55 protein-coding genes (2 of these 55 cut by a window edge) are annotated in these 55,608 nt (G+C 69.1%); 35 read left to right on the top strand and 20 right to left on the bottom strand.

Annotated features, from left to right (window positions below; genetic code table 11):
- The 3 genes in view from A2790_RS06800 to gpmA are tightly spaced (at most 58 nt apart) and all read right to left on the bottom strand, a layout consistent with a single transcriptional unit that may run on beyond the window.
- On the bottom strand, window positions 1-165 hold the 5' end (the start) of the coding sequence (locus A2790_RS06800) for a pentapeptide repeat-containing protein (protein WP_293389138.1). Its footprint begins 1,098 nt before the window's first position; 165 of the gene's 1,263 nt are visible here — the first part of the coding sequence; its start codon is at window positions 163-165; its stop codon lies off the left edge, out of view.
- 48 nt (window positions 166-213) lie between these two features.
- Window positions 214-663: a bifunctional diaminohydroxyphosphoribosylaminopyrimidine deaminase/5-amino-6-(5-phosphoribosylamino)uracil reductase RibD gene (locus A2790_RS06795; RefSeq protein ID WP_293389136.1), complete on the bottom strand. Its 450-nt coding sequence runs from the start codon at window positions 661-663 to the stop codon at window positions 214-216.
- Window positions 664-721: 58 nt separating this feature from the next.
- A complete protein-coding gene (gpmA, locus tag A2790_RS06790; protein WP_293389135.1) occupies window positions 722-1,432 on the bottom strand; it encodes a 2,3-diphosphoglycerate-dependent phosphoglycerate mutase in 711 nt (236 codons plus the stop codon).
- Window positions 1,433-1,513: 81 nt separating this feature from the next.
- Here gpmA and A2790_RS06785 point away from each other — a divergent pair, with 81 nt between their 5' ends.
- The 5 genes from A2790_RS06785 to A2790_RS06765 all read left to right on the top strand — a co-directional run bounded on the left by A2790_RS06785 (window position 1,514) and on the right by A2790_RS06765 (window position 6,073).
- The gene (locus A2790_RS06785; RefSeq protein ID WP_293389134.1) at window positions 1,514-1,819 is read left to right on the top strand and encodes a hypothetical protein; all 306 of its coding nucleotides are present in this window, start codon (window positions 1,514-1,516) and stop codon (window positions 1,817-1,819) included.
- Entirely contained in the window at window positions 1,803-2,096 is a 294-nt protein-coding gene (locus A2790_RS06780) for a hypothetical protein (RefSeq protein ID WP_293389132.1), read from the top strand. Before A2790_RS06785 ends, A2790_RS06780 begins: the two co-directional genes overlap by 17 nt.
- Window positions 2,093-3,058 (top strand): KpsF/GutQ family sugar-phosphate isomerase, encoded by a 966-nt coding sequence (locus A2790_RS06775; RefSeq protein ID WP_293389130.1) that lies wholly within the window; start codon window positions 2,093-2,095, stop codon window positions 3,056-3,058. The genes A2790_RS06780 and A2790_RS06775 overlap by 4 nt, the downstream gene beginning before the upstream one ends.
- A gap of 104 nt (window positions 3,059-3,162) precedes the next feature.
- Entirely contained in the window at window positions 3,163-4,665 is a 1,503-nt protein-coding gene (locus tag A2790_RS06770; protein WP_293389128.1) for a phosphomannomutase/phosphoglucomutase, read from the top strand.
- Between the two features lie 106 nt (window positions 4,666-4,771).
- A complete protein-coding gene (locus A2790_RS06765) occupies window positions 4,772-6,073 on the top strand; it encodes a UDP-glucose/GDP-mannose dehydrogenase family protein (protein WP_293389126.1) in 1,302 nt (433 codons plus the stop codon).
- A 161-nt stretch (window positions 6,074-6,234) separates the two neighbouring features.
- Here A2790_RS06765 and A2790_RS06760 read toward each other — a convergent pair whose 3' ends face one another.
- From A2790_RS06760 to glmM, 3 genes are all read right to left on the bottom strand, one after another.
- A complete protein-coding gene (locus tag A2790_RS06760; protein ID WP_156467049.1) occupies window positions 6,235-6,396 on the bottom strand; it encodes a hypothetical protein in 162 nt (53 codons plus the stop codon).
- Window positions 6,397-6,483: 87 nt separating this feature from the next.
- The gene (locus A2790_RS06755) at window positions 6,484-7,374 is read right to left on the bottom strand and encodes a c-type cytochrome (protein ID WP_293389122.1); all 891 of its coding nucleotides are present in this window, start codon (window positions 7,372-7,374) and stop codon (window positions 6,484-6,486) included.
- Window positions 7,375-7,554: 180 nt separating this feature from the next.
- Entirely contained in the window at window positions 7,555-8,907 is a 1,353-nt protein-coding gene (gene glmM / locus A2790_RS06750) for a phosphoglucosamine mutase (RefSeq protein ID WP_293389120.1), read from the bottom strand.
- Between the two features lie 233 nt (window positions 8,908-9,140).
- Here glmM and glmS point away from each other — a divergent pair, with 233 nt between their 5' ends.
- Window positions 9,141-10,961: a glutamine--fructose-6-phosphate transaminase (isomerizing) gene (glmS, locus tag A2790_RS06745; protein ID WP_293389118.1), complete on the top strand. Its 1,821-nt coding sequence runs from the start codon at window positions 9,141-9,143 to the stop codon at window positions 10,959-10,961.
- Window positions 10,962-11,049: 88 nt separating this feature from the next.
- On the opposite strand, the gene A2790_RS06740 is transcribed toward glmS, so the two are convergent.
- Window positions 11,050-11,307, bottom strand: a complete 258-nt coding sequence (locus A2790_RS06740) for a hypothetical protein (protein WP_293389116.1) — start codon at window positions 11,305-11,307, stop codon at window positions 11,050-11,052.
- Between the two features lie 153 nt (window positions 11,308-11,460).
- Here A2790_RS06740 and A2790_RS06735 point away from each other — a divergent pair, with 153 nt between their 5' ends.
- Both A2790_RS06735 and A2790_RS06730 read left to right on the top strand, forming a co-directional pair.
- On the top strand, window positions 11,461-12,330 hold the full coding sequence (locus A2790_RS06735) for a UTP--glucose-1-phosphate uridylyltransferase (RefSeq protein WP_068875265.1): 870 nt from the start codon (window positions 11,461-11,463) through the stop codon (window positions 12,328-12,330).
- Window positions 12,331-12,337: 7 nt separating this feature from the next.
- Window positions 12,338-13,222 (top strand): SDR family oxidoreductase, encoded by an 885-nt coding sequence (locus tag A2790_RS06730; protein WP_293389112.1) that lies wholly within the window; start codon window positions 12,338-12,340, stop codon window positions 13,220-13,222.
- Between the two features lie 80 nt (window positions 13,223-13,302).
- On the opposite strand, the gene A2790_RS06725 is transcribed toward A2790_RS06730, so the two are convergent.
- Entirely contained in the window at window positions 13,303-14,046 is a 744-nt protein-coding gene (locus A2790_RS06725; RefSeq protein ID WP_293389110.1) for an alpha/beta hydrolase, read from the bottom strand.
- Between the two features lie 46 nt (window positions 14,047-14,092).
- Here A2790_RS06725 and A2790_RS06720 point away from each other — a divergent pair, with 46 nt between their 5' ends.
- From A2790_RS06720 to A2790_RS06690, 7 genes are all read left to right on the top strand, one after another.
- Window positions 14,093-15,256, top strand: coding sequence for a glycosyltransferase family 4 protein (locus A2790_RS06720; protein WP_293389108.1), 1,164 nt, complete (start codon window positions 14,093-14,095; stop codon window positions 15,254-15,256).
- Window positions 15,256-16,242 (top strand): glycosyltransferase family 9 protein, encoded by a 987-nt coding sequence (locus A2790_RS06715; protein ID WP_293389106.1) that lies wholly within the window; start codon window positions 15,256-15,258, stop codon window positions 16,240-16,242. The genes A2790_RS06720 and A2790_RS06715 overlap by 1 nt, the downstream gene beginning before the upstream one ends.
- Window positions 16,243-16,347: 105 nt before the next feature.
- Window positions 16,348-16,869 (top strand): translation initiation factor IF-3, encoded by a 522-nt coding sequence (gene infC / locus A2790_RS06710; RefSeq protein ID WP_293389103.1) that lies wholly within the window; start codon window positions 16,348-16,350, stop codon window positions 16,867-16,869.
- Window positions 16,870-16,880: 11 nt separating this feature from the next.
- Complete coding sequence (gene bla, locus A2790_RS06705) at window positions 16,881-17,744, top strand: subclass B3 metallo-beta-lactamase (RefSeq protein WP_293389100.1); 864 nt, start codon at window positions 16,881-16,883, stop codon at window positions 17,742-17,744.
- A 150-nt stretch (window positions 17,745-17,894) separates the two neighbouring features.
- A complete protein-coding gene (locus tag A2790_RS06700; protein WP_363080518.1) occupies window positions 17,895-18,224 on the top strand; it encodes a GIY-YIG nuclease family protein in 330 nt (109 codons plus the stop codon).
- 18 nt (window positions 18,225-18,242) lie between these two features.
- Window positions 18,243-19,556 carry an MFS transporter gene (locus A2790_RS06695; protein WP_363080516.1) on the top strand — a complete coding sequence of 438 codons (1,314 nt, stop codon included), beginning with the start codon at window positions 18,243-18,245 and terminating at the stop codon, window positions 19,554-19,556.
- Window positions 19,553-20,776: an MFS transporter gene (locus tag A2790_RS06690; RefSeq protein ID WP_293389091.1), complete on the top strand. Its 1,224-nt coding sequence runs from the start codon at window positions 19,553-19,555 to the stop codon at window positions 20,774-20,776. The genes A2790_RS06695 and A2790_RS06690 overlap by 4 nt, the downstream gene beginning before the upstream one ends.
- On the opposite strand, the gene A2790_RS06685 is transcribed toward A2790_RS06690, so the two are convergent.
- The gene (locus A2790_RS06685) at window positions 20,773-20,973 is read right to left on the bottom strand and encodes a hypothetical protein (RefSeq protein WP_293389088.1); all 201 of its coding nucleotides are present in this window, start codon (window positions 20,971-20,973) and stop codon (window positions 20,773-20,775) included. The genes A2790_RS06690 and A2790_RS06685 overlap by 4 nt on opposite strands.
- 225 nt (window positions 20,974-21,198) lie before the next feature.
- Here A2790_RS06685 and rpmI point away from each other — a divergent pair, with 225 nt between their 5' ends.
- From rpmI to pheT, 5 genes are all read left to right on the top strand, one after another.
- The gene (gene rpmI, locus A2790_RS06680; RefSeq protein WP_068875274.1) at window positions 21,199-21,399 is read left to right on the top strand and encodes a 50S ribosomal protein L35; all 201 of its coding nucleotides are present in this window, start codon (window positions 21,199-21,201) and stop codon (window positions 21,397-21,399) included.
- Between the two features lie 13 nt (window positions 21,400-21,412).
- Window positions 21,413-21,769: a 50S ribosomal protein L20 gene (rplT, locus tag A2790_RS06675; RefSeq protein WP_293389082.1), complete on the top strand. Its 357-nt coding sequence runs from the start codon at window positions 21,413-21,415 to the stop codon at window positions 21,767-21,769.
- A 264-nt stretch (window positions 21,770-22,033) separates the two neighbouring features.
- A complete protein-coding gene (gene pheS / locus A2790_RS06670; protein WP_293389079.1) occupies window positions 22,034-23,143 on the top strand; it encodes a phenylalanine--tRNA ligase subunit alpha in 1,110 nt (369 codons plus the stop codon).
- Window positions 23,143-23,565, top strand: coding sequence for an ASCH domain-containing protein (locus tag A2790_RS06665; protein ID WP_293389306.1), 423 nt, complete (start codon window positions 23,143-23,145; stop codon window positions 23,563-23,565). The genes pheS and A2790_RS06665 overlap by 1 nt, the downstream gene beginning before the upstream one ends.
- Window positions 23,562-25,982, top strand: a complete 2,421-nt coding sequence (gene pheT, locus A2790_RS06660; RefSeq protein WP_293389075.1) for a phenylalanine--tRNA ligase subunit beta — start codon at window positions 23,562-23,564, stop codon at window positions 25,980-25,982. Before A2790_RS06665 ends, pheT begins: the two co-directional genes overlap by 4 nt.
- Window positions 25,983-25,997: 15 nt before the next feature.
- Here pheT and A2790_RS06655 read toward each other — a convergent pair whose 3' ends face one another.
- From A2790_RS06655 to A2790_RS06645, 3 genes are read right to left on the bottom strand one after another with little or no spacing between them, the layout of a single operon-like run.
- Window positions 25,998-26,498, bottom strand: a complete 501-nt coding sequence (locus A2790_RS06655; protein WP_293389073.1) for a cytochrome b/b6 domain-containing protein — start codon at window positions 26,496-26,498, stop codon at window positions 25,998-26,000.
- Window positions 26,495-26,905 carry an SRPBCC domain-containing protein gene (locus tag A2790_RS06650; protein ID WP_293389070.1) on the bottom strand — a complete coding sequence of 137 codons (411 nt, stop codon included), beginning with the start codon at window positions 26,903-26,905 and terminating at the stop codon, window positions 26,495-26,497. The genes A2790_RS06655 and A2790_RS06650 overlap by 4 nt, the downstream gene beginning before the upstream one ends.
- A gap of 2 nt (window positions 26,906-26,907) precedes the next feature.
- A complete protein-coding gene (locus tag A2790_RS06645; RefSeq protein ID WP_293389067.1) occupies window positions 26,908-27,228 on the bottom strand; it encodes a metalloregulator ArsR/SmtB family transcription factor in 321 nt (106 codons plus the stop codon).
- 84 nt (window positions 27,229-27,312) lie between these two features.
- Here A2790_RS06645 and A2790_RS06640 point away from each other — a divergent pair, with 84 nt between their 5' ends.
- Complete coding sequence (locus A2790_RS06640; protein ID WP_293389064.1) at window positions 27,313-27,765, top strand: VOC family protein; 453 nt, start codon at window positions 27,313-27,315, stop codon at window positions 27,763-27,765.
- Here the strand turns inward: A2790_RS06640 and A2790_RS06635 are convergent.
- A complete protein-coding gene (locus tag A2790_RS06635; RefSeq protein ID WP_293389061.1) occupies window positions 27,762-28,412 on the bottom strand; it encodes a DUF1134 domain-containing protein in 651 nt (216 codons plus the stop codon). The genes A2790_RS06640 and A2790_RS06635 overlap by 4 nt on opposite strands.
- A 160-nt stretch (window positions 28,413-28,572) precedes the next feature.
- Between A2790_RS06635 and lepA the strand changes: the two genes are divergently transcribed.
- From lepA to A2790_RS06615, 4 genes are all read left to right on the top strand, one after another.
- Window positions 28,573-30,378, top strand: coding sequence for a translation elongation factor 4 (lepA, locus tag A2790_RS06630; RefSeq protein WP_293389058.1), 1,806 nt, complete (start codon window positions 28,573-28,575; stop codon window positions 30,376-30,378).
- A gap of 132 nt (window positions 30,379-30,510) precedes the next feature.
- On the top strand, window positions 30,511-32,160 hold the full coding sequence (locus A2790_RS06625) for a M10 family metallopeptidase (RefSeq protein ID WP_293389055.1): 1,650 nt from the start codon (window positions 30,511-30,513) through the stop codon (window positions 32,158-32,160).
- A 122-nt stretch (window positions 32,161-32,282) separates the two neighbouring features.
- Window positions 32,283-34,616: a TonB-dependent receptor gene (locus A2790_RS06620; RefSeq protein ID WP_363080511.1), complete on the top strand. Its 2,334-nt coding sequence runs from the start codon at window positions 32,283-32,285 to the stop codon at window positions 34,614-34,616.
- A 6-nt stretch (window positions 34,617-34,622) separates the two neighbouring features.
- Window positions 34,623-35,723 (top strand): alkaline phosphatase family protein, encoded by a 1,101-nt coding sequence (locus A2790_RS06615; protein WP_293389049.1) that lies wholly within the window; start codon window positions 34,623-34,625, stop codon window positions 35,721-35,723.
- Here the strand turns inward: A2790_RS06615 and A2790_RS06610 are convergent.
- Both A2790_RS06610 and A2790_RS06605 read right to left on the bottom strand, forming a co-directional pair.
- The gene (locus A2790_RS06610) at window positions 35,720-36,541 is read right to left on the bottom strand and encodes a response regulator (RefSeq protein ID WP_293389046.1); all 822 of its coding nucleotides are present in this window, start codon (window positions 36,539-36,541) and stop codon (window positions 35,720-35,722) included. The genes A2790_RS06615 and A2790_RS06610 overlap by 4 nt on opposite strands.
- Window positions 36,542-36,647: 106 nt before the next feature.
- Window positions 36,648-37,934, bottom strand: a complete 1,287-nt coding sequence (locus A2790_RS06605) for an adenylosuccinate synthase (RefSeq protein ID WP_293389043.1) — start codon at window positions 37,932-37,934, stop codon at window positions 36,648-36,650.
- A gap of 144 nt (window positions 37,935-38,078) precedes the next feature.
- On the opposite strand from A2790_RS06605, the gene A2790_RS06600 reads away from it, so the two are divergent.
- Both A2790_RS06600 and A2790_RS06595 read left to right on the top strand, forming a co-directional pair.
- On the top strand, window positions 38,079-38,498 hold the full coding sequence (locus A2790_RS06600; protein ID WP_293389040.1) for a VOC family protein: 420 nt from the start codon (window positions 38,079-38,081) through the stop codon (window positions 38,496-38,498).
- Window positions 38,495-39,481 carry a threonine/serine dehydratase gene (locus tag A2790_RS06595; protein WP_293389037.1) on the top strand — a complete coding sequence of 329 codons (987 nt, stop codon included), beginning with the start codon at window positions 38,495-38,497 and terminating at the stop codon, window positions 39,479-39,481. Before A2790_RS06600 ends, A2790_RS06595 begins: the two co-directional genes overlap by 4 nt.
- On the opposite strand, the gene A2790_RS06590 is transcribed toward A2790_RS06595, so the two are convergent.
- From A2790_RS06590 to A2790_RS06580, 3 genes are read right to left on the bottom strand one after another with little or no spacing between them, the layout of a single operon-like run.
- Complete coding sequence (locus A2790_RS06590; RefSeq protein WP_293389034.1) at window positions 39,478-42,606, bottom strand: efflux RND transporter permease subunit; 3,129 nt, start codon at window positions 42,604-42,606, stop codon at window positions 39,478-39,480. The genes A2790_RS06595 and A2790_RS06590 overlap by 4 nt on opposite strands.
- A 6-nt stretch (window positions 42,607-42,612) precedes the next feature.
- The gene (locus tag A2790_RS06585) at window positions 42,613-43,680 is read right to left on the bottom strand and encodes an efflux RND transporter periplasmic adaptor subunit (protein WP_293389032.1); all 1,068 of its coding nucleotides are present in this window, start codon (window positions 43,678-43,680) and stop codon (window positions 42,613-42,615) included.
- An 8-nt stretch (window positions 43,681-43,688) separates the two neighbouring features.
- Window positions 43,689-45,107 (bottom strand): TolC family protein, encoded by a 1,419-nt coding sequence (locus A2790_RS06580; RefSeq protein WP_293389029.1) that lies wholly within the window; start codon window positions 45,105-45,107, stop codon window positions 43,689-43,691.
- 183 nt (window positions 45,108-45,290) lie between these two features.
- Between A2790_RS06580 and A2790_RS06575 the strand changes: the two genes are divergently transcribed.
- The 3 genes from A2790_RS06575 to A2790_RS06565 all read left to right on the top strand — a co-directional run bounded on the left by A2790_RS06575 (window position 45,291) and on the right by A2790_RS06565 (window position 48,722).
- On the top strand, window positions 45,291-46,064 hold the full coding sequence (locus A2790_RS06575; protein WP_293389026.1) for a TetR/AcrR family transcriptional regulator: 774 nt from the start codon (window positions 45,291-45,293) through the stop codon (window positions 46,062-46,064).
- Window positions 46,065-46,123: 59 nt separating this feature from the next.
- Window positions 46,124-47,776, top strand: coding sequence for a M28 family metallopeptidase (locus A2790_RS06570; protein ID WP_293389023.1), 1,653 nt, complete (start codon window positions 46,124-46,126; stop codon window positions 47,774-47,776).
- A gap of 121 nt (window positions 47,777-47,897) precedes the next feature.
- The gene (locus tag A2790_RS06565) at window positions 47,898-48,722 is read left to right on the top strand and encodes a DUF72 domain-containing protein (RefSeq protein WP_293389021.1); all 825 of its coding nucleotides are present in this window, start codon (window positions 47,898-47,900) and stop codon (window positions 48,720-48,722) included.
- 4 nt (window positions 48,723-48,726) lie between these two features.
- Here the strand turns inward: A2790_RS06565 and A2790_RS06560 are convergent, their stop codons facing one another.
- Window positions 48,727-49,995, bottom strand: coding sequence for a hypothetical protein (locus tag A2790_RS06560; RefSeq protein WP_293389018.1), 1,269 nt, complete (start codon window positions 49,993-49,995; stop codon window positions 48,727-48,729).
- Between the two features lie 199 nt (window positions 49,996-50,194).
- Between A2790_RS06560 and A2790_RS06555 the strand changes: the two genes are divergently transcribed.
- Complete coding sequence (locus A2790_RS06555) at window positions 50,195-51,112, top strand: SDR family oxidoreductase (RefSeq protein WP_293389015.1); 918 nt, start codon at window positions 50,195-50,197, stop codon at window positions 51,110-51,112.
- 73 nt (window positions 51,113-51,185) lie between these two features.
- Here A2790_RS06555 and A2790_RS06550 read toward each other — a convergent pair whose 3' ends face one another.
- Entirely contained in the window at window positions 51,186-51,494 is a 309-nt protein-coding gene (locus tag A2790_RS06550; protein WP_293389012.1) for an energy transducer TonB, read from the bottom strand.
- A 170-nt stretch (window positions 51,495-51,664) separates the two neighbouring features.
- Here A2790_RS06550 and A2790_RS06545 point away from each other — a divergent pair, with 170 nt between their 5' ends.
- From A2790_RS06545 to A2790_RS06530, 4 genes are all read left to right on the top strand, one after another.
- Window positions 51,665-53,578 (top strand): HAMP domain-containing methyl-accepting chemotaxis protein, encoded by a 1,914-nt coding sequence (locus A2790_RS06545; protein ID WP_293389009.1) that lies wholly within the window; start codon window positions 51,665-51,667, stop codon window positions 53,576-53,578.
- A 156-nt stretch (window positions 53,579-53,734) separates the two neighbouring features.
- Complete coding sequence (locus A2790_RS06540) at window positions 53,735-54,358, top strand: TetR/AcrR family transcriptional regulator (protein ID WP_293389006.1); 624 nt, start codon at window positions 53,735-53,737, stop codon at window positions 54,356-54,358.
- A complete protein-coding gene (locus tag A2790_RS06535; protein WP_293389003.1) occupies window positions 54,358-55,389 on the top strand; it encodes an alpha/beta hydrolase in 1,032 nt (343 codons plus the stop codon). The genes A2790_RS06540 and A2790_RS06535 overlap by 1 nt, the downstream gene beginning before the upstream one ends.
- 4 nt (window positions 55,390-55,393) lie before the next feature.
- Window positions 55,394-55,608, top strand: the 5' end (the start) of a protein-coding gene (locus A2790_RS06530; RefSeq protein ID WP_293389000.1) for an NADPH:quinone oxidoreductase family protein. The gene runs 766 nt beyond the window's last position; 215 of the gene's 981 nt are visible here — the first part of the coding sequence; the start codon lies at window positions 55,394-55,396; its stop codon lies off the right edge, out of view.

The following is a 55,608-nucleotide window of genomic DNA, read 5'->3' as shown; positions in this document are numbered from 1 at the left end:
GTTACGGCCCACGAGCTGGGTGCCGGACAGATCCTTGAACGCGAACACCGCGCGCGCGCCGCCGGGCTTGGAGCTCCACAGGCGGTCGTGCTTCGCGCAGATGGCGTCGACCTCCGCCTGCGTGAGGCGCGTCTGCACGAGCGATCTGGCGTTGTTGGCTGACATTCGGGTTCGCTAGCGAAAGACCATATGAACCATGTTAGCCCCCCGGGATTAACGGCGACTTTCCAGGGTTTTAGCCGGGCGATACGTCGCATAGAGCGCGTCGGCCTCGGCCTCCAACAACCCCCGGTCGGTAACGATACCCGCGTTATGCAACCGGCGGCATCCTTCGCCCCCGGCGAACACCGACGAATCACGCGAGGCGATCACCACGCGGGCCACCCGCGACGCCACCAGCCGTTCGCTGCAGGAGGCGACGCCCGTCGACCTGAGGGCGCACGGCTCAAGGGTGACGTAGGCGGTGGCCCCTTCAGCCGCGGAGCCCGCCTGATCGAGCGCGACCTCTTCGGCATGGGGCCGGCCGCCCTCGCCCGTCACGCCCTCGCCGACCACGGCGCCGTCCCGGACGATCACGCAGCCGACCGACGGGTTGTCGCCCGTCCGACCCACGCGCGTGGCCGCCAGCGCGATGGCGCGGCGCATGAAGGCTTCGTCGCTCATGGGCGCAACATGGCCCCTCCGCGGGCCCGCCGGAAGGCGGAAAGCCCGATGGCTCGGCCTAGAGAGCCGGCAGCCGGGTCGCCCGCTCGGCGTCCAGGTAGCGCGCCGCGGTGGGCTTCAAGGCGGCGTCCAGCTCGATCACCAGCGGATTGCCGGTGGGGATCTCGATGTCGATGATCGCCTCGTCCGACAGGGCGAACAGCAGCTTCACGATGGCGCGCAGCGAGTTGCCGTGAGCGGCCACCAGCAGGGTCTCGTTCGCCTTCAGGCACGGCACGATCTCGGCGTCCCAGTAGGGCTGCACCCGCACCAGGGTGGTCTTCAGGCTCTCGGTCGACGGCAGGTCGAGGCCGGCGTAGCGGCGGTCCCTCGAGAAGTCGAACTCGCCGCCCGGGGCCATTTCCGGCGGCGGGATGTCGTAGGAGCGGCGCCACACCTTCACCTGGTCGGCGCCGTGCTTGGCGGCGGTCTCGGTCTTGTTGAGGCCGGTGAGGCCGCCGTAGTGGCGCTCGTTCAGGCGCCAGTCCTTCACCTCGGGCACGAAGGCCTGGCCGGCCGCATGCAGCGCCAGCCACGAGGTGCGGATCGCCCGTGTCAGGACCGAGGTGAACACCCGGTCGATGGCGAGGCCCGCCGCCTTGATCAGCTCCCCGCCCTTCTTCGCCTGGGCCTCGCCCTCGGCGGTGAGGTCCACGTCCACCCAGCCGGTGAAGCGGTCTTCCAGGTTCCACTGGCTCTGGCCGTGACGCAGCAGGATCAGGGTGGGCAAGGTGCGTTCTCCTTCGCGGGAGGTTCGGCTAGGGCATGGGCCGCGATGCAGTCAAGCAGGACCGGAGGGCGAATGATAATCTTGGAGCGCACGTTCAATAGCGATGGCGGCGACTCCATCCTGCTGGAGGTGAGCAAGCCCGAGCCCGATGAAGCCGACTTTCGCTGTAGCTTCCGTCTCATCCGACCGGACGGCGTCCGAGAGGGATACGCAATGGGCGTGGACAGCCTCCAAGCCTTGCTGCTGGCCCTCCAAAAGGCGCACATCAACCTCCTGGCCTATCGCCGAGATAGCGGCCGCCAGGTCCAGTGGCTGGAGATGCAGGATCTTGGGCTACCGCTTCCGCCCTACGTCACCGCCAGCGATTTCGATGCCCTACCCGATTAGCGACGCGGCCCAAGTCGGCTATAGCCAGGGCATGCTGGACCGCTTCTACCTGCCGCTGCTGGCCCTGGCCGCCGCCGCCGCGATCGCGCTGGCGATGGTCTGGCCGCAGGGACTGGGCGACCGCTCGCCAGGACCTTTCGGCCATACGCCCGTGCAGCGCACGGCTGAAATGCAGGCCCGGATGAAGCGGGAGCACGAAGCCGCCCAGCGACGCGCCGCCGCAGCGCGCGAGGCCGTGCGCAACATCCAGAACCAGGCGATCGCCCCCGCGCAATGAGCTCTCAAGACACCATCGCCGTCGGCCGCCGCGTGCTGGACACCGAGGCCGAGGCGCTGCGCCGGATGGCCGCCGAGCTGGGAGAGCCCTTCGCCCAGGCGGTGGAGACCCTGTTCACCGCCCGGGGGCGCGTGATCTGCACCGGCATGGGCAAGTCCGGCCACGTCGCGCGCAAGATCGCCGCCACCCTGGCCTCTACGGGTTCGACCGCCATGTTCGTCCACCCCAGCGAGGCCAGCCACGGCGACCTGGGGATGATCGGCGCCGACGACGTGATCCTGGCGCTCAGCAAGACCGGCGAAACGCGGGAGCTGGCCGACGTGATCGCCTACGCCGCCCGCTTCGACATCCCGCTGATCGCGCTTACGGCGGCGGCCGACGGGACCCTGGCGCGGGCCTCCGACATCGTCCTGCTGCTGCCGGACGCACCGGAGGCGACGGACGCCGTGAATGCGCCCACGACCTCCACGACCCTGCAGATAGCCATGGGCGACGCCCTGGCGGTGGCCCTCTTAGAGCGGCGGGGGTTCAAGCCGCAGGACTTCAAGGTGCTGCACCCCGGCGGCAAGCTGGGCGCCATGCTGCGCACCGCCGCCGACCTGATGCACGGGCGCGAGGAGCTGCCGATCGTGGGGCCGGACACGCCCATGCGCCAGGCCCTGCTGGTGATGACCCAGATGCGCTGGGGGATCGTGGGCGTCGTCGACGCCGGCGGCCGGCTGCTGGGCGCGATCACCGATGGCGACCTGCGCCGCCACATCGACGGGCTGATGGACCACACCGCCGGCGAGGTGATGACGCCGGGCCCCAAGAAGACCGTCGCCCCGGGCATGCTGGCCGGCGAGGCCCTGGCCCTGATGAGCGATCCGCAGCCGGCGGTGACGGTGCTGTTCGTGGTCGAGGACGGCAAGCCGGTGGGCATCCTGCACGTCCACGACCTGCTGCGCGCCGGAGTGATGTAGGGCCGCCAACCCGAACACGTTATCTGCGTTAAGGCTTACGAAGTGGCGTGAGGGCTATCGGCTCGGTTAAACACGCGCCGAAACGCCGCACCCCCGGAGCCCCGATGCTGCCTGCCCCTCGCGCCGACCTGTCGCCCAACACCTGGGACTATGAAGTCACCCCGCTGGTGAAGCCGACCGGCTTCCGGGAGTATGACGCGCGGTGGCTGTTCGGGCCCGAGATCAACCTCTTGGGCGTGCAGGCGCTGGGCCTGGGCCTGGGGACGCTGATCCAGGAGATGGGCCAGAAGCGGATCGTGGTCGGCCACGACTACCGGTCCTATTCGCTCTCCATCAAGCAGGCGCTGACCATCGGGCTGGTGGCCGCGGGCTGCGAGGTGCTGGACATCGGCCTGGCCGTCTCGCCCATGGCCTACTTCGCCCAGTTCGACCTGGACGCCCCGTGCGTCGCGATGGTCACCGCGAGCCACAACGAGAACGGCTGGACCGGCGTGAAGATGGGCGCCCAGCGTCCCCTCACCTTCGGCCCCGACGAGATGGGCCGGCTGAAGGAGATCGTGCTGGAGGGCAAGTGGTCCCAGCGGCCCGGCGGCTCGCTGGCGCACATCGCAGGCGTGGCCGAGCGCTACATCCAGGATGCGGCCGGACGGGTGAACCTGAAGCGGCCGCTGGTGGTGGTCGCCGCCTGCGGCAACGGCACGGCTGGCGCCTTCGCGCCCAAGGCCCTGCGGGACATGGGCGTGGCGACCCTGATCGAGATGGACTGCGAGCTCGACTACAACTTCCCCCGCTACAATCCGAACCCGGAGGACAGCGTGATGCTGCACGCCATGGCCGACGCCGTGCGCACGCATAACGCCGACCTGGCCCTGGGCTTCGACGGCGACGGCGACCGTTGCGGCGTGGTGGACGACGAGGGCGAGGAGATCTTCGCCGACAAGATCGGCCTGATGCTGGCCCGCGACCTGTCCGAACTGCACAAGGACGCGACGTTCATCGTCGACGTGAAGTCGACCGGACTCTTCTCTACCGACGAGGTGCTGAAGAAGAACGGCGCCAAGACGGTCTACTGGAAGACCGGCCACAGCTACATCAAGCGCAAGACCGCCGAGCTGGGCGCCTTGGCCGGCTTCGAGAAGAGCGGCCACTTCTTCATGAACCCGCCGATCGGGCGGGGTTACGACGACGGCCTGGTGGCGGCCGCGGCGATCCTGGCGATGTTGGACCGCAACCCGGACAAGAAGCTCAGCGACCTGAAGAAGGCCCTGCCCGTGGCCTACACCTCGCTGACCATGAGCCCGCACTGCGCCGACGAAGAGAAGTACGGCGTCGTCGACGACGTGGTGGCCGAATACACCGCCCTGGCGGACGCCGGCGGCACGATCCTGGGCCGCAAGATCGTCGACCTGATCACGGTCAACGGGGTCCGCGTGGCGCTGGAGGACGGCTCGTGGGTGCTGGTGCGCGCCTCGTCCAACAAGCCCGAGATCGTGGTGGTGGTGGAAAGCACCCAGTCGGACGACGACATGCGCCGCCTGTTCCGCGAGGAGGTGAAGCCCAGGCTCGCCAAGCGGCCGCAGGTCGGGGCCTACAACCAGGAAATCTGACCCGCTCCGGCCTGCGGCGCGAATTTTGCTGCACTGCGGGACGATGTGTCGTTGCGGCTGCCTTTCGCCCGTGGTGAAAGGCCCGGCCTTCCTAGGAGAGTTCTGAATGCGCGTGGCGATGATCGGTACGGGCTATGTCGGCCTGGTGAGCGGCGCCTGTTTCGCCGACTTCGGCCATACGGTGACCTGTATCGATAAGGACGCCTCGAAGATCGAGCAGCTGAAGAGCGGCGGCATCCCGATTTACGAGCCTGGCCTCGACCTGCTGGTCGCAGCCAACGTCCGGGCCGGGCGGCTATTCTTCGATACCGACGCCCGCCAGGCGATCCGCGAGGCCGATGCCGTGTTCATCGGCGTCGGCACGCCCTCGCGCCGCGGCGACGGCTATGCGGACCTGTCGTACGTCTATTCGGCGGCCGAGGAGATCGCGGGCCTGGTGGATGGGTTCACGGTGGTGGTCACTAAGTCGACCGTTCCGGTGGGCACCGGCGACGAGATCGAGGCGATCTTCAAGCGCGTGCGGCCGGACGCCGACGTGGCGATCGTCTCCAACCCGGAGTTCCTGCGCGAAGGCGCCGCCATCGAGGACTTCAAGCGCCCCGACCGCGTGGTGGTGGGCACCGAGGACGAGCGCGCCCAGGCGGTGATGCGCGAGCTGTATCGGCCGCTGTACCTGAACGAGACGCCGATCCTGTTCACCAGCCGCCGGACCAGCGAGCTGATCAAGTACGCCGCCAACGCCTACCTGGCCCTGAAGATCACCTACATCAACGAAATGGCCGACCTGTGCGAAGCCGTCGGCGCCGACGTGCAGCAGGTAGCCAAGGGCATCGGTCTGGATGGCCGGATCGGCGGCAAGTTCTTGAACGCCGGCCCCGGCTACGGCGGCTCGTGCTTCCCGAAGGACACCATCGCCCTCGTCCGCACCGCCCGCGACGCCGGCAGCCCCGTGGAGTTGGTCGAGACCACCATCAAGGTCAACGACGAGCGCAAGCGCGCCATGGCGCGCAAGGTGATCAAGGCCCTGGGCGGCGACGTGAAGGACAAGACCGTCGGCATCCTGGGCCTGACCTTCAAGCCCAACACCGACGACATGCGCGACGCCCCCTCCCTGGCCATCGTTCCGGCGCTGCAGGACAAGGGCGCGAAGATCCAGGCCTTCGACCCCGAAGGCCATGAGGCCCGCAAGCTGATGACCGGGGTCGAGTTCATGGACGACCCCTATGCGGTGGCGGCGGGCGCGGATGTCCTGGTGATCATCACCGAGTGGGACCAGTTCCGCGCGCTGGACCTGGACCGCATCAAGCTGACCATGAACCAGCCGGTGCTCGTCGATCTGCGCAACATCTACAAGCCCGCCGACATGCGCGCCCGGGGTTTCGCCTATCACAGCATCGGACGCGCCTGAGCCGACCGTCAGCGCCCGCGGCCGGTGACGGCGGCGCGGCCTGGGGCGTTCTGGAGAGCCAGACGGCGACCGAGATCGACGTGCAGGTCGCGCGTGCAGTCGCACACGTTCCTGCGGGCCTTAGGCCCCGATCAGACGAGCGGCGCGAGCCTCGCGCCGCCTCAGAAGCCCGGACCGGGCATCCTCATGAAAGCTTCGGCGATCCAGACGGCGCCGGCCCAGAAGGCCGTGCCCAGGACAGCCACGAAAGCGAGGCAGGCGATCGAGCGGGCGGGCCGCTCCACCTGCCGCGCCACGCCCATGACGGCGAGGTCGCGACGCATTTTATTCCTCCCAGAGCCCGTTATTCACGTCGGTCCGGGTCGAGCCGGCCGATTTGTGACGATGGTGACACAACATTTTGCCCTTAGCTAGGGTTGCTGCGCCATCCCTGACGTGACGTCATTCTGTGCGATCCGGCGTTCGGCGCGGGCCTTGAGATACGCCTGCAGAGCCTGGATCTGTTCGGGCGTCAGGTCGCCGAACCGCGCCGGGGCCACCATCGTCATCAGCCCGACCTTGCGGTTCCCGGCCGCGATGCCGGTGTGCAGCAGGCGTTCGAAATCCTCAGGCTCGTACGAGGCGACCATGTCGAGGCCGGGGGCCTTCAGCATCGGGTTGCCCTCGAGCTGCTGGCCGTGACACTCGATGCAGGTGCGGGCCAGCTCGCGGCCCTGCACGTGCTCGGACCCCAGGTCGACAAGCTTCACGCCCGGGCCGTTCGCCCGCAGAAGATCGGGTTCGGACTTCATCTTGCCCAGCAGCACGCCGATGCGGCCGACCGGCCCCACCTTGACGCGCGGTTGAACCTCCCCCGTCGGCGGGAAGGTCCGCAGGTAGGCCAACAGGTCCGACGTCTCCTGGTCGGTGAGGTGGGCATAGGCGCTGGAGGGCATGATCCAGAGGCGCCGACCGTCGGCGGCGACGCCGTGGCGGATGGCGCGGTCGAGGTCCGCGTCGGTCTGGTTCGCGATCAGCCGCGACAGGTTGGGCCCCCAGGCGCGGACCACCGGCATCTCGTCGTGGAAGAGCTGCCCCCCCAGCGTCTGGCCATGGCAGTCGTGGCAGCCGTTCAGCTTCGCCACGCGCCGGCCTCGCTCGACCGCCCCCGAATCGCTCGCCGCGACCAGCCGCACCTCGGGCTTGTCGACCGGCCACCGGATCATCGCCTCGGAAACGACGAACGCGCCGCCCGCGAGGACAAGCAACAGGGCAGCGACGCCGGCCAGGCCATAGCCGGCCCACTTCAGCATAGGTTTCATCTCACACACCTGGTCTTGGACGTGGCCCTTTGGCGGACCATCGTTCTGGGGACCGGCGAGATACGGGGGGTGGCGGACGCCCACAATCCGCGTGATTGCAGGGCGCCTCTGCAGCTTTGCAGTGCGTCAAAAGCGGAGGTTTAGACGTAGGCGCCCGAGAGGGTCCGCCGCAGGCCTGGGCTAAGCGGCGGCCTTTTTCACCGCGCCGGCGATGTCCTTGATCACCTGTCTCACCAAGTCTTCGTCGTCGGCCTCGGCCATGATGCGGATCAGGGGTTCGGTGCCGGAGGCGCGGACCACGATCCGGCCCGTTCCGTTCAGCCGCTGCTCGGCGTCGGCCATGACCGCCTTGACCTGGTCGCTCTCCAGGGGCTTGCCGCCGGCGAACCGCACGTTCTCCAGCCGCTGGGGCACCGGCTCGAACTGGCGGGCCAGGGCGCTCATCGGCTTGTCGCTCTCCTTCAGCACCGCCAGGACCTGCAGCGCGGCCAGCAGGCCATCGCCCGTCGTGGAGAAATCCGACAGGATCAGGTGCCCAGACTGCTCGCCGCCGACGTTGAAGTCGCCCTGGCGCATGCGGGCCATGACGTAGCGGTCGCCCACCTGGGTCCGCTCGAGGGTGAGGTTGCGGCTGGCCAGGAACCGCTCCAGGCCCAGGTTCGACATCACCGTGGCCACCACCCCGCCGCCGCGCAGCTTGCCCCGCCGGGCCCAGTCGCCGGCGATCAGGGCCATGATCTGGTCGCCGTCCACGACCTGGCCCTTCTCGTCGCAGATCACCAGCCGGTCCGCGTCGCCGTCGAGAGCGATGCCGATGTCGGCCCGGTACTCCTTCACCGCCTTCTGCATGGCGGCCGGGTGCGTCGAGCCGCACTCTTGGTTGATGTTGAAGCCGTTGGGCGCCACACCGATCCGGATGACCTCGGCGCCGAGTTCGTAGAGCGCCTCGGGGGCCACCTTGTAGGCGGCGCCGTTGGCGCAATCGATGACGATCCGCATGCCCGACAGGCTGAGGCGCCGGGGGAACGTGGCCTTGGCGATCTCGACGTAACGGGCCTGGCTGTCGTCGATGCGCTGCACCCGGCCCAGGGCGGCGGGCGCGGCCAGGTTCTGCTGCAGGCCCTCGTCCATCAGGGCCTCGATCTCCAGCTCCTTCTCGTCCGACAGCTTGTAGCCGTCGGGGCCGAACAGCTTGATGCCGTTGTCCGAATAGGCGTTGTGCGAGGCCGAGATCATGACCCCGAGGTCCGCGCGCAGGGATCGGGTCATCATCGCCACGCCGGGTGTCGGCAGGGGCCCGAACAGCCGCACGTCCATGCCGACGCTGGTGAAGCCCGCCACCAGGGCCGGCTCGATCATGTAGCCCGACAGGCGGGTGTCCTTGCCGATCACCACCAGGTGGCGCCGCTCGTCGCCCGACATAAACATCTTGCCCGCCGCCATGCCGACCCGAAGGGCGACCTCGGCCGTCATGGGATGGCGGTTGGCCTCGCCCCGGATGCCGTCGGTGCCGAAGTAGGCGCGCTTACTCATGAGGGTGCTCGTGCAGAGGGTCGGGGGAAACGATCCGAAACAGACTTTTAGTCGCCGCGACCTTGGCTGATGGTAAAGCGCCGCATCGCTGGCGAAAACCGCATGGATTCGCCTTAGAGCGCGGCAGCCGAAAGTGGAAGCCGGTTTCGGCGCCCGCCGCGCTCTAAACTCTTGAATCAGAGGCGTCTCGCCGCACGGCGAGGAGCCTCGGCCACGAAGGATACCTAGGCCACATGTGCGGCATCATCGGCATTGTCGGGACGCGTTCCGTCCAGGAGCGGCTGATCGAGAGCCTGAAGCGGCTGGAGTACCGCGGATATGATTCCGCCGGCATCGCCGCGGTCGTGGGCGGCAAGGTCCAGCGCCGCCGGGCCGAGGGCAAGATCCGCGCGCTGGAGGACGTCCTGGCCGCCGAGCCGCTCGCCGCCACGGTCGGCATCGGCCACACCCGTTGGGCGACCCACGGCGCGCCGTCGCTGCGCAACGCCCACCCGCACAGCCAAGGCCGGGTGACCCTGGTCCACAACGGCATCATCGAGAACTACGCCGAGCTGCGCGAGCGGCTCCAGGCGGCCGGGCGCACGTTCGAGAGCGAGACCGACACCGAGGTCATCGCCGCCCTGCTGGACAGCGAGCTGGCCACCGGTCTCGACCCCGTCACGGCCTTGAAGGCGACCCTGGACCAGCTCAGCGGCGCCTATGCCCTGGGCGTTCTGGTGGAGGGCGAGGAGGGCCTGATCATGGGCGCCCGCCGCGGCAGCCCGCTGGTGGTAGGCTATGGGGACGGTGAGATGTTCATCGGCTCCGACGCGCTCGCCGTCGGCCCCTTCACGAACCGGGTCTGCTACCTGGACGAGGGCGATTTCGTCGCCATCACCCACGGTGAGGCGAAGATCTTCGACCACGCCGGCCGGCCGGCGGAACGTCCCGTGCGCACCGTGCCGGCCTCCGCCGCCCTGGTGGAGAAGGGCAACTACCGCCACTTCATGGAGAAGGAGATCCACGACCAGCCCGAGGGGTGCCAGCACACCATCGCGGCGTATGTGGACACGCTTACCGCCCGCACCGCGATTCCGGGCAGCGTGGACTTTGCCGCCCTCGGGCGGATCCAGATCGTGGCCTGCGGCACGTCCTACATCGCGGGCCTTTTGGGCAAGTACCTGATCGAGCAACTGGCGGGGCTGCCGGTCGACGTCGAGATCGCCTCGGAGTTCCGATACCGCGAGCCGGCCCTTTCTGCGGACAGCCTGGTGATCGCCATGTCGCAATCGGGCGAGACCGCCGACACCCTGGCCGCCCTCCGCTACTGCATGGCCAAGGGGATGAAGAGCGCCGCGGTGGTCAACGCCGTGGAGTCCACCATGGCCCGCGAGGTCGACGTGGTGTGGCCGATCCACTGCGGGCCGGAGATCGGCGTGGCCTCCACCAAGGCCTTCACCGCCCAGGTGAGCGTGCTGACCGCCCTCGCCGTGGCCGCCGCCCGTGCGCGCGGCCGCATCGACGCGGCCGAGGAGCAGCGGATGGTTCGGGTGTTGCTGGAGGCCCCGCGTCTGATCGCCGAGTCGATCGAGCTGGAGGACGCCGTCCGCAAGGTGGCGCTGGAGGTCTCCAAGGCGCGGGACGTGCTCTACCTGGGTCGCGGGCCCATGTACCCGCTGGCTTTGGAGGGGGCGCTGAAGCTGAAGGAGATCAGCTACATCCACGCCGAGGGCTATGCCGCGGGCGAGCTGAAGCACGGTCCCATCGCCTTGGTGGACGAGCAGACGCCGATCGTGATCCTGGCGCCCTTCGACAGCTACTTCGAGAAGTCGGCCTCGAACATGAGCGAGGTCATGGCTCGCGGCGGCCAGGTGATCTTCATCACCGACCGGGAAGGCCAGAAGCACGCGCCGTCAGGCGCCCGGGTGGTGGTGACGGCGCCGCGCTGCGACCCGCTGATCGCGCCACTGGTCTATTCCCCCCCGATCCAACTGCTAGCCTATCACGTCGCGGTGCTGAAGGGGGCTGACGTCGATCAGCCGCGCAACCTCGCCAAGTCGGTGACGGTGGAGTAGCGGGCTTCCCAGCCTTCATGGGGGAGACAAAGAAAAACGGCCGCCCCAGAGGGACGGCCGCTTCCAAGCGATCTCTTGGAGAGAAGGCTTACTTCTTTTCCGGCTCGGCGGCCGGCGGCGTGGCGGACATCGCGCCAGCGTCGGCGGGCGGAGCAGCGGCGGCGTCGGCCGGCGGCGTGGCCGCGGCGTCGGCGGGCGGAGCCACGGCGGCCGGATCGGCAGCCGGAACAGCAGCGGCGTCAGCGGCCGGGGCTTCGGCCGGAGCGGCTTCTTCTTTCTTTTGGCAAGCGGCGAGGCTCAGGGCCAGGACGCCGGCGGTGGCGACGGTCAGAATGCGAAGCTTCATTGAGTAGGCTCCCCGTGGGGTGAATCCCCGACGAGGCGAACCTACACAACTTCGTGCGATCTCAAAATCGTGATCGCGACACCGTCGCCAAAAATTCTCGCCCTGCCTCCGCAGAACGCATTAGGGATCGCAGAGGAGCATGCGGAGGGATTGATGGCGAAGCGCGTGAGGAAGGCCGTCCTGCCGGTGGCGGGGCTGGGCACCCGGGTCCTGCCGGGCGCCAAGACGACGCCGAAGAACCTTTTGAACGTCGTGGACCGTCCGATCCTCAGCTACATCGTCGAGGAAGGCCGGGCCGCCGGCATTGAGCACTTCGTGTTTATCGTCGGCCGCGGCCAGGGCGCGATCGAGGACTATTTCGACGCCAGCCCCGAGGTCGAAGGCATCCTGGAAGCCAAGGGCAAGACCGAGATCCTGGCCGACCTTCGCCGCGACCTGCCGCAGCCGGGCCAGATGAGCTTCATCCGCCAGATGGCGCCGCTGGGCTTGGGCCACGCGGTGTGGTGCGCCCGCGACGTGATCGGCGACGAGCCCTTCGCGGTGATGCTGCCCGACATGCTGATGATGGCGAAGCCCCCGGCCCTCGCCCAGGCGGTCGCCGCCTACGAGCAGAAGGGCGGCAACATCGTGGTGGTCGAGCCGGCGCCCGAGGGCGAGGCTCACAAGTACGGAATCGTCGCCCTGGACGGGCAGGACGGGCGGCTGAACCGTATGACCGGCATGGTCGAGAAACCTGCGCCGGGAACCGAGCCTTCGAACCTCTTCATCTCGGGCCGCTACGTCCTGCAGCCCGAGATCTTCAACATCCTGGAGACCCAGGAGCGGGGCGCCGGCGGGGAGATTCAGCTCACCGACGGGATGGCGGGCCTCATGAAAACCCAGGATTTCCACGCCCTGGAGTACGAGGGGACCACCTACGACTGCGGCGACAAGATCGGCCTGCTGCGCGCCAATGTCGCCTTCGCCCTGGCCCGCCCCGACCTGGCCGCCGACGCGCGCAAGGCCATCGCGGCCCTGCTGTAAGGACCCGGTGCGCCTCTTCCTCTTCGGCTATGGGTTTTCCGGCCGGGCGATGGCCCGGCGGATGGCCGGCAAGGGCTGGGAGGTTTTCGCCACCTACCGTGACGACGCCGGCGCGGCGCGGATCGCCGCCGACGGCCATCGCGGCGTGGACCTGGGCGACCGGGACGCGGTGACGGAGGCGCTGTCCCGCGCCAGCGCCCTCCTCGTCACCGCTCCGCCCGGCCCGCAGGGCTGTCCCGGGCTCAACAGCCTGGTCGGACCGCTGGCCCAGGCCGGCGCCTTTCCGGACTGGATAGGCTATCTCTCCACCACCGGCGTCTACGGCGACCGCCGCGGCGGCTGGGTCACCGAGGAGAGCCGCCTGGCCGCCCAATCGGTCGAGGGCGCGCGACGGGTCGGCGCCGAACGGGACTGGTGGGAGGTCGGCCGCGGGATGGGCCTCACCGTCTGCGTCTTCCGCCTGCCCGGCATCTACGGCCCGGGCCGCTCCGCCTTCGACCGGCTGCGTGAGGGACGCGCCCGGCGCATCGTCGCCGAGGGCCAGGTGTTCTCGCGCATCCACGTGGACGATCTGGCGGCGGGGCTCGAGGCTTCCATCGCCCGCCCCCGGGCCGGCGCGGCCTATAACCTGTGCGACGACGAGCCGGCGCCCAACAGCGAGGTCATCGCCCACGCCGCCCGCCTCCTGGGCCTGGAGCCGCCGCCCGAGGTCCGGCTCGAGGACGCGCAGCTGACGCCCGCCGCCATGCGCTTCTATGCCGAGAGCAAGCGCGTCTCGAACGCCCGCGCCAAGGCGGAGCTGGGATGGCGGCCGCGGTACCCGACCTATCGCGAAGGGCTGGCGGCGATACTTGCGCCCCCGCTGGGGGAGCTCCCGGCGAACGCCGGCTGAGGGGGCTTCCGCTCAGAACGATCGATTTGAGTGGAAGCCCCCTCCGGCGCTACGCGCCACCTCCCCCAGCGCGGGAGGAACTAGAACTCTTCCACCACCGCGATCAGGCGCGCGATGTCCTGCGGTCGGGACAGACGGTGGTCGCCGTCCTTGATCAGGGTGAACACCACGTCGTCGCCCTTCAGGCCCTGGGCCAGTTCCAGGGCGTGGCGCCAGGGCACGTCGGGATCCTCGCCGCCCTGCAGGATTCGCACGGGGATCTGGATGGGGATCGGCTCGCCGCCCAGGATCGACCACCGGGCGCCGTCTTCCAGCAGGTTGCGGGTGATCGGATAGGGATCCCCGTATTCGGACGGCCGCAGCCAGACCCCGTTGGCGGCCAGGGCCGCGCGGCCCTCAGGCGGAATCTCGGGCGCCATCAGCTTTTCGGTGAAGTCAGGGGCGGGCGCGATCAGCACCATGGCCGCCACCCGCGGCGGAAGGGCCATGGCCGCCAGGCAGGCGATCCAGCCGCCCATGGACGACCCCACCAGCACCAGCGGACCGGCGGTCAGCTCGTTCAGCACCGCGATGGCGTCCTCGCGCCAGCGGGTGATCGTGCCCTCCGCGAAGTCGCCGGAAGACGCCCCGTGGCCGAAGTAGTCGAACCGGACGTAGGCCCGTCCCTGCGCCAAGGCCCAGTCGGCGAGGGCCTCAGCCTTCGTCCCGGTCATGTCCGACTTGAAGCCACCCAGCCAGACCACGGTGGGCCCTGCACCTTCCACCAGCCGCCAGGCGAGCCGCGAGCCGTCGGGCCGGTCGAGGAATCCTTCGATCTCACTCATGCGTGACCCTTAGCAGGTGGGCGCAACTCAGTTTAGAGAAGGCCTCGTGTCCCTACCCCCCGATTTCACCCTGCTGCAGGTGGTCCCCGAACTGGAGACCGGCGGCGCGGAACAGAGCACGATCGAGGTCGCCAAGGCCGTGGTCCGCGCAGGCGGCACGGCCCTCGTGGCCACGCGCGGCGGGCGCATGGTCGCGCGCCTGGAAGCCGATGGGGGGCGCCTGGCCCAGATGCCGGTGCAGACCAAGAATCCGCTGGTGATGCTGGGCAACGCGGCGCGCCTGGTGACGCTGATCCGCCAGGAAAAGGTCTCGATCGTCCACGCCCGTAGTCGCGCACCCGCCTTTTCCGCGCTCTGGGCCGCCAAGACGACCGGCACGCCGTTCGTCGCCACCTACCACGGGGTCTACAAGGCGCAGTCCGGCCTCAAGCGCTGGTACAATGCGATCATGACCCGCGGTGATCTGGTGATCGCCAACTCGGACTACACCCGCGATCACGTGCTCGCGGAACACGACATCGATCCCGAGAAGCTGGTCACCATCCCGCGCGGGGTCGACTTCGAACGGTTCGACCCGACCTTCGTCACGGCCAACCGGATCGAGGGGCTGCGCGCCGCCTGGGGCCTGGAGCCCAACGACCATCGCACCCAGATCCTGCTGGCGGGCCGCGTGACCCGCATCAAGGGCCACCTGATGATCGTCGAGGCGGCCCGGCGGCTGGCTGCGGCGGGACGGCGCGACTTTCAGATCCTGTTCGCCGGCGACCACCAGGGGCGGACGGGCTACGCCGCCGAGGTCCAGGCCGCCATCGACGCCGCGGGCCTGGGCGACGCCGTGAAGCTCGTCGGCCATTGCGACGACATGCCGGCAGCCTACCTGCTGGCCGACCTCGCCATCCTGCCGACCAACGTGCCCGAAAGCTTCGGCCGCGCGGCGGTGGAGCCGCAGGCCATGGGCCGGACCGTCATCGCCTCCAACCACGGCGGGGTCACCGAGACGGTGCTGGACGGGGTGACCGGTTGGCTGGCGCCCGTCGAGGACCCGCAAGCCTGGGCCGACGCCCTCGCTCGCGCCATCGACCTGGGCCCAGCCAAGCGCCTGGAGATGGGCGAAGTGGGCCGCAAGCGTGCCCGGCAGCTCTATTCCGCCGAGACCATGTGCGACCAGACCCTCGCCGCCTACGAACGGGTGCTGGAGGCCCGCGCCTGATGCCCCGGCATGTCGAGCGGATTCTGATCATCAAGCTGTCCGCCCTCGGCGACTTCGTCCTGGCGCTGGCGGCCATGAAGAAGATCCGCCAGGCGCATCCCAAGGCGCACATCACGCTCCTGACCACGCCGCCCTTCGAGGCCCTGGCGCGGATCTGCCCCTATTTCAACGCCGTGGACATCGGCGGGCGTCCCGAGAGCTTCCCCGAGTGGATGGCGCTCCGGAAGCGGATCAAGGATGCGAACTACGCCCGCGTTTACGATCTGCAGACCTCGGCGCAGTCGAACCGCATCTTCCAGCTCCTGCGCCCCGGGCCGCCGCCCTGGTCCGGCGTGGCCTTCGGCTGCTCGCTGCCGCACAAGAACCCGCTGCGGAACGGGATGCACACGCTGGAGCGGCAGGCCGACCAACTGATGTACGCCGGCATCTGGGAAGACGCGCCGACCGAGCCAGGGACGGCGCCGCCGCCGGACCTGTCCTGGATCATGAAGTCGGCCCCGCCCGACCGGCCCGTTCCCGGCGCCAACAAGCCCCGCCCTTATGTGATTTTCGTGCCCGGCGGCTCGGCCCACCGACCCGAGAAGCGCTGGCCGGTGGAGCGTTATTCCGAACTGGCCCGCATCCTCTATTCGCGCGGGTTCGACATCGTGGTGATCGGTGGGCCGGCCGAGTCCGACCTGGCCCACGCGATCCAGCGTGCCGTGCCGCGCGCCCGCGACCTCACCGGGCGGACGGACTTCGCCTCGGTCGCCCGGCTGGGCGCGAAGGCCGCGCTCGCCGTGGGCAACGACACCGGGCCGCTGCACCTGGCGGCGGCCGGCGGAGCCCCCACTATCGTGCTGTTCTCGAAGGCGTCCGACCCCGCCCTTTCGGCCCCGCGTGGCCGGGTGGCGATCCTGCGGGCCGAGAACCTGGCCGACCTGCCTGTGGCTCAAGTGGCGCAGGCGGCCAATTCTTTGGCCCCTACCCCCTCTGCCGCGCCTTGATACGACGGGGCCCGCGCGTCATATACTAGCCGGAACGACCGGAGCGCCCCGCGCCCGGCGTTTTTCGCGTTTCAACAGTCCGGAGCACTGCCTATTCGCCGCCCCATGCAAGCGCCGCCCGTCAAGGAAGGGCCGCGCATGAACGAAGACATCCGCGTCCCCCGGGTCCTGCTCATCGATCAGCACGGTGAGAAGCAGGGCGTCATGCCCACCTCCGCCGCCATCGAAGCCGCCGAGGAAGCGGGTCTCGATCTCGTGGAGATCGTCCCGAACGCGGATCCGCCCGTCTGCAAGATCCTGGACTACGGCAAGTTCAAGTTCCAGGAACAGAAGAAGAAGAACGAGGCGCGCAAGCGGCAAAAGGTCGTAGAGATCAAGGAGATCAAACTCCGGCCGAACATCGACGTCCATGACTACGAGGTCAAGGCGAAGTCGATGCACCGCTTCTTCGAGGAGGGCGACAAGGTGAAGATCACCCTGCGCTTCCGCGGCCGCGAACTGGCCCACCCGGAACTGGGGATGAAGCTGCTCCAGAAGGTGAAGGCCGATTTCGAGCCGGTCGCCAAGGTGGAGTACGAGCCTCGCATGGAAGGCCGCCAGATGATCATGATCCTGGCCCCGCGATAGCGAGCGTTCGGTTGAAAGCCACGGCTTACGGAATTCTGAGCGCGGCCGTCCTTGGGACGGCCGCTTTCGTTTCGCCTGCGCTCGCGGCCGACAAGCCCGATGCGCCTGCCGCGCCGTTCAAGATCGGCGAGGGGCTCTACTACGTGGGCTCCGTCGACTATGCGTCCTATCTGATCGCCACCCGGGCCGGCCTGATCGTGCTGGATGGCGGCAGCGCCGAGACCGGCAAGCAGATCCTCGCCAACATCCGCACGCTGGGCTTCGACCCGGCGAAGGTGAAGATCCTGCTCAACACTCACCAGCACTTCGACCACGCCGCCGGCCTGGCGGCGCTGAAGGCGGCGGCGCCGGCGGCGAAGCTCTACGCCAGCGCCGCGGACGGACCGATCATCGCGGCGGGCGGCCGCGGCGACCCCTTCCTGAAGGGCGAGCGCTTCTACTACGAGCCGGTGCAGCCGGCCGTGATCCTGAAGGACAAGCAGAAGGTGACGCTCGGCGGCTGGACGCTGACGGCCCACGTCACCGGCGGACACACCCAGGGCTGCACCACCTGGACGTTCCCGGTCACCGTGGCCGGCAAGGTGCGCCAGGCGCTGGTGCACTGCTCCTCCTCGGTCCTGCCGGGCTACAAGCTGGGCAAGACCGAGACCTACCCCGGGCAGACCGCCGACTACGAACGCAGCTTCGCCACCTGGAAGGCGCTACCCTGCGAGGTCTTCCTGGGCTCGCACGCCATGTTCTTCGGCCTAGCGAACAAGAAGAAGGCGCTCGAGGCCGGCCATCTCGAGGCCTTCGTCGACCCGGCCGGCTGCAAGGCCTTCTACGGCCGGCAGGAAGCGGCCTTCCGCGCAGAGCTCAAGCGGCAGAACCCCTAGCTCCCTCTGCTCGTCATGGCCGGGCTTGTCCCGGCCATCCAGAAGCACGGGCGCGTCTGTGTGAAGCTGAGGCTTCGACGGCAGCCTGCTAACCTCCGCGTATCTGGATGGCCGGGACCAGCCCGGCCATGACGAGCGTTGGAGGGGATGGTGAACGCAGTCTACATCATGGCCAGCCGACAGCACGGCACGCTCTACGTCGGCGTGACGAGCGACCTCCACAGTCGCGTCGCGCAGCATCGGGACGGTTCGGCCGACGGCTTCACGAAGCGCTATGGGGTGAAGCGCCTGGTGTGGTTCGAAGAACACGACAGCATCGTCACTGCGATCCGGCGCGAGAAGTCGCTCAAGAAGTACAAGCGCGAGTGGAAGGTGAACCTGATCGAGCGGGAAAATCCGAGATGGACCGACCTGTTCCCCCTGCTCTTCCGGGCCGAGGGACCGCTCCAGCACCTCCAGCCGCCCGAACGCTCAATGTGACACTGTGGCCTCCCGCCCATGGCCGGTGGGGTATCGAGCAAAGGTCGCGTCCCGTGCTTGCCGCCCGCGCGCGGGCGTCCTAACACCGTTCACATGTCCGACGCCCCGCCGCGGCAGGCGACACCGTCTGCCATGGCGGCGCCGTCGCTGATCGCCGTGATCTTTATCAACATGCTGGGCTTCGGGATCATCGTCCCGTTGCTGCCCTTCTATGCCAAGTCGTTCGACGCCGAGCCCTGGCAGATCGCGCTGGTGTTTTCGGCCTACGCGGCGGGCGGCTTTTTCGGCGAGCCGTTCTGGGGCCGGCTCTCGGACAAGTACGGCCGCAAACCGCTGCTGATCTCGACCCTGTGCGGAAACTTCCTCTGCTACCTGGCGCTGGCCTTCGCGCCGAACGTCTGGGCGGCGCTGGCGATCCGTTTCGTGGGCGGCCTGGCCAGCGGCAACGGCGCGGTGATCCAGGGCTACATCTCGGACGTGACGCCGCCGGAGAAGCGGCCGCGGGTGATGGGCTACATGGGCGCGGCGTGGAACGTCGGCCTGATCGTCGGCCCGTCGGTGGGCGGCCTGTTCGCCCACCCGGAATCCGGCCCGATCGGCTTCCAGATCCCCCTGTTCATCTGTGCGGGGCTGTCCGCCCTGTCGGCGATCTCCATCGTGCTGTTCATCCGCGAAAGCCGGGACCGGCAGCCGACCGTCACCGAGCGGCCAAACCGCTGGGCCGCCACCGGCGAGGCCGTGCGCCACCCGGTAATCGGCCGCCTGATGCTGCTGACCTTCCTGGTGGGCTTCGCCTTCACCGGGATCGAGTCCACCTTCGGCCTCTGGACCCAGGCGAAGTTCGGCTGGGGGCCGAAGGAGATCGGCCTCTGCTTCGCTTTTGTCGGCGTGGCTGCGGCCTTCACCCAGACCTTCATCACGGGACCGATGGCCGAGCGCTTCGGTCCCGGGGCCATGCTGGCCGTCGGCATGACCATCACTCTGGTCGGCCAGGCGCTCCAGCCGTTCGCCTTCCATCCGGGCATGGTGATCGCGCTGATGTGCCTGACCGCTATCGGCCAGTCCGTGGCCTGGCCCAATGTCAGCGCGTTGATCTCCGAGACGGCGCCGCCGGATCGCCAGGGACAGATCCTGGGCCTCAACAACGCCATGGGCGCGGCTGCGCGCGTGGCGGGGCCGTTCTGCGCCGGCCTCGCCTTCGCCCACGTCAGCCTGGACGGGCCCTTCATCCTGGGTGCGATCATCGTGGCGCCTTCGATCTGGCTGGCCGTCATCGCCGCCCGCAGAGCCCAGGCCTGGCGACAGGCCCAGACCGGGAAGGCGCCGGAATGACGGATCTGCCCCCCGCTCCCGCGCCGCGCATGGGCCTGACGGAGGAACGCCGCGCGCTCGTCATCCTCTTGACGGTGATCTTCCTGATGATCGCCGGCTTCGGCCTGGTGATCCCCCTGCTGCCCTTCTTCGCCCAGGCGTTCGACGCGCCGGCCTGGCAGGTGACCCTGCTGTTCTCGGCGTTTTCGGTGGGCCAGTTCATCGGCGAGCCGTTCTGGGGAAAGCTGTCGGACCGGATCGGGCGGCGGCCGGTGCTGATCGTCACCATCGCCATGGTGGGGCTGAGCTATGCGGCGCTGGCCTTCGCGCCGAACATCTGGGTCGCCTTCGCCCTGCGGTTCCTCACCGGCATCTTCGCCGGCAACATCTCCACCCTGCAGGGCGCCCTGGCCGACATCACCCCGCCCGAGAAGCGCGCCCAGCGCATGGGGATCATGGGCTCGGCGTTCAGCGCCGGCTTCATGACCGGCCCGGCCATCGGCGGCTTCCTGGCCCAGCCCAGCCGCGGCGCCCTGGGCTTCCAGCTACCCCTTCTGGTGGCCGCAGGCTTCGCCCTGGCTTCGGCCCTGGCGGTGATCCTGTTCGTGCGCGAGAGCCGCCCTGCGAACGCCGCCCCGCAAAAGCGGGTGCGCGCCGCCGGCCTGCGGGAGGGCTTCGCCGACCCGATCATCAGCCGGGTGATCCTGGTCAGCTTCATCGTCGTGGTGGGCTTCGCTGGTATCGAGGCGACCTACGGCCTGTGGACGGAGCAGCGCTTCGGCTGGGGGCCGCGCCAGATCGGCTTCGCCTTCATGGTCATCGGCCTTCTGGGCGCCGTGTGCCAGGGGTGGCTCTCGGGGCGCCTGGCGCGGACCTATGGGGAAGCGCGCACGCTGACCGGCGGCCTGGCCTTCATGGGGCTGGGCCTGGTCACGCAAGGGCTGTCGCCCACCTGGCCCGTGGCCATGCTGGGTTTCGCCCTGGTCTGTCTGGGGCAGTCCATCTGCTTTCCCAACATCAGCGCGCTGATCTCGCGCGCGGCCCCGCCCGACCGGCAGGGCGAGATGCTGGGCCTCAATATGAGCGGTATGGCGCTGGCGCGGATCGGCGGGCCGGTGGTGGCCGGCCAGCTCTTCTCGCTGGTGGCGCCAGGCGCGCCCTTCGCGTTCTCGGCCCTGCTGATCCTGCCGGCGCTGTGGTTCGCCTGGGCGGTGATCCAGCGGACGCCGCGACTGGCCTAGATCTTGAGGTCGATCACCAGGCCCTTGCCGACTTCCTTCGCCGACTGCGCCGCGACGGCCGTCTGGGTCAGCTCCGTGACCTTGGCGCTCCGCTCGGCCGCCTTGGCGTCCTGCTGGGGCTGCTCGGTCCGGACGGGCGGCGTGTAGGGGACGGGCGGTTGCGATGCGATCGAAGCCGCGGGGGTCGTGCTCGACATTCTCGTCTCCTCAGGCCGCAGTTCGCGGCCGATGCGCTCTTTTAGGAGGCCTCGGGTAACCGACCTTTAAGAGATGGGGTAAATCCCGGGAAAGCATGGCGCCGCCTTGCATTCCGCCCCCCTTTCGTCTACTAGCCCGCCCCTTCGGAACCGCCTGGCCCCAAGGCATGCCAGGGCGGTTCATCAACACGACCAGAGGACGGGACCTTCGGGGCCCGACGTGAAATGCCCAAACTGAAGACCAAGTCGGGCGTGAAGAAGCGCTTCAAGATGACGGCGTCTGGCAAGCTGAAGGCCGGCGTGGCCGGCAAGCGCCACCGCCTCATCAGCCACAACGCCAAGTACATCCGTCAGAACCGCGGCACCAAGGTGATGAGCGAAGCTGATACGAAAATTATCAAGCTCTGGCTCCCCTACGGCCTCTAAGGAGAACTGACAGATGGCACGCGTGAAAAGGGGCGTCACCGCCCACGCCAAGCACAAGAAGGTTCTCGAGCAAGCCAAGGGCTTCTACGGGCGCCGCAAGAACACCATCCGCACCGCCAAGGCGGCCGTGGACAAGGCCGGCCAGTACGCCTACCGCGACCGCAAGGTCCGGAAGCGCAACTTCCGCTCGCTGTGGATCCAGCGGATCAACGCGGCGGCGCGCCTGGAAGGCTTCACCTACTCGCAGTTTATCCACGGCCTTGAGAAGGCCGGGATCGAAATGGACCGCAAGGTTCTCGCCGACGTCGCCGGCGCCGATCCGACCGCTTTCAAGGCCATCGCCGACAAGGTTCGCGCCGCGCTGGCTTAAGGCCTGGGATCGTCTCGATCCTGACGCTTTCAAGAAGCCCTCCGGCCGAACCGCCGGGGGGCTTTTTGCTGCCTCGCTTCTCCCCCGTCCCGAAGAGGACGGGGGAGGTGGCGGCGAAGCCGACGGAGGGGGCGCTAGGCCGCGGGCTCAGAGCCGCCGCCTAGCGCCCCCTCCACCACGTCGTGGTCCCCCTCCCCCGAACTCTTCGGTTCAGGGGAGGAGCGGGTTCCACTTGAAACGAACGTCATCTAGGACACCGGTTCCATGACCGACCTGACCCAACTGGAAGCCGAGCTCACGGCGCGCGTCGGCGCCGCCGCCGACCTGGCCGCCCTGGAAGCCATCCGCGTCGAGGCCCTCGGCAAGACCGGCTCCGTCTCCGAACTGCTCAAGACCCTGGGCAAGCTGTCGCCCGACGAGCGGCGCGAGCAGGGGCCCAAGATCAACGGCCTGCGCGATGCGGTCTCGGCCGCTATCGCCGCCCGCAAGGCCGCCTTAGAGACCGCCGAGCTCGACGCCAAGCTGGCGTCGGAGCGGGTCGACCTGTCCCTGCCGGCGCCGCCGGAGCGCAAGGGCCGCGTGCACCCCACGATGCAGGTGCTGGACGAGATGATCGCCGTCTTCGCCGACATGGGCTTCAGCCTGGCCGAAGGCCCGGACATCGAGGACGATTTCCACAACTTCACGGCGCTGAACTTCCCGCCCAAGCACCCAGCGCGGGAGATGCACGACACCTTCTGGCTGCCCGAGGACGAGCACGGCGAGCGGCGCGTGCTGCGGACCCACACCAGCCCGGTGCAGGTGCGCGTCATGCAGCGGCTGAACGAAAAGCTGCCCAGCTGGATCGCCAACGGCCAGGAGCCGCCGATCCGCGTGATCGTGCCGGGCCGCACCTATCGCTCGGACAGCGACGCCACCCACACGCCGATGTTCCACCAGATGGAAGGCCTGGTCATCGACCGGAACATCCACATGGGCCACCTGAAGTGGACGCTGGACACCTTCATCAGCCGGTATTTCGAGACCCCGATGGTCGAGACCCGGTTCCGGCCGCACCACTTCCCGTTCACCGAGCCGTCGGCCGAGATGGACGTCCGCTGCGACCGCTCGGGCGCGGACGTGAAGATCGGCCAGGGCGCGGACTGGATGGAGATCGTCGGCTGCGGGATGGTGCACCCGAACGTGCTCCGCAACTGCGGCCTCGACCCCGACCAGTGGCAGGGCTTCGCCTTCGGCTTCGGCATCGACCGGCTGGGGACGCTGAAGTACGGGATGCCTGACCTGCGCGACATGTTCGCCTCGGACGTCCGCTGGCTCGAGCACTACGGCTTCTCGGCCTTCCAGGCGCCGAACACCGCCACGGGCCTTTCGTGATGGACGGCTCGGGCAACGACTGGCGGTCGCTGGAGAGCTTCGCCTTCGGCGACAGCCCCGACATGGCCGACCGACTGCTGGGCTTCGTGCTGTCGGGCGCGAAGACGGCCACCTGCTGGTCGGTGCGCGACGGCCAGCAGACCGAGATCGGCAAGCGCATGGTGGTCAATGACGGCGCCGGCCAGCCACGCGCGGTCATCGAGACCGTGTCGCTGGAGCAGCTGCGCTTCAACGAGGTCGGCTGGACCTTCGCCCTCGCCGAGGGCGAGGGCGACGAGTGCCTCGAAGACTGGCGCGAAGGCCACCGCGCCTATTTCACCCGCAACGGCGGCTTTGCTCCGGACATGATGCTCTGGTGCGAACGGTTCCGCCTGGTCGAGACCCTGGACGCCAAGACTTTGGGCGAAGGAGCCCGCCGATGAAGTTCACCCTCTCCTGGCTCAAGGAGCACCTCGACACTTCCGCCACCGTGGACCAGGTGGTCGAGGCCATGACCATGGCCGGCCTCGAGGTCGAGCACGTGGAAGACCCCGGCAAGACGCTGGCCGCCTTCACCGTGGGCAAGATCGTCGAGGCGGTGCAGCACCCCAACGCCGACAAGCTGCGGGTCTGCCAGGTCGACACCAAGGACGGGCGGCTGGAGATCGTCTGCGGCGCGCCGAACGCGCGGGCGGGCCTGACGACCATCTACGCCCCGATCGGGGCCTATGTGCCCGGCTCGGGCGTCACGTTGGAAGCGCGGCCGGTCCGCGGCGTGGTCTCCAACGGCATGCTCTGCTCGGCCAAGGAGCTGGAGATCGCCGAGGAGTCCGACGGCATCGTCGAGCTGCCCGACAGCCTGCCCGTCGGCGCCAGCGCCGTGGAGGCCTTCGGCCTGGAGGCGGCCATCGACTTCGAGGTCACCCCCAACCGGCCCGACTGGCTGGGCGTGCGGGGCATCGCCCGCGACCTCGCCGCCGCGGGCCTGGGCACGCTGAAGCCGGATACGGTCGCGCCCGTCCCGGGGACATTCCCCTGCGAAATCGAGATCCGCGTGGACGGCGACGCCTGCCCGGTGTTCGCCGGCCGGGTGATCCGTGGGCTGAAGAACGGCCCCTCGCCGGCGTGGCTGCAGCGCCGCCTGGCGAGCGTCGGCCTGCGCCCCATCAACACGCTGGTCGATATCACCAACCTGATCACCTACGACCGCGCCCGGCCGCTGCACGTCTATGACCGGGCCAAGCTGGTGGGCAATGTGATCACCGCCAGGCTGGGCCGCGGCACGGCCGAGGCGAGCTCGGACGCGCCCTCGCCGGCGCCGCATCACGACGAGCAGCTCATCGCCCTGGACGGCAAGACCTACGACCTCGGCTCCGAGATGAGCGTCATCGCCGATGCGAACGGCGAGCGTCCGATCGGCCTGGGCGGCGTCATGGGCGGCGAGTCGACGGGCTGCTCCGAAGAAACGACCGAGGTGTTCCTGGAGAGCGCCTGGTTCGATCCGATCCGCACGGCCCAGACCGGCCGCGCCACCGGCATCACCTCGGACGCCCAGTACCGCTTCGCCCGCGGGGTGGATCCGGACTCGGTAGTCCCCGGGATCGAGCTGGCCACCCGCCTGATCCTCGACCTGTGCGGCGGCGAGGCCTCGGAGGTCCGCGTCGCCGGGCACGCGCCGGCGCCGCCGGCCGCCATCGCCTTCGACCGCGGCTATGTGAAGAAGCTCTCGGGCCTGGACGTCGGGCCGGCGCGCATCGACGAGATCCTGACCAAGCTGGGCTTCGAAGTGGACGGCGATGCCGTGACCCCGCCGTCCTGGCGCCGCGACGTGGAGGGCAAGGCCGACCTGGTCGAGGAAGTCGCCCGCATCGAGGGCTTCGACAGCCTGCCGGTGGAGCCCCTGCCGGAGATCGCCCGACCCGTGGGCGGCGCCTTGACTGTCCGCCAGCGCCGGATGCGCGACGCCCGCCGCCTGATGGCCGCCCGCGGCTTCGCCGAGGCGGTGACCTGGAGCTTCATGCGCCGGGACTGGGCCGAGATGTTCGGCGGCGGCGACGAGAAGCTGGTCCTGACCAACCCCATCGCGGCCGACCTGTCGACGATGCGGCCCACCGCCCTGGCCAACCTGATCGACGCGGCCGCCCGCAACGCCCGCAAGGGCTTCGCCGACGCAGCCATCTTCGAGGTGGGCCCGAACTTCCGCGGCGATCAGCCGGCTGACCAGTGGACCGCCGTCACCGCGCTGCTGGCCCCGCACGCGCCCAAGCATTGGGCCAAGAGCGGCGGCGACCCGCTGTTCGAGCTGAAGGCCGACCTGCTGGCCCTGCTGGAGGAGATCGGCGCCCCCACGCTGCAGGTGGTCCAAGGCCAGAACGCCGCCTGGTGGCACCCCGGCCGTTCGGCCCGCCTGCAGCTTGGCCCCAAGGTCGTGGTCGCCGAGTTCGGTGAGCTGCACCCGCGGGTGCTGAAGGCCATCGACGCCGACGGGCCGATGCTGGCGTTCGAACTGAACCTGGACGCCATCCCCGAGCCGAAGAAGAAGGGCGTGAAGACCAAGCCGGCGCTGGAGCTCTCGCACCTGATGCCGCTGCGGCGCGACTTCGCGTTCCTGGTCTCCGCCGAGACCCCCGCCGGCGATCTGGTGCGCCCGATCCTCGGCGCGGATAAGACCTTGATCGCCGAGGCGCGGGTCTTCGACGTCTACGCCGGCCAGGGCGTCCCGGAAGGGATGAAGTCGGTCGCGGTGGAGGTGGTCGTGCAGCCGCGGGAGAAGACCCTCACCGACGGCGAGATCGAGGGCCTCTCCGGCCGGATCGTCGCCGCGGCCGAGAAGGCAGTGGGCGCGAAGCTGCGAGGCTAGCGGTCGCGGGGAGCGTCAGGCGCGCTCCCCGGCCTCCTCGGCCCGGCGACTGGCGATCCGGTGGAAGGCCGCGGCCCCCAAGTGCCAGGCGATCAGCAGCGCCAGGGCGATCGCCAGCCAGACGTGCGCCACGCGGGTCGGGAAATGCTCCAGTCCCGCGGGCAGCGACTGGCCGGGCGCCCCGAACACCACCAGGTTCACGCCGGTCAGGACAGCGGTCGCGAAGCCGGCGCCGATGAGGGCGAAGATCAGCAGGTAGAGGCCAAGGTGCGCCAACCGCGCCACGGGCGGATTTTCGGGCGCCTGCGTCCGCCAGCGCACGATCACGCGGGCCAGCATCAGGGCCAGGATCAGGGCGCCCGTGGCCATGTGCAGCTTCAGCACCCCGATCTTGGCGGGATCGTCGGCCGACATGGGCGCGATGACGAGGAAGCCGATCGCCAGCATGCCGAGGATCAACACCGCCACGACCCAGTGCAGGGCGACGAGCAGCGGATGATAGCGGGCGGCCGTCATGACAGCCCTCCCACCACCCGCTCGAGGGCCTCGAGGTTGCGCTGCCAGCCATAGGTGGCGCCGGCGGCGTTGCGGGTGTCGTCGGGGCCGAAGCCCGACTGCTCCATCCGCACGTGCGCCCCGCGGTCGGTGGCCGTCAGGGTCCACGTTACCTCCGTGGAGAGGCCGCCGGCGACCCAGGTATAGGCGAGGCGGCTGGGCGGCTCGACCGCCAGCACTTCGGCCTCCACGATACCGTCCCAGTGCGGCGGCGCGGGCTGGCCGCGGAAGCGGAACCGGTGGCCGACGACAGGGGCGAAATCGTTCGACATCAGCCAGTCCTCGATCAGCGGGCCCTCGGTCAGGGCGCGCCAGACCTTCTCCGGGGCATGCGGGATCTCGCGCTCGACGACGACGGAACGGCTCATCTCTATTGGTCCATGCGGTTGAGGGTGTCTTCCAGGGCGTCGAACCGCGCATCCCAGAAGCGGGCGTAGAAGCCCATCCAGTCGAACAGCGGCCGCAGGCCTTTCGCGTTCGCGCGGTAGAGGACCGTACGGCCAACCCGCGTCTCCTCGACCAGCCCGACCCCGCGCAGCGCCTTCAGGTGCTGCGAGACGGCCGGCTGCGAGACGCCCGCCCCGGCGGTGAGCGCCGAGACGCTCAGCTCCCCATCGCGGGCGAGTCGTTCGAAGAGGCCGCGACGCGTGCCATCGGCCAGGGTGCGAAAAAGCTCTGCGGCGCTGTCCATGCCGAACTCATAAGCGCCCACTTATTCATAAGTCAATGCTTATGTATTGACACCCGCCGCGTCCAGCGGCGCATCGTTCCGCACATGGAGATCAATGGCGTCGCGCACACCTTCATCACCGCGGGCGACTTCGAGCGCTCGGTGGCCTTCTATCGCCAGCTGCTGCCATTCCTGGGGATGCGCGAGGTGGCGGATAGTCCGGACACCTACTACTGCGTGGGCGGCCGCACAGGCTTCGGCATACGCCGGCCGGATCCGGAGCACGCAGGCGAGCGCTTCGTGCAATTCCGGGTGGGCTTGCACCATCACTGCTGGCGCGCCCGCGAACGCACCGACGTGGACGCGCTCTACGCCTTCCTGCTGGAGATCGGCGCCAGGATCGTCCATCCGCCCCAGGAAGAGCCGTGGGCGCCCGACTACTACGCCGTGCTGTTCGAGGATCCTGACGGCATCCGCCTGGAGCTGAACCACGTGCCCGGCCGGGGCCTCTTCGACACCCCGACCCAGCGCGTCGGCGCCACCCTGGACGGGCGCTAGAACGGAATGATGTTCCGCTTCCGGGTGTAGGCTAGGTAGCCGACGTTGGCGCCCAGGCGCACGCCGACGCCGGCGCGGATGGGCGCCAGGGTCACGTCCTCGGCCCGCTGGTAGTTCACGCCCAGGCCGCCGATCAGGTAGGCGGAGCCTTCCACGCCCGGGTAGCGCTGGAAGATCAGTTCAGGGACCTGGAGATTATAGCAGAGGGTGAAGACGCGGCTGGCGTTGCCGCCGAAGTCCCAGCCGGCCGACGGGCCCTGCCAGAACACCTCGATCGGCTCCCGATCCTTCATGTAGAGCAGGCCACGGCCGTAGCGCAGGCCGAAGACGATGGCGCCCGAGCCCTCTTCACCGGCGATATAGGCCGTGGGACGCCCGTTGTTGGCGAACAGCCGCTCGACCGCCGCGCCAGCCGCCTCGGCCGTGACGCCCAGGAAGTCGGAAACGTTCGTGACGATCTCGTCCTGGCTGTAGGTCTTCGGCCCGGCCTCGCCCGTCGGGCCAGCCGAGGGATAGGCGGGCGAGCTGTTCGGCGGCGGCGGGCCTTCGGCCGGCGGCAGCGGCTGCGAGCTTACCGGCTGCGCCCAGGCGATCGCCGGCGCGCCAAGGGTCGCAAGGCCCGATACGATGAGTGTGCGGCGGTCCATGGCGCTTCTCGCCTCCGAAAGTGAATCACCCGTCCCCAGCGGCCTTCGATGCCAAAGGTCGCCTTAACGGGCGATTAACCACGTTCGCGCGGCAGCTTCGGGGCGGGCCGCGACAGGCCGGCTGCTATCTCGCGCGTGCGAATGTGCTAGAGGGCGCCCCATGGCTACCCCGCTTTCGCATATCCGCAACTTCTCGATCGTCGCGCACATCGACCACGGCAAGTCCACGCTCTCCGACCGCCTCATCCAGGAGACCGGCGGCCTGACCCAGCGCGAGATGACCGAGCAGGTGCTCGACAACATGGACATCGAGCGCGAGCGCGGGATCACCATCAAGGCTCAGACCGTCCGCCTGGAGTACAAGGCCGACGACGGCGAAACCTATGTCCTCAACCTGATGGACACGCCCGGCCACGTCGACTTCGCCTACGAGGTCTCCCGCTCGCTGGCTGCCTGCGAGGGCTCGATCCTGGTGGTGGACGCCTCCCAGGGCGTGGAGGCCCAGACACTGGCCAACGTCTACCAGGCCATCGACAACAACCACGAGATCGTCCCGGTTCTGAACAAGATCGACCTGCCGGCCGCCGAGCCCGAGCGGGTGCGTCAGCAGATCGAGGACGTCATCGGCCTGGACGCCTCGGACGCCGTCGTCTGCTCGGCCAAGTCGGGCCTCGGCATCCACGACGTGCTCGAAGCCGTGGTGAAGCGCCTGCCGCCGCCCAAGGGCGACCCGAACGCACCGCTGAAGGCCCTGTTGGTCGACGCCTGGTACGATCAGTACCTGGGCGTGGTGGTGCTGGTCCGCGTCTTCGACGGGGTCCTGAAGGTCGGCCAGAAGGTCAAGATGATGCAGACCGGGGCCCAGTACCAGATCGACCGCCTGGGCGTGTTCAAGCCCAAGCAGACCGACCTGGCCGAGCTCGGCCCCGGCGAAGTCGGCTTCATCACCGCCTCGATCAAGGAGGTGGCGCACGCCGCCGTCGGCGACACCATCACCGACGAGCGCCGGCCCACGGACGCCGCCCTGCCCGGCTTCCGCGAAGTGCAGCCCGTGGTGTTCTGCGGCCTCTTCCCCGTTGACGCGGCCGAGTTCGAGGACCTGCGCGCGGCCATCGGCCGCCTGCGCCTGAACGACGCCTCCTTCACCTACGAGATGGAGACCAGCGCGGCCCTGGGCTTCGGCTTCCGCTGCGGGTTCCTGGGGCTCCTGCATCTTGAGATCATCCAGGAGCGGCTGAGCCGCGAGTTCGACCTGGACCTGATCGCGACGGCCCCCTCGGTCGTCTACAAGGTCAAGCTGACCAATGGCGACGAGATCGAGTTGCACAACCCGGCCGACCTGCCCGATCCCGTCAAGATCGCCGACATCTCCGAACCCTGGATCAAGGCCACAATCTTCACGCCCGACGACTATCTCGGCGCGATCATCAAGCTCTGCCAGGACCGCCGCGGCCAGCAGCGCGAGCTCTCCTACGTCGGGGCCCGCGCCATGGTGGTCTACGACCTGCCGCTGAACGAGGTGGTGTTCGACTTCTACGACCGCCTGAAGTCGATCTCGAAGGGCTACGCCAGCTTCGACTACTCCATCGAGGAGTACCGGGTGGGCGACCTGGTGAAGATGTCGATCCTGGTCAACGCCGAGCCGGTCGATGCGCTCTCCATGCTGGTCCACCGCGATCGGGCCGAGCAGCGCGGCCGCGGCATGGTCGAGAAGATGAAGGAACTGATCCCGCCGCACATGTTCCAGATCCCGATCCAGGCGGCGATCGGCGGCCGGATCATCGCCCGCGAGACGGTGCGCGCCCTGCGCAAGGACGTGACGGCCAAGTGCTACGGCGGGGACGCCAGCCGCAAGCGCAAGCTCCTCGACAAGCAGAAGGAGGGCAAGAAGCGCATGCGCCAGTTCGGCAAGGTCGAGATCCCGCAGGAAGCCTTCATCGCCGCCCTCAAGATGGACGAGAACTAGGGGCCGGGGGCACGACTCGCCTGCGACGCGTTCGCTATTGCCAAGCTAGGCCGCTCCATTACAGGTTGCCGATGGGGGCGTAGCAAGGATCGGAAGAGTGCCGACCTAAACCCCTGCTTAGCGGGGTGTTCCATGGCCAATCCAATTCCGTCCGGCGATCCTTCGCCGCCGACTGGCGATCCCCTGATCGACGCCCTGACGACGGGGTTCCGCTGGACCCTGGGCCCCGACCGCTCGATCGACTGGTCGATCTCCGGCGGCTTCAATGGCGAAGCCTGGACGTCCCCCACCACGACGATCCTGAACGCCACAGCGATGCTGGAGACGTTCTCGCGGTACGCCGACGTCCGGTTCAACTATGTCGGCTCGTTCGCCAACCCGACGGCCGCGGTGCAAGGCGGCAGCGAGATCAATTTCTATCTCTCAGGTAACACCACGACCTTTCCGTCGACCGATTTCTGGGCGCGGGCCTATTTCCCCACCAGCAGTTCCGAGACCGCCTACGTAGGGGCCACGGGCGACGTCGTGCTGAACTTCAACAGCCCGTCCATCACCCTGCCCAGCTACGATCCGGGCAGCGCGGGATGGTTCGTGTTCCTGCACGAGATCGGCCATGCCCTGGGTCTGAAGCACCCGTTCGACGACGGAGGGACGGGCCACCCGACGTTGGAAGACTTTGACCTCGGGGACCTCGACGTCGACTGGGCCACGATCATGGCCTACTCCGACAGCTACGACTACGACCAGCGCTTCTACGATCCGGCCACGCCGATGATCCTCGACGTGATGGCCCTGAGGGCCCTGTACGGCCCTAACATGGCCACCAACGCGACTGACGACACCCACAGCCTGCGCGCGCTCGGGCGCTACGAGACCCTATGGGACGCGTCGGGACGAGACATCCTGAGCGCCGAAGGCTCCATCCGCGGGTGGTACATCTATCTACCGGACGACCAGTTCTCGCTGAACGACCCCGTGAAGGTCGGCTACGCCACGCCGCTCGATGAACTCGACCTGGAGGCTCCCGGCTCGCTCACCTGGCTTCTGGGCGACATCGAGGACGCCCGCGGTTCGGAGCAGGCCGACGAGATCTACGGCAGCGTGCTGCGCAACGTCCTGGCGGGCAACGGCGGCGACGACTACCTCGACGGCTGGGACGGCGACGACAGCCTGGACGGTGGGGCGGGTAGCGACATCGTCTGGGGCGGGCTTGGCAACGACACGATCTCGGACGCCAGCGGCGCCAACTATCTGCGCGGCGAAGAGGGCGACGACCGGATCGCCGGCGGCTCGGGCTTCGACGACATCAACGGCAACATGGGCGCCGACACCGCCTCGGGCGGCCTGGGCGAGGACTGGGTCGTGGGCGGCAAGGACAACGACAGCCTGTCGGGGGACGCGGCCTATGACCTCGTCTACGGCAACCTCGGCGCCGACACCTGCGAGGGCGGCGACGGGAACGACATCGTCCGCGGCGGCCAGGACAATGACCTGGTGCGCGGCGGCGCCGGCGACGACTACGTCTCGGGCGACAAGGGCAACGACACGGTTACGGGCGGGGCCGGCGCCGACATCTTCCACAGCTTCGGCGATGCGGGCATCGACCGGGTGACCGACTTCAGCCGCGCCCAGGGCGACCGCGTCCTGCTGGACGCCGGCACGACCTATACCGTGGCCCAGGCCGGCGCGGACACGGTGGTCAGCATGACGGGCGGCGGCCAGGTCATCCTGGTGGGCGTCAGCCTGTCGTCGCTGGGCGACGGCTGGATCACCGCGGGCTAGCGGGCGATCGCCGCCTCCGTGGCAAGCCACACAAAACTGTCAAAGGTCACTGCTACCTGACCGGCGTTCGGGGACGCGAATGGCGGCCCTGCGCCAGAGGGGCACCACCAATGAGATCCCGTATGCTGACGGGCGCGGCCACGGCCGCCCTGAGCTTTGCCATGGCCGCATCGGCCGCCGCCGCCGACGCGCCCACAGGCGCCGCGGTCGCCACCGCCGCGGCGGAGGCCGGCGAGAGCTCGGTCGAGGAGATCGTGGTCCTGGGCCGCGGCGAGACCCGCCAGGTGCAGACCGTTTCCGGCGAGGAGCTGTCCCTCGAGATGCCTGGCGCCAGCCCGCTGAAGCTGGTGGAGAAGCTGCCCAACGTGAACTTCCAGTCCGCCGACCCCTTCGGCTCGTACGAGTGGTCGGCGCGGATCACCATCCGCAGCTTCAACCAAAGCCAGCTGGGCTTCACCCTCGACGAAGTGCCGCTGGGCGACATGACCTACGGCAACCACAACGGCCTACACATCAGCCGCGCCATCGCCAGCGAGAACGTCGGCGCGGTCGAGCTGGCCCAGGGCGCGGGCGCCCTGGACACGGCGTCGGCCAACAACCTCGGCGGCACGCTGAAGTATGTCTCGCGGGATCCCTCGAGCACCTTCGGCGGCCTGGTGGCCGGGACCTACGGGACCGAGAACACGCTGCGGGGCTTCGCGCGCCTGGAGAGCGGAGAATTGGCCACGGGCGCCCGCGGGTATCTGAGCTACTCCTACAACACCGCCGACAAGTGGAAGGGCGAGGGCGAGCAGCGTCACCAGCAGATCAACTTCAAGCTGGTCCAGCCGATCGGCGAAGGCTCGCTCACCGGCTGGGTGAACTGGTCCAAGCGCCGGGAGCAGGACTATCAGGACATGTCCCTCGAGATGCTGAGCCGCCTCGGCAACAGCTGGGAGAATGTCGCCGGCAACTGGCCGCTGGCGGTCCAGATCGCCGAGGTGGGCAACAACACCGGCTACACCGGCGTGACGCCGCGCTTCCCCAGCTTCGGGACCACCTACCCCGGGCCGATCACCAGCGCGGACGACGCCTACTACGACGCGGCGGGCCTGCGCGACGACGTCCTGGGCGCCATCACCCTGCGGCTGCCGGTGGGCGAGACCGTCGACGTCAAGGCCACGGTCTATGGGCACGACAATGAAGGCCAGGGCCTCTGGTTCACTCCCTACGTGCCCTCGCCGAACTATGGCGTGCTGACGGCGACGACCGACAACGCGCCCATCTCCATCCGCACCACCGAGTACGACCTGCGCCGCTACGGCGTCGTCGCGGCGGCCACCTGGCGGGTCGGCCAGCACGCGATCAACGCGGGGCTCTGGTACGAGGACAACGACTTCAACCAGGCCCGCCGGTACTACGGCCTGAACCGCGCGGCGCCGCAGCGCGACTCCCTGAAGATGCAGTCGGACCCGTTCCGCACCGACTGGGAATACGACTTCAAGACCACCACCTGGAAGCTGTTCATCCAGGACACCTGGACCGTCTCCGACCAGCTCACGGTCAACTTCGGCTTCGCGTCGCTGAAGGTGGAGAACGAAGGCGAGACGGTGATCGCCCGCACCGCGTCGCTGGAGAAGAACGGCAAGATCGAAGCCGAGGAGAACTTCCTCCCGCAAGGCGGCGCCCGCTACGCCCTCAGCGAGGACAGCGAACTGTTCGCCAACTACAGCCGCAACATGCGCGCCTTCCCCAGTTCGGGTACGTCCGGGCCCTTCTCGGCCAACCAGGCGGGCTTCCTGGCGATCAAGGACAAGCTGAAGCCCGAGATCTCCGACACCTTCGAAGCCGGCTGGCGCTTCCGCACCGCCGACTTCCAGGGCGTGCTGGCGGCCTACCACGTGAAGTTCAAGGACCGCCTGTTCTCGGTGCCCGTGGGCTCGGGCATCGTCGGCAACCCCTCGGCGCTGTCGAACGTCGGCGGCGTCACGGCCAAGGGCTTCGAGGCGGTCGGGACCTGGGACTTCGCCGAGAACTGGTCGGCCTTCGCCTCCTACGCCTTCAACGACTCCACCTACGACGACGACACCGTGGACGGGAACGGCGTCGTGGTGGCCCGTACCGAGGGCAAGACCACAGTGGATACGCCGGAGCACCTGTTCAAGGCTGAGCTGGCCTATGACAACGGCGGTTTCTTCGGGCGCTTCTCGCTGAACTACATGACCAAGCGCTTCTTCACCTACGAGAACGACCGCAGCGTCCCCTCGCAGATGCTGGCCGACCTCTCGGTCGGCTACCGGTTCTCCGGATCGCCCTGGCTCGACGGCCTGGAGGCGCAGGTGAACATCTCGAACCTGTTCGACGAGGAATACATCTCGACGATCAACTCCAACGGCTTCCCGCTTCGCGGCGACAGCCAGACGCTGCTTGTGGGTTCGCCCCAGCAGGTGTTCTTCACGCTGCGCAAGACGTTCTGAGGAGAGATGGCGATGCGGGGGTGGCGGTTTCGAGGCCTGGCGGGCGTCCTGCTCGCCGGCCTGCTCGCGACGGCGGCGCAAGCGGCGGACGGCGGCCGGAAGCTGGTCCTGGTCACCCTGGACGGGCTTTCCTGGACCGAGGGCTTCCGCGGCGCCGATCCCGCACGGGCCGCCGACCCCGCGTTTGCGCCGGACCGCGAGGGGCGGGAGCGTATCCGCGCGGCCTTCGTCGAGCCGTCCGACCGCGCCGCCGCCCTGATGCCCTTCCTGCACGGGGTGATGGCCAAACAGGGCGTGCTGCTGGGGGACCGCGAGCAGGGAAGCTGTGCGGCGGTCGCCAACGACAAGTGGTTTTCCTATCCGGGCTACAACGAGATTCTCACCGGCAAGCCCGACCCCGCGATCACCTCCAACGAACATGGGCCGAACCGGAACGTGACGTTCCTGGAGTGGCTCAACCGCCGGCCCGCCTTCGCCGGCCGGGTGCAGGCCGTGGGCTCATGGAACGTGTTTTCCAACATCCTGAACGCACCGCGCAGCGGACTGCCGGTCAATGACGGCTGGGACGACGCGCCGGCCCGTTGGCCCGCCGAGGCACAGATCGCCGCGATGCAGGCCGGAGCCCCGCCGATCTGGCCCACCGTGCGATTGGACACCTTCACTCACGCCTACGCGCTGGAGACGCTGAAGCGCCAGAAGCCGCGCGTCCTCTACGTGGCCTATGGCGAGACCGACGATTTCGCGCACGAGGGCCGATACGACCAGACGCTCTGGGCCGCGCGCCACGCCGACGCCTACATCGCCGAGCTCTGGAGCACCTTGCAGGCGGAGCCGGCCTATGCGGGCCGCACCACCCTGATCGTCACCACCGACCATGGGCGGGGCGGGGCGGCGAACGCGGCCTGGAAACACCACGGCCGGCACATTGCGGGATCCGACGCGGTGTGGATCGGCGTCCTGGGGCCTGGGATCGCTGCGGGCCGCAAGCCGGGTGGCTGCGCATCCTCCAGCCAGATCGCCGCCACGGCGCTGGAAGCGCTGAGATTGGACTGGCGGGCGTTCGATCCCGGGGCGGGTGCGCCGCTGGACGTACGGGCGCGCCCCTAGGCGGCCTCGGCGTCGCTGTCGCGGTCGGCGTCGGCGTCCTTCGGCAGGAAGCCCAGCATGGGCTTGGCCCACCGCTCGGCGTCCTCGCGGGTCAGCAGGGCGCCGGCGTTCACCGCCTTGGTCAGGTGGCGGTAGAACTCGGAGGCGGCCAGGGTCAGCTTGAAGTCGGTGGCCACCGCCTGCAGCGTCGTGGCCTGGGCCAGCATGGCGCGCATCGCCTGGTGAGGATCGGTGTCGGCCGCGGCGACGGCGGCGCGGATGATCTTCAGCGCCTGGTTGATCTTCTGCTGGTAGGGCGTTTCCGTGCCGTCCGTGCGGCGCTTGAGCGGGCCGGCGTAGTCCCCGGAGTTGAACCGGCGGCGGTCGGGGCCGATGTAGCCCACGCCTTCCACCCAGTCGCGGTCGCGCAGGGTCACGGCTTCCAGCCGGCGCAGCAGGTCCTTCATGCTGTAGGGCTTGCGCAGGAACTCGTGCACGCCCGCGTCGCGCGCGGACAGGATCATGCCCGCGGTGGCCGCGCCGGTGATGGTGATGATCGGCGCCTTGCGGCAGCTCCAGGTGGAGCGGCGGACCTTGCGGGTGAAACCCAGGCCGTCCACGCGGTCGTCGCCCAGTTCGACCACGATGATCTGCGGATCGCAGGTCTCGGCGATCTTAAGGGCGCGCTCGGTATTGCCGGCGATCCAGACGTGGCTGTGGGCGATGTCGCGCATGAGTTCGCTGAACATGCGCGCGCTGGCCGGCTGCGGGTCCGCGATCAGGACCCGCTTCAGCTTGGGCTGCATCTTCTCGAGGATACGTTTGTCGCCGTCGAACAAGGGCTTAGCTCCCTCACACCTGGCGCTACGATCTATCCGCAATGCGTAAAAGATCGCTTGATGCGGGGGCGCAATAAATTGCCGCAGCCGGCGCCACGCACCGCGGTCAGTCGTGGAAGGGATCGCGCATCAAAATCGTGTCGTCCCGCTGGGGGCTGGTCGACAACAGCGCCACCGGCGCGCCGATCAGTTCCTCGATCCGGCGCACGTACTTCACGGCGCTGGCAGGCAGGTCCTTCCAGGACCGGGCTCCCTGGGTGGTTTCGGACCAGCCTTCCATCTCCTCGTACACCGGCTCGAGCTGGCTCTGCGCCTTCAGGCCGGCGGGCAGGTAACCGATGTCCTGGCCATTGAGCCGGTAGCCGGTGCAGATCTTCAGCGTGGGCAGGCCGTCGAGGACGTCCAGCTTGGTGAGGGCGATCCCGCTGATCCCGTTCAGCGCCACCGACTGGCGCACCAGGGCCGCGTCGAACCAGCCGCAGCGGCGCGAACGGCCGGTGACGGTCCCGAACTCGCGGCCCACCGTGCCCAGATGCTGGCCGACCTCGTCGAACAGTTCGGTGGGGAACGGCCCCTCGCCGACGCGGGTCGTGTAGGCCTTGACGATCCCCAGCACATAGCCGGGCCCCTTGGGCCCCAGGCCCGAGCCGGCGGCGGCCTGGCCGGCCACGGTGTTGGACGACGTCACGTAGGGATAGGTGCCATGGTCCACGTCCAGCAGGGCGCCCTGGGCGCCCTCGAACAGCACGCGCTTTCCTGACTTCACGATGCCGTCCAGCTTCAGCCAAGCCGGCTGGGCGAAGGGCAGGATCTTGGGCGCCATCGCCTCCAGTTCGGCCAGCAGAGCCGCGGCGTCCACGTCCGGCAGGCCCAGGCCCCGGCGCAGCGGGCCGTGGTGGGCCAGCAGGCGGTCGATCTTGGCCTCCAGGGCCTCGTGGTCGGCCAGGTCGGCCACGCGGATGGCGCGCCGGCCGACCTTGTCCTCATAGGCCGGGCCGATGCCGCGGCCGGTGGTGCCGATCTTGTTGGTCGCGGCCGCCTCGCGCGCCTGGTCCAGGTCGCGGTGGATCGGCAGGATAAGACAGGCGTTGTCGGCCAGCACCAGCAGGTCCGGCCCGATCGCAACGCCCTGGCCGCCCAAGGTCTCGATCTCCTTGAGCAGGTGCCAGGGATCGACCACCACGCCGTTGCCGATGATCGACAGCTTTCCCTGGACCACGCCCGACGGCAGCAGCGACAGCTTGTAGGTCTGGTTGCCCACCACCAGGGTGTGGCCGGCGTTGTGGCCGCCCTGGAACCGCACCACCACGTCGGCGCGGTTGGAGAGCCAGTCGACGAGCTTGCCCTTGCCCTCGTCGCCCCACTGGGCGCCGATCACGGTGACGTTGGCCATCTGGATACGATCTCCCGACCTGCCCGGAGAACGCGCCCAAGCCCTTCGACAGGTGCTCGGCAAAGGCGCGGAGATCAAAATGCGGCGCCGGTCTAGACGATGTGGGCCTCGCCCTCAAGTGACTCGCGCGCTATCTGCGGCCGCATGGACATCCCGCGCTTCCATCTCGCCTTTCCCGTCCGCGACCTCGCCGAGGCCCGCGCCTTCTACGGCGGCCTGCTGGGATGCCCCGAAGGGCGGTCCAGCGCCGAGTGGGTCGACTTCGACTTCTACGGCCACCAGATCGTGGCGCACCTGTCGCCGGATGAAGCCGGGCACAAGGCCACCAATCCCGTGGACGGCCACGACGTGCCCGTCCGCCACTTCGGGGCGATCCTGACCCTGCCGCAGTGGGAGGCCCTTTCACAGAAGCTGAAGGCCGCCGGGACCAAGTTCGTCATCGAGCCCAACATCCGCTTCAAGGGGCAGCCGGGCGAGCAGGCGACGATGTTCTTCCTAGATCCCTCCGGCAACGCCCTGGAGTTCAAGGCCTTCGCCGACGACAGCATGGTGTTCGCGAAATGAGCACGCTTGCCGTCTCCCTCGCCGACATCGAAGCCGCCGCCGCCCGTTTGAAGGGCGTGGCCGTCGAGACCCCGCTGATCGAGAGCCCGGCGCTGAACGAGCGGCTGGGCCTGCGGGTGCTGATCAAGGCCGAGACGCTGCAGCGTGTCGGAGCCTTCAAGTTCCGCGGCGCCTACAACCGGCTGGTCCAGCTCTCGCCGGAGGAGCGCAAGCGCGGCGTGGTGGCCTTCTCGTCCGGCAACCACGCCCAGGGGGTAGCCCTCGCCGCGAAGCTGCTGGGCATACCGGCGCTGATCGTCATGCCGGCCGATGCGCCCAAGGTGAAGGCCGAGGCCACGGCCGGCTATGGCGCCGAGGTGAAGTTCTACGACCGCCTCACCGAGAGCCGGGAGAAGATCGCGGCCGCCATCGCGCAGGAGCGCGGGGCGGTGGTGGTTCCCGCCTTCGACGATCCGCACATCATCGCAGGACAAGGCACGGCCGGGCTCGAGCTGATGGCCCAGGCGCAGGCCCGCGGCGTGACGCCGGGCGCGGTGATCGTCCCCTGCAGTGGCGGCGGCCTGCTGGCCGGGATCGCCACCGCGGTGAAGGCGCTGTCGCCGCAGACCGCCGTGATCGGCGTCGAGCCGGAGGGCTACGACGACACGCTGAAGTCCCTGCAGGCCGGCGTGCGCACGCCGATGACCCCGACGCACCGCACGCTGTGCGATGCGCTGGAGACGCCCTGCCCCGGCGAGCTGACCTTCCCGATCCTGAAGGCCACGGTGGCGGACGTCGCGGTGGTGACCGACGCCGAGGTGGCCGAAGCCATGCGCGTGGCCTTCTCGACCCTCAAGCTGGTGGTCGAGCCCGGCGGATCGGCCGGCCTCGCCGCGCTGCTGGCGGGCAAGGTGAAGACGTCGGCCGACGCCGTCGCCCTGGTCCTCTCCGGCGGCAACGTCGACCCGGACCAGTTCGCCCGGGTGCTGCGCCGCGAGCTTTAGAGCCGGTCCTCGGGCAGGGCCTCGCGGGGCGCCTCGCGCGGGGTGACCAGGCGGGCCAGCTTGGGCTTCAGCCAGTTCTCGAAGTCGTCGACGAACTCGTAGACCACGGGCACCAGCACCAGCGACAGGACCGTCGAGGTAATCAGCCCGCCGATCACGGCCACGGCCATGGGCTGGCGGAACTCGGCGCCCTTCTCCAGCGCGAAGGCGGTCGGCAGCATGCCGGCGGCCATGGCCAGGCTGGTCATGACGATCGGACGCGCCCGTTCGCGACAGGCCTCCAACAGCGCCTCGCGCTGGGACATGCCGTCCCGCTCGCACTCGATCGCGTACTCGACGAGCAGGATCGAGTTCTTCGCCGCCAGGCCCATCAGCATCAGGAGGCCAATGAGCGACGGGATCGAGAGCGAGAGGTTGAACGCCAGGAGACCCAGGAACGCGCCGCCGATCGCGAGCGGCAGGGCCGCCAGGATCACGATGGGCTTGAAGAACGACTGGAACAGCAGCACCAGCACCCCGAAGATCAGCGCGATACCCGCGAAGAGGGCGATCCCGAAAGAGGCGAACATCTCGGTCATCGCCTCCTGCTCGCCCGTCTCGGCGGGGGTCACGCCCTCCGGCAGCTTTTGCATGATCGGCAGCTTCTTCACCGCCTGCGCGGCCTGGCCCATCTCGATGCCATTGAGCTCTGCCTGGACCGTCTGTTGACGCTGGCGGTTGAGGCGCTCGATCCGCGCGGGGCCGGCCTGGAACTCGACATCGGCCACGGCCTCAAGCGTGGTCACACCGCCGCTCGCGGTCGGCAGGCGCAGCGACTTGATCCGTTCCAGATCGGCGCGAGCCTCGGCCGGCAACCGGATGCGGATCGGGATGCGGCGTTCGCCGGCGGTGAGCTTGGCGACGTTGGCGTCGATGTCTCCGACCGTGGCCACGCGGGCGGCCTGGGCGATCGCGTCGGCCGAGACGCCCAGACGGGCGGCTTCGGCGTGGCGCGGCCGGATCACCAGCTCGGGCCCGGTGGGCGGCACCGACGGACGCGGTTCTGCCAGGACGTCCAGCGTCCGCATCTGGCGTTCCAGTTCGATCGAGGCGGCGAGAAGCTTGGCCGGGTCTTCGCTGGTCAGAATCTGCTGGTAGCCCGCGGACCCCTGGAAATCGAGGAAGTTGACCCTGGCGTCCGGGATCTCGCGCAGCTTGTCTCGCAACCCGGCGCGGATTTCGTCGCCGCTGGCCTTTCGCTTGGGATCCAGCAGGACGTTCAGGCTGGCCGAGCGCAGGTCGCTGCCCCCGCCGCCTCCGGCGAACGGATTGGCGGGGCCAGACGAGCCGACCTCGGCGAAGACGTCGGTCACCGACGGGTCGGTCTTCACGGCGCGGGTGACCCGCTGGACCGTATCCTCCATGTCCTTGACGGTAGCGCCCGGCGGGCCCTGAACGCTGATGAACAGATAATCGGGGTCCCCCGCCGGCTGGAAGCCGGACGGCAGGAAGAAGACGATCGTGCAGGACGCGATGAAAGCCGCCAGGCCCGCGAACGAGGCCACGATCCGATGGTCCAGCGCCCAGTTCAGCGCGCGGGCGTAGAACCGCGGCATCGGCTTCCGGACCTCGGGCACAACGTTGGGCTTCAGCAGGTAGGCGGCCATCAGCGGGGTCAACAGGCGCGCCACCAGCAGTGAGAACAGCACCGCCACGCAGACGGTCAGGCCGAACTCCCGGAAGAACTGGCCGACCATGCCGGTCATGAACGACACTGGCGCGAACACCACCACGATCGCCGCGGTGGTCGCCACGACGGCCAGGCCGATGGCGTCGGCGCCCTGCATAGCGGCTTCGTACGGCCGCATGCCGGACTTCACCCGCTTCTCGATGTTCTCGATCTCCACGATGGCGTCGTCGACCAGGATGCCGATGACCAGCGTCAGGCCAAGGAGGGTCACCACGTTGAGCGAGAAGCCCAGCATGTTGATCACGAAGAAGGTCGGGATCAGCGACACGGGCATGGCGAAGGCCGTGACCATGGTCGCCCGCCAGTCGCGCAGGAACAGCCAGACCACGAACGCCGCCAGCAGCATGCCCTCAAGCAGGACGTGCTGGGTGGCGCGGAAGCTGTCACGGGTCTCCTGCACCATGGTGAAGATGCGGGTGAACTTCACGCCGGGCTGGGCCTTTTCGACCGCCGCCAGCTTGGCCAGCACGGCGTCCTCGACCGCGATGTCGGACGCGGCGCGGGTCTTCATCACCTGGAAGCCGACCACCGGGCGGCCGTTCAGGCGCGCAAAGCCGCGGACCTCGCCGGCGCCGTCGCCCACCTCGGCCACGTCGGTCAGTTTCACATAGCTGCCCGTGCCGGTGGGGATGGTCATCTCGCGCAGCTGCGCCAGGGTGGTGGCGGCGCCCAGCACGCGCACCGTCTGCTCGCGGCCGCCCACCTCGACCCGTCCGCCGGGCACGTCGAGGTCCGCGGCGCGAAGCGCGGTGTTGACCTGGGACGCGGTCAGGCCGCGCGCCGCCAGCTTGTCGGGGTCGACGACGACGTTGATTTCGCGGCTCACCCCGCCCACCCGGCGGATCTGGGCCACGCCCTTCACCGCCTGCAGCGAGCGGGACATGGTGTCGTCGATGAACCAGGATAGCTCGACGTCGGACATCGCCGGCGCTTCCACCGCGAAGGTGGTGATCGGCAGGCTGTCGAAATCCACACGCTGGACCAGCGGCTCGTCGATCTCGCGGGGCAGGTTCGGCCGGATCTGATCGATCCGCGTCTGGACCTCATCGGTCTTCTTCTGAAGGTCCTCGCCGATCTCCAGTTCGATCATCGTGGTCGAGACGCCCTGGGTGACGGTCGACTGGATGTTGCGGACGTTGGGGATGGACGAGACGGCGTCCTCCACCTGGCGGGTGATCTGGGTCTCGATCTCGCCGGGCGCCGCGCCGCTCTGGGTGATGGTGATCGAGACGGCCGGGAAGGTCACGTCCGGGAAGTTCTTCACCGCCAAGCCGAAGTAGGCGATCACGCCGGCCAGGACGAGGCCGACGAACAGCACCGTCACCGGCACCGGGTTCTTGATCGCCCAGGCCGAGATCTGAAGCCCGCCGCGGGGGTCGTGGGGCTGATGGCTCATGGGGCGCTACTGCTTCTTGGCGGGCGCTGCGGCCGGCGGCGGCGCGGCGCTCTCGGTCGGGCGGACCAGGTCGTTGTCGAGCAGGAAGGCCGCGGCGTTCTGGACGATGCGGGTTCCGGCGGGCGGGCCGCGGACAAGCTGGACGTAGCCGCCGCCGCGCGGGCCGGTCTGGACCGCCACGCGCTTCACCCGGTTGTCGGGACCCACGGTCATGACGCTGGCGCCATCGGCGTCGTAGCGGATCGCGGTCTCGGGCACGGCCAGCGCCTGTCCCGCCGCGTCGGTGAAGACGGCGCGGGCGAAGCCGCCGGCCCGGATGTCGGAGCGGACCGGCAGCAGGATCCGGACTTCGCCCAGCTTGGTCTGGGGGTTGATCTGCGGGCTGATGAGGCGCACCCGGCCCTGGGCGACGGCGCCCGACGGCAGGGTCACGGTGGCGGTCTGTCCGACGCGGACGCGGGCGAGATCGGCCTCGCCCAATTCGGCCGAGAGTTCGACCTGGCCGTCGCGGGACATGCGGAACCAGGGCGTCGTGCCGCCGGCCGAGAGGTCGCCGGGCCGCACGGTCTTTTCCAGGATCAGGCCGGAGACGGGGGCGGTGACGGCGAGCTTGCGGCGCTGGGTCTGCAGGTTGCGCAGGTTGGCCGCGGCCGCCTGGGCCTGGAAGCGCCGCTGGACGATCTGTTCCTGGCTGAGCACGCCCTGGCCGTCCAGGTCCGCGACACGCTTGGCCTGGTCCGCGGCCTGGGCGGCCTGGGCCTGGGAGGCGGCGATCTGGGCCTCGAGCAGCGTCGGGTCCAACTGCACCAGGGTCTGGCCGGCGCGGACATAGTCGCCGACGTCGGCGAGGACGCGAGACACCCGGTAGCCGGTGACCTCGGGCATCACCGCCGCCTCTTCCCGCGGCAGCAGGTCGCCGGATGCGGCCAAGCCGCCCACGACCGAGCGCGGCTCGATCCGTATCACCCGCACCGCGCGGGCCTGGTCCTTTTCCGAGACCTTCTCGGGGGGCTTCTTGCAGGCGCTGAGCGCCAGCACGGCGGCCAGGGGCAGGAGGGCTTTCGCGAGCTTCATGCGTCGACTCATTTGGCGGATGCGTAGGCCTGGGCGGGCCAGCCGCCGCCCAGGGCCTTGTAGGCCTGGACCGAGCGGCGAAGCGCCTGGACCTGGGCCGAGGTCAGCTGGGTGCGCACGGCGCGCCAGGCCTGCTCGGCAGAAAGGGTGGAGTTGAGGTCGGTCAGGCCCCGGGCATAGCCGATGCGGGCCGCCTGGTAGGCCTTGGCCGCGCGGGTCTCGCCCTCGGCGAGCAGGGCCACGCGGCGACGGTCGGCGTCGAGGTTCACCAGCGCGCCCTCGGCCTCCTGGAAGGCGGTCTGCACGGCCTTCTCATAGGCGGTCACGGCCTGTTCGGTGCGAGCGTTCTGCACCTTCAGTTCGGACAACAGGCGCGGAATGGAGAGCACGGGCTGAAGCACCGAGCCGCCGATCGACCAGTTCTGGGTCTCGGTCGTGAAGCCCGGCTGCTCGATCCGCTGCCAGCCGATCCCCGGGCTGAAGGTGAAGGTCGGGAAGAAGGCGAGCTGCGCCAGGCGCTGCTGGCCCGCGGCCGAGCGCACCGCCGCCTGGGCGCCGCGCACGTCCGGGCGCCGCTGCAGCAACTCGCTCGGGATCGCCGCGGGCACGGCGGGCGCCTGGCCCACAAGGGGCGGGGTGTCGATGCTGGCCGTGGGATCGACCACGCGGCCGGCGAGGATGAGGATCGCGCGCTTCTGGACCTGAAGCTGGGCCTCCAGCGCCGCCACCTGGCTCTGGGCCTGGGCCAGGTCACCGGCGATACGGTCGGGTTCGGTGGTGGCGGCCAGGCCGTTGACGGCCCGCTTGGCGGCCACGTCGTAGAGGTCCTGCTGGATTCGGGCCGTCTCGCGCGCGTCGGCCAACTGGATCGCCAGCCCCCGCGCCTGGAACCAGGCGTCGGCCGTGTCGGCCGCGATCTGGGCGCGGGTCGTCTCGTAGGCATACAGGATGCGGTCGACCTCGGCGTTGGCGGACCGATAGGCGAACAGAGCACGGCCCCAGGGGTCGAGCTCCCAGCTCACGTCGAAGCCGGCCGAGTACTGCCGGGACACGCCGCTGGTGGAGAAGCCCGGAATACTGGCGGAGGTGCCTCCGATCTGCTCGGTGTCCGTGCGCCGGCCCGAGGCGGTTGCATCGCCCTGGGGAAGGTATTGCAGGATCGCGGTCGTCCGCTGAGCCTTGACCTCGTCGATCCGCGCACGGGCCGTCCGGACGTCTGTATTGCGGAGCAACGCCTGTTCGATCAACGCCGTCAGCTCAGGGTCGCCATAGGCGGTCCACCAGGTGTCGAGTGCGATCGCGCCGGCCGGAGCGCCGGCGGGCGCCTCGTAGCCGGCAGGCAGGCTCACGTCCGCCTTGCGGGGCGTGGCGCAGGCCGTGAGCGCGAGCGCGGTCAGGGCGATGTAGAGGCCAGGGCGGCGGATCATCGTCGGCAGGGCTTCGGAACCGGCGTTGTTGACAGGACTTTGTATCCCCCGGCGCATGATCTGCGCAGGGCCCATATTCCCGACATCGCCTCCGCCAGCGACTCTTGCGGTCACCGTGCGGCAAGCCGTCTCGCTTAAACTCCGTATGATGTAAAGTGTTTTATCTGTAATGTGGCCGGGACGATGACACGGGAACTCGCAGGCGGGGGAGACCCAAGGCGCAGCATCGACCTGCTGTGGGGGTTGTCCGAGCCCGGCCGCCGCGGGCCCAAGCCGCGCTACTCGGTCGATCAGGTGGTGGAGGCGGCTGTCGCCGTGGCCGACGCCGAGGGGCTGCAGGCCATCTCGGTGCGCCGTATCGCCCAGGAACTCGGCGTCTCGCCGATGTCCGTCTACACCTACGTCCCCTCCAAGGCCGAACTCGTCGGCCTGATGTTCGATCGCATCCTGGGCGAGGTCGACGGGCCGCCGCCGGAGGGCCAGGGCTGGCGCGAGGCGCTGACCTTCGTGGCCTGCGAGCGCTGGCGGCTCACCGAACGCCACCCGTGGATGCTGGACCTGGCGCTGCACCGCCCGCCGCTGGGCCCCAACCTGGTGGCCCGCCACGAAATCGCGCTACGCATCCTGGACGCCACCGGCCTGGACGATCTGACCAAGGACCTGGTGATCGACGTGCTGCACAGCTTCCTCGTCGGCGCCCTGCTGGAGGCGCGGGAGGCGCGGGAGGCCGAGCGGGTCAGTGGCATCACCGACGAGCAGTGGTTCGCCATGGCCGAACCGGCGCTGACCGCCCAGCTCGACGCCGACAAATACCCTCACGTACTGCGGCTGGGCGAAGCCTGGCGCAAGGCCGACAAGGCGGTGTTCGCCGACCCGCTGTGGCGCTTCAAGTTCGGCCTCGGCGTCGTCCTCGATGGAATCGGAGCTCTCATTCAAGCCCGGTCGCCGGGGGTCTAGCCGACAGCGCACGTCCCCTCTAGGGTCGCGCAACTTTCGCCCCCTGATCGAGTGAGTTGATGCAAAAGTTTCTCCTGAGCGCGGCCGTCTCGGTCCTGGTTGCGACCTCGGCTATGGCCGCGCCCTCGGCGGTCGACGTCGGCCGGATCATGACGGATACCCAGGTGCTGTCGTCCGACGCCTATGAGGGGCGTGCGCCGGCCAGCGAGGGCGAGAAGAAGACCGTCGCGTACCTGATCGAGCAGATGAAGGCCGCCGGACTGCAGCCCGCCGGCGACAGGCAGACGGACGGCAGCCGCGCCTGGACCCAGGACGTGCCGCTGGTGCGCTCGGCGACCAAGGGCCCGGTGGCCGTCAGCGTCACCATGGGCGGCGAAACCAGGACCTGGACCCAGGGCGAGGAAATCGCCATCCGCGCCACCATGATCGGCAACCGCCTGACGGTGAAGGACGCGCCGGTGGTGTTCGTCGGCTATGGCGTCAGCGCGCCCGAGCGGAAATGGGACGACTTCAAGGGCATGGACCTCAAGGGCAAGGTGGCCCTGGTCCTGGTGAACGACCCCGACTTCGAGACCGGTGAGGGCGATTTCGGCGGCAAGGCCATGACCTACTACGGCCGCTGGACCTACAAGTTCGAGGAGGCGGCGCGCCGCGGCGCCATCGGCTTCCTGGTGATCCACGAGACCGCGCCGGCCTCCTACGGCTGGGCGACGGTCAAGAATTCCAACACCAACGAGATCTTCGACGTCATCCGCAAGGACCCGAGCACCGACCATGCGCCCCTGGAGGGCTGGGTGCAGCGCGACCAGGCCGTCGCGATGCTGGCCGCGGCGGGCCTGGATTTCGAGGCGCTCAAGAAGCAGGCCCAGACCCGTGCGTTCAAGCCGGTGGAGCTGAAGGGCGTCACCTTCTCCACCGACTACGCGGTGGATGCGCAGAAGGTGGTCTCCAAGAACGTGGTCGGCGCCCTGCCGGGGTCGAAGCATCCGGAGGAGCGGATCTTCTACACCGCGCACTGGGATCACCTGGGCGTGGGCCAGCCGGACGCCAAGGGCGACACCATCTACAATGGCGCGCTCGACAACGCTTCGGGCACAGCGATGCTGCTCGAGCTGGGCCGCGCGTTCGCCAAGGGGCCGAAGCCGCAGCGCACGGTCGTGTTCATGGCGGTGACGGCCGAGGAAAAGGGCCTGCTCGGGTCGGAATACTATGCCTCCTCCCCGCTCTATCCGCTGGCCACCACGGTGGGGGTGATCAACATGGACGGGGTGGGGCCCAGTGGCCTGGCCAAGGACTTCACCACCTCGGGCAATGCGCCCCTGACGCTGCAGGATGAGCTGATCGCCGTGGGCAAGACCCACGACCGCTACTACAGCCCCGACCCGCGGCCGGAGGCGGGCAGCTTCTTCCGCTCGGACCACTTCCCGTTCGCCAAGGTGGGCGTGCCCGCCATCAGCTTCGGCGGCGGCCAGGATCTGGTCCAGGGGGGCAAGGCGGCCGGCATGGCCCGGCGCACCGCCTACACCGCCAACCAGTACCACCAGCCCGCCGACGAGTTCGATCCGAACTGGGATCCGAAGGGCTTCGAAGCCGACGGGACCCTGCTGTTCGACCTCGGCCAGAAGCTGGCCAACAGCCGCGTCTGGCCGGAGTGGAAGGTCGGCGCCGAGTTCAAGGCCGAGCGCGACAAGACCAAGGCCCAACGGAAGTAGGTCGCCGCTTGTCCATGCGTCCTCGCCGGCGCCGGCCGGAGAGGACGCATGATGCCGCGGGAACATCTTGAGAACACCCCAAACAGGCGCTAACTGTGACGGGGAACGAGGGAGGCGGCCGATGGCCGAGACCGGCAGGATCCGTTGCGGTATCGGCGGCTGGACGTTCGAGCCGTGGCGGGGCGTCTTCTACCCCAAGGGCCTGAAGCACGCGGCCGAGCTGGAGTACGCCAGCCGCCACCTCTCGGCGATCGAGATCAACGGGACCTACTATTCCAGCTTCAAGCCGGAGAGCTGGGCCAAATGGCGCGCGGCCACGCCCGACGGCTTCAAGTTCGCGGTGAAGGCCTCGCGGTTCTGCGTGAACCGCAAGAAGCTGACCGACGCCAAGCCGTCCATCGAGGTCTTCATGGGCCAGGGCATGGAGGAGCTGGGCGACCGGCTGGGACCTATCCTGTGGCAGTTCATGGCCACCAAGAAGTTCGACTACGACGACTTCGCCGGCTTCTTCGACCTGCTGCCCGAAACGCTGAACGGGGGCCGGCTGCAGCACGTCATCGAGGTGCGCAACGGCACGTTCGCCGACCCCAAGTTCGTGGGCCTGTGCCGGGACCGGGGGGTCACCATCTGTGTGTCGGAGAACGAGAATTATCCCCTGATCCCGGACGTGACGGGCGACCTCGTCTACCTGCGGCTGATTTCGGCCGACGACCGGATCGAGACCGGCTATGCGCCTGCGGACCTCGACCTTTGGGCCGGGCGGTTCAAGGAATATGCGCAGGGCGGCGTGCCGGGCGACTTCACGCCGGTCGACCGCACCGGCCCGCCGGAGACGCCGCGCGACGTCTATGCCTTCGTAATCCACGAGGGGAAGGTCCGCGCACCGGCGGCGGCGATGGAGTTCATCCGGCGGGTGGAGCCAGGGTTCCAGTTCCCCGCCGATTGAGCGGTTACGACGCGAGGCTCCGGTCGCGAACGTGCATCCAGCCGGAGAGCGACATGGGCAGCCGCTCGGGCGGGAGGCTGCGCCCACCCACGGGAGCCGGGACCGGCGTGCACACCCCAGGACCGGTCACGAACGGGACCCGCAGCCGCGCGGCCGCTTCGACTTCGGCGCGTCGACGGACGTTGGTGACGCCCGGCCAGATGCGCCGCTGCTTGTAGTGCACAAGGTGGTCCGCAAAGCGGCGCAGGGCCGCCAGCCGGACGTGATCGTCGCCCTCGGGAAGCACCAGGGTCACGCTGTTGACCGACTCCGGCGGCAGTTTCTCGATCTCGAACCCGGGATCGCTGACCCGAAGGTCGATGGTGCCGAAGTGCGGCTCCAGCAACGCGCGAGCCTGGCGTAAGCCGGTGAAGGCCGGGTCGCGCGGCACGTCGTAGATGGTGGCGGCCAGTTCGCTCCGCCGTTCGACCGGCAGCTCGGCCAGCAGAGCCACGTAGGCGTCGCGAAGCGACGGCCGCGCCAGGCTGGTGAAGCTTATGGGCACGAAGATCAGCGAGCCTTTGGCCCGTTCCGACAGCAAGCGGGCGGCGATCCGGACGCAGTCGGCATCGAAGGCGCTCGGCTCCTTCGGCATGTGCTCGGCGCCGTCCACCACACAGAGGTGGGTCCGGGCGTTCTGCGGAACGTACATCACCACGTCCCCATAGAAGACGCCACGGGGGATGAAGTAGACGCCCTGCACGCCCTCCCAGGCGGGGGGCGGCGGCGGAAGCGGCTCGAGCAGTTGGCGTTTGAGCGACGGGGCGGGCCGCCATTCGGCGCCCTTCTCCGCATCCGGCGTCGGCTCGGCGGATCCGTCTCCTCCGCCCCGACATTCCGGCAGGATGCGGGTGAGCCGCCCGCCGGCCGGCAGCAGGCTGGGGTCGGCGAGGGCTTCGACCACCTGTCTGGAATCCAATGCGGCGAAGGCGGTCACGGCGGCATGCGTCCCTTCGAACACGAGGAGGGCGACCTCTCCCTCCTCCGCCGTACCGAACAGATGCCGCTGCAGTTCGTCCGAGAGCCGGCGGAGTTCGGCGAGGTCCAACTCGTCGGAGCGCGGGTCGGTGAGCAGGAAGCTGACGTCCGTGAGCGGCGCGAAGCGGCGGGGCCAGGACCAGCGGGTCTCGAGATAGGCGCTGGCGAACTTGTGGACGAGCTGCTCCAGCGTGGGCAGCGGCATCAGATCGCCGTGCCCGGAGACGTCCACGCGAAGGCATGCGACCGCCGTCACGACACAAACTCCTTCCGCTTCCGCTCAGCCAAAATCATCCGCCACCTCACGACGCCAGGACTTCCAGGACGTTAAGGCCTCCGGCGGTTTCCCCGCCTCCCACGGCCTGCCGGCTCCGTCCCCCTCGGGAGGTCCGCCCGCCTTGACCGCCGCTGCGTCAGCAGGCCGCATGTGGGCAAGGAAGCGGAAGGAAACCCGGATGAGCGAACTCTCCATGGACGACCTGATGTTCCGGCCCGGACTGATGAAGGGCCAGCGCATCCTGATCACCGGCGGCGGCACCGGCCTGGGCAAGGTGATGGCCGAGGCCTGCGTGATGCTGGGCGCCCAGGTCTATATCTGGGGCCGGCGCGGTTCGGTCATCGCCGAGACCGCCAAGGAACTGACCGACGCGCACGGCGCGCTGGCGGGCGGTCGCTGCACCGGCATCGCCTGCGACATCCGCGTGCCCGAGGCGATCCACGACGCCATGGACGAGGTGTGGGTCGGCGGCGCCCTGACCGGACTGGTCAACAACGCGGCCGGCAACTTCATCAGCCGCACCGAGGATCTGTCGCCCAAGGGCTTCGACGCGATCGCCAACATCGTCTTTCGCGGCTCGTTCTTCGTCACCCTGGACGCCGGTAAGCGCTGGCTGGCCGAGGGCAAGCACGCCTCGGTGGTCTCGATCCTCACCACCTGGGTCTGGAACGGCGGGCCGTTCACCGTACCGTCGGCCATGTCGAAGGCCGGGTTGAACGTCATGACCCAGTCGCTGGCGGTGGAATGGGGCAACCGCGGCGTCCGCTTCAACGCCATCGCCCCGGGGCCCTTCCCCACCGAGGGCATGAGCGCGCGGCTGAACCCCGGCGGGGGCGGGATGCTTGGCGAGGCCGACCCGACCATTCCGCTGAACCGCAACGGGGAGATGCGCGAGCTGGCGAACCTGGCCGTCTACCTTCTGGACCCGGGGTCAGCCTATGTGAACGGCCAGACGATCGCCATCGACGGCGGCTCGCACCTCAAGGGGGGCGGCGGGTTCGCGCGGCTGGCCGAATGGGGCGACGCGGAGTGGGAGCAGGCCCGCAACGCCATCCGCGCCACGAACGAGAAGGACCGCGCTCAGCGCACGGTCTGAGGTCCCACGAAAAAGACGCCCCGAGGGCGGGGCGTCTTTGGGTATTCCTGCAGTCTTCGAAAGGTGCGGCTGCTTACGCGCCGCCCGGGAAGCGCATCGGGATCTTCACGTCGCCCGACTTGTCGCCCATCGGCATGGCTTGAGCCACGCACAGGGCGGCCTTGTCGAAGCCCTTGCCGGGCGCGCTGTCCGACAGGACGGTGCAGCCATCGAGCTTGCCGCCGTTCGCCGTGCACTGAAGCATCACCGTCGCGGCGTCGCGCGTGTTGGCGTTCTTCATAAGGCACTTCGACATGCTTTCCTGGAAAGATGCAGCACTCGCCGCACCCGTCAGAGCAACGCTCAAAACAATACCACCGAAAAGAGAGACAGCTTTCTGCATCCCCACCTCCTGTTGAGAAACAATGATGGGGGAATACCGCCCGGCGGTGAACGAACCCTAAACTTCCCGAAAAAATGGGAAAAGTGAGAAACGGTTAGGGAGTTCCATTCAGCATAGCCAGGCTCGCGGGGTGTGCCCCAAGGCAAGGTAGACATGCGGGGGACACCCAAATGAAGCGCTTTCGACTCGACGATCTGCCGTTGATGGTAAAGGTGGGCTTCGCGCCCGCGCTCGCACTGCTGATGCTGGCCCTGATGGCGGCCGGCGCGGTGGTGATCCAACAAAATCAGATGCGCGAGCTGGAACAGGTGGTCCGCACGGACATGCCGAACAGCCTGCGCATGCAGAAGATCTCCGAACAGATCACGGCCGTGCATGGGGACCTCTACATTCTACTCACCCACCAGGCCGCGCAGATGGAGACCGACAAGATCGGCGCCAAAGGCCAGCAACTGCTGACCACCGTCGACAAGATCAGCAAGGAAGTGGGCGTCGCCCGCGCCGCCGCTGAGCCCGCCCAGCGCCCGCAGTACGACAAACTGCTCAAGGACCTGAAGGAGACGCGCGAGGCCCTGGACATCATCGTCGCGATGATGAGCGCCGACTTCGCCTCCGCCGCCGGTTTCGCCGCGCCGTTCGAGGACCAGTACGCCAAGATGAGCGCCAACCTGCAGGCGATCGTCGCGGCGACCCAGGCCCAGACCGACAAGCAGGCCGCCGCCGCCAGCGAGCGATCCAAGACGGCCCAGGCGGTGACCATCGCCGCCTCCGTCGCCACACTCCTCATCACCGGCGTGATCGCCGTCTTCCTGGTGCTGAACATGCGCCGGGCCGTCCAGCGCATCGCCGGCGCCACCGAGCGTCTGTCGCGCGGCGAGAACGACGTCGATCTCGACAATCTGGAGCGCAAGGACGAGCTGGGCGCGATCGTGAAGTCGCTGAACGTCTTCCGCGACAACCAGCTGCACCTGGAGCGCATGCGCCTGGAGCAGGAGGAACAGCGGGCCGCCGCCGAAGCCACCCGCCGCGAGAGCGCCGCTGCCGCCGAGGCCTCCGCCGAGGAACAGGCCCGCGTGGTCGATTCCCTGGCGGGCGGGCTCGAGCGCCTGGCCGCCGGCGACCTCACCGTCCGCCTGCAGGAAGGTTTCCCCGGCTCGTACGAGAAGCTGCGCAACGACTTCAACGACGCCGTCGTGAAGCTGGAGAAGGCCATGTCGGCCATCGCCGCCTCCACCTCGGCCATCCGGTCGGGCGGCAGCGAGATCTCGGGCGCCGCCGACGACCTGTCGCAGCGGACCGAGCGCCAGGCCGCCACCCTCGAACAGACGGCCGCGGCGCTGGATCAGATCACCGCCACCGTGCAGCGTTCGGCCGAGGGCGCAACCCTGTCCCGCGAAGCCGTGGCCGCGGCCAAGACCGAAGCCGAGCGCTCGGGCGACGTCGTCAGCCGCGCGGTCACCTCCATGACCGCCATCGAGGCGTCGGCCCGCGAGATCAACCAGATCATCGGCGTGGTCGACGAGATCGCCTTCCAGACCAACCTGCTGGCCCTGAATGCCGGGGTCGAAGCAGCCCGGGCCGGCGATGCGGGCAAGGGCTTCGCGGTCGTGGCCTCGGAAGTCCGGGCCCTGGCGCAGCGCTCTGCGGAATCGGCCAAGCAGATCAAGAGCCTGATCTCCACCTCCACGGCCCAGGTGTCCGAGGGCGTGAGCCTGGTCGGCGAGACCGGCCAGGCCCTGCACCGGATCGTGGCGCACGTGGACGAGGTCTCGAAGCTGGTCAGCGAAATCGCCGCTTCGGCCAAGGAGGAAGCGACCGGGATCGCCGAGGTGAACACCGCGGTGAACCAGATGGACCAGGTAACCCAGCAGAACGCGGCCATGGTGGAAGAAACCACGGCGGCCAGCCGCATGCTGGCCGACCAGACCGAGGAGCTCTTCGGCCTGGTGTCGCGCTTCCAGCTCAGCCAGTCGAGCGAGGCCGCGCGGGCCAACACGCCCCCGCCGCGCTCCGCGCGTCCCACCTTCGCCACCGCCGGCAACACGGCGCTGGCGGAAGCGGCGGACGACTGGACCGAGTTCTAGGGCCGCTCGAACAGGATCGGGGCGCGGGACCATACGCGCCTTGGTGACGGGGGCCGGCGCACGGGACCATACGTGGGCCGGCCCTTTCCGTTTGCGCAAAGTTGCGACGACTCTAATATGACACCCGTCAAGTTTTTCGGGGGCGTTGGGGTTCGAATGTCGCAGGTCGCTTATCTTCCCGTGGGCAAGCGGGAGCAGACCAAGGTCCAGAACCGCCAGGCCATCCTGGACGCCGCGCGCGAGGTCTTCGGCGAGCTGGGCTACGAGGCCGCCACGGTCCGCGACATCATCCGGCGGACCGGCCTCGCGGCCGGCACCTTCTACAATTACTACCGCTCGAAAGAGGAGGTGTTCGCCGCCCTCGCCGACGACGGCGCGCGCCGGTTCGCCCCGATCCTGAAGGCGCTCCGCAGCAAGGGCGGCCCGCTGGAGTTCTTCGTCCGCGACGCCATCGTCGCCTATTTCGAATTCATGGCCGACGAGCACATCAGCTGGGCAGCCCGCCGGCCGGCCGGCGAACAGCAGCCGCACGTCCACGGCGAGACGCCCGAGATGGCCGCCGTGTTCGCCGAGGTGAAGGACGCCATCCAGGCGGCCATCGTCGAGGGGCGCGGGCCGATCTCCGACCCCGACTATATGGCCGCTGCCTGCATCGCCGTGGCGCGGGAGGTGTGCGACCGGATGCTGATGCGCCGCCCCATCGACACCGCTGCGGCCGCCGACTTCGCCGTGGAGATGATCCTGAACGGCCTGAAGGGCCTGCCGGGAGCCAGGTGCTGATGGCGTCTGCCGCCGCGCAGCGCCTCATCGCCCGCACGATCCTCTCGCTGCCTGCGCCCCTTCTGCGCCTGATGGCGGGCGGCGGAGTGGTCTACAAGGGCGGCCGCACGCTGGATCCGCGCCTGCAGTTCCTGGCCGCCCAGGCCCGCAAGGGTCCTGCGATGGAAACGCTGCAGCCGGCGGAAGCCCGGCGCGGCGAGACCCAGGCGCTGGCCGCGGTCAGCGGCAACCTGGAGCCGGGCGTGCGGTGGGAGCCGCTCAGCGTGCCGGGCGCCGAGGGAGTCATCCCGGCCCGCCTCTATCGCCCCGAAGCTCAGGATCCTGGCGCCCCGCTGATGGTCTGGGCCCATATGGGCGGCGGGGTGATCGGCACCCTCGACACCAGCCACTGCTTCTGCGCCCTGCTGGCCCGGATAACCCGCGCACCCGTGTTGTCGGTGGACTACCGGCTGGCGCCGGAACATCGCTTCCCCGCCGGCCTGGACGACGTGCTGGCCGCCTACCGCTGGGCCCGCGACCAGGCCGCCTCGTACGGCGCGGCGGGTGTCGCCATCGGGGGCGACTCGATGGGCGGGAACTTCGCGGCGATCGTCTGCCAGGACTTGAAGCGGGCGGGCGAGCCGCAGCCGCGGCTCCAACTGCTCGTCTATCCCTGCACCGACGCGGCCTCGCAGAGCGCGTCCATGACCACCTACGCCGACGCCTTCCCGCTCACCAGCGGGATGATGGTCTGGTTCATGGGGCACTACCTGGGGCCGGACGACGACCCGGCCGGCGTGCGCCTGTCGCCGCTTCGCCAGAAGGACCTCACAGGCCTGGCGCCCGCCGTCATCGCCACCGCCGGCTTCGACCCGCTGGTGGACCAGGGCGAGGCCTATGCGAAGGCGCTGAACGCCGCTGGCGTGACGGTGCGGTACCGTTGCTACGATAGCCTCTCACACGCCTTCACGGCCTTCACCGGCGCGATCCCGGCGGCTGACGCGGCCTGCCGCGAGATCGCCGGCCTGGTGCGGGGGCTCTACGAGGAATAGGCCGATGCGCGCGCTGGTCGTCGAGGAACTGCTCCCGGACTACGCCGGCGTGCGGGTGAAGGACATCCCGCTGCCCGAGCCGGGGCCGGGCGACGTGCGCGTGAAAATCCGCGCCGCCGCCGTGAACTTCCCCGACCTGATGCAGACCCGCGGCGAGCACCAGCACAAGCCCGCCCTGCCCTTCATCGGCGGAATGGAGATGGCCGGCGAGGTCGACGC

It is taken from the genome of Phenylobacterium sp. RIFCSPHIGHO2_01_FULL_69_31 (assembly GCF_001824475.1).
GTDB lineage: Bacteria > Pseudomonadota > Alphaproteobacteria > Caulobacterales > Caulobacteraceae > Phenylobacterium.
The sequence above is the reverse complement of the archived record's forward strand: the minus strand, read 5'-3'. Positions and strand labels throughout refer to the sequence as shown.

Coding starts and splice junctions, on each gene's coding strand:
- A2790_RS06795 (WP_293389136.1), bottom strand. CDS start 663: ATGAGCGACGAAGCCTTCATGCGCCGCGCCATCGCGCTGGCGGCCACG.
- A2790_RS06780 (WP_293389132.1), top strand. CDS start 1,803: ATGCCCTACCCGATTAGCGACGCGGCCCAAGTCGGCTATAGCCAGGGC.
- A2790_RS06775 (WP_293389130.1), top strand. CDS start 2,093: ATGAGCTCTCAAGACACCATCGCCGTCGGCCGCCGCGTGCTGGACACC.
- A2790_RS06770 (WP_293389128.1), top strand. CDS start 3,163: ATGCTGCCTGCCCCTCGCGCCGACCTGTCGCCCAACACCTGGGACTAT.
- A2790_RS06765 (WP_293389126.1), top strand. CDS start 4,772: ATGCGCGTGGCGATGATCGGTACGGGCTATGTCGGCCTGGTGAGCGGC.
- A2790_RS06760 (WP_156467049.1), bottom strand. CDS start 6,396: ATGCGTCGCGACCTCGCCGTCATGGGCGTGGCGCGGCAGGTGGAGCGG.
- A2790_RS06755 (WP_293389122.1), bottom strand. CDS start 7,374: ATGAAACCTATGCTGAAGTGGGCCGGCTATGGCCTGGCCGGCGTCGCT.
- glmM (WP_293389120.1), bottom strand. CDS start 8,907: ATGAGTAAGCGCGCCTACTTCGGCACCGACGGCATCCGGGGCGAGGCC.
- glmS (WP_293389118.1), top strand. CDS start 9,141: ATGTGCGGCATCATCGGCATTGTCGGGACGCGTTCCGTCCAGGAGCGG.
- A2790_RS06740 (WP_293389116.1), bottom strand. CDS start 11,307: ATGAAGCTTCGCATTCTGACCGTCGCCACCGCCGGCGTCCTGGCCCTG.
- A2790_RS06735 (WP_068875265.1), top strand. CDS start 11,461: ATGGCGAAGCGCGTGAGGAAGGCCGTCCTGCCGGTGGCGGGGCTGGGC.
- A2790_RS06725 (WP_293389110.1), bottom strand. CDS start 14,046: ATGAGTGAGATCGAAGGATTCCTCGACCGGCCCGACGGCTCGCGGCTC.
- A2790_RS06715 (WP_293389106.1), top strand. CDS start 15,256: ATGCCCCGGCATGTCGAGCGGATTCTGATCATCAAGCTGTCCGCCCTC.
- infC (WP_293389103.1), top strand. CDS start 16,348: ATGCAAGCGCCGCCCGTCAAGGAAGGGCCGCGCATGAACGAAGACATC.
- A2790_RS06695 (WP_363080516.1), top strand. CDS start 18,243: ATGGCCGGTGGGGTATCGAGCAAAGGTCGCGTCCCGTGCTTGCCGCCC.
- A2790_RS06690 (WP_293389091.1), top strand. CDS start 19,553: ATGACGGATCTGCCCCCCGCTCCCGCGCCGCGCATGGGCCTGACGGAG.
- A2790_RS06685 (WP_293389088.1), bottom strand. CDS start 20,973: ATGTCGAGCACGACCCCCGCGGCTTCGATCGCATCGCAACCGCCCGTC.
- rpmI (WP_068875274.1), top strand. CDS start 21,199: ATGCCCAAACTGAAGACCAAGTCGGGCGTGAAGAAGCGCTTCAAGATG.
- rplT (WP_293389082.1), top strand. CDS start 21,413: ATGGCACGCGTGAAAAGGGGCGTCACCGCCCACGCCAAGCACAAGAAG.
- pheS (WP_293389079.1), top strand. CDS start 22,034: ATGACCGACCTGACCCAACTGGAAGCCGAGCTCACGGCGCGCGTCGGC.
- A2790_RS06665 (WP_293389306.1), top strand. CDS start 23,143: ATGGACGGCTCGGGCAACGACTGGCGGTCGCTGGAGAGCTTCGCCTTC.
- pheT (WP_293389075.1), top strand. CDS start 23,562: ATGAAGTTCACCCTCTCCTGGCTCAAGGAGCACCTCGACACTTCCGCC.
- A2790_RS06655 (WP_293389073.1), bottom strand. CDS start 26,498: ATGACGGCCGCCCGCTATCATCCGCTGCTCGTCGCCCTGCACTGGGTC.
- A2790_RS06650 (WP_293389070.1), bottom strand. CDS start 26,905: ATGAGCCGTTCCGTCGTCGTCGAGCGCGAGATCCCGCATGCCCCGGAG.
- A2790_RS06645 (WP_293389067.1), bottom strand. CDS start 27,228: ATGGACAGCGCCGCAGAGCTTTTTCGCACCCTGGCCGATGGCACGCGT.
- A2790_RS06640 (WP_293389064.1), top strand. CDS start 27,313: ATGGAGATCAATGGCGTCGCGCACACCTTCATCACCGCGGGCGACTTC.
- A2790_RS06635 (WP_293389061.1), bottom strand. CDS start 28,412: ATGGACCGCCGCACACTCATCGTATCGGGCCTTGCGACCCTTGGCGCG.
- lepA (WP_293389058.1), top strand. CDS start 28,573: ATGGCTACCCCGCTTTCGCATATCCGCAACTTCTCGATCGTCGCGCAC.
- A2790_RS06625 (WP_293389055.1), top strand. CDS start 30,511: ATGGCCAATCCAATTCCGTCCGGCGATCCTTCGCCGCCGACTGGCGAT.
- A2790_RS06620 (WP_363080511.1), top strand. CDS start 32,283: ATGCTGACGGGCGCGGCCACGGCCGCCCTGAGCTTTGCCATGGCCGCA.
- A2790_RS06615 (WP_293389049.1), top strand. CDS start 34,623: ATGGCGATGCGGGGGTGGCGGTTTCGAGGCCTGGCGGGCGTCCTGCTC.
- A2790_RS06605 (WP_293389043.1), bottom strand. CDS start 37,934: ATGGCCAACGTCACCGTGATCGGCGCCCAGTGGGGCGACGAGGGCAAG.
- A2790_RS06600 (WP_293389040.1), top strand. CDS start 38,079: ATGGACATCCCGCGCTTCCATCTCGCCTTTCCCGTCCGCGACCTCGCC.
- A2790_RS06595 (WP_293389037.1), top strand. CDS start 38,495: ATGAGCACGCTTGCCGTCTCCCTCGCCGACATCGAAGCCGCCGCCGCC.
- A2790_RS06590 (WP_293389034.1), bottom strand. CDS start 42,606: ATGAGCCATCAGCCCCACGACCCCCGCGGCGGGCTTCAGATCTCGGCC.
- A2790_RS06585 (WP_293389032.1), bottom strand. CDS start 43,680: ATGAAGCTCGCGAAAGCCCTCCTGCCCCTGGCCGCCGTGCTGGCGCTC.
- A2790_RS06580 (WP_293389029.1), bottom strand. CDS start 45,107: ATGATCCGCCGCCCTGGCCTCTACATCGCCCTGACCGCGCTCGCGCTC.
- A2790_RS06575 (WP_293389026.1), top strand. CDS start 45,291: ATGACACGGGAACTCGCAGGCGGGGGAGACCCAAGGCGCAGCATCGAC.
- A2790_RS06570 (WP_293389023.1), top strand. CDS start 46,124: ATGCAAAAGTTTCTCCTGAGCGCGGCCGTCTCGGTCCTGGTTGCGACC.
- A2790_RS06565 (WP_293389021.1), top strand. CDS start 47,898: ATGGCCGAGACCGGCAGGATCCGTTGCGGTATCGGCGGCTGGACGTTC.
- A2790_RS06555 (WP_293389015.1), top strand. CDS start 50,195: ATGAGCGAACTCTCCATGGACGACCTGATGTTCCGGCCCGGACTGATG.
- A2790_RS06550 (WP_293389012.1), bottom strand. CDS start 51,494: ATGCAGAAAGCTGTCTCTCTTTTCGGTGGTATTGTTTTGAGCGTTGCT.
- A2790_RS06545 (WP_293389009.1), top strand. CDS start 51,665: ATGAAGCGCTTTCGACTCGACGATCTGCCGTTGATGGTAAAGGTGGGC.
- A2790_RS06540 (WP_293389006.1), top strand. CDS start 53,735: ATGTCGCAGGTCGCTTATCTTCCCGTGGGCAAGCGGGAGCAGACCAAG.
- A2790_RS06535 (WP_293389003.1), top strand. CDS start 54,358: ATGGCGTCTGCCGCCGCGCAGCGCCTCATCGCCCGCACGATCCTCTCG.